Source organism: Flexibacter flexilis DSM 6793 (assembly GCF_900112255.1).
Classification (GTDB): Bacteria; Bacteroidota; Bacteroidia; order Cytophagales; family Flexibacteraceae; genus Flexibacter; species Flexibacter flexilis.
In genome coordinates, this window is the sequence record NZ_FOLE01000007.1 from 1 (window position 1) to 57,671 (window position 57,671).

Sequence of the window (57,671 nt, forward strand, 5' to 3'; positions counted from 1 at the left end):
CACCTGCAATTCCTGTTATTCCACCTGCAATTCCTGTTATTCCACCTGCAATTCCTGTTAAAGTCTTCCCCTTGGGGAAGATTTAGATGGGGTTTGAATATTTCCTACCTGCAATTCCTGTTAAAGTCTTCCCCTTGGGGAAGATTTAGATGGGGTTTGAATATTCTATGCCTGCAACTTCTGTTATCAAGGCTTGTCCGAACATTGGGAGGCAAACGCAGGAAACTGTAATGTGTCAAAGTCTATTAATATTCATGTGACGTTAATATCGACTGCCGACCAAATTGCACAGCAAAACGATATTCAAATATTTCCCAATCCGACTACTAGCGATTTTACATTAGAAGGAGAAGCTATCAAAAGTTGGGAGCTATTCGATACAAAAGGCGGACTAATTCATCAAAACGCAGTTTCACAGGCAAAACCAGAACCCATTCTAATTCAATTAAATAATATGGCGCAAGGTGTTTATTTCTTGAAAGTATTTACACTAAACAGCGTCGTAACCAAGCGACTAATTATTCAATAAATTGAAGATTGAGAGAAAGCGACTTAAAACAGTAACTATTTGATAGATATTGTTTTAAGTTGCTTTTTTTCGTTTTAATGAATCAAACTTGCATAGATCTCATGATTTTGGCACGCACTTTGTTTACTGTTAGACAAATGACTATTACTCGTTGTTAATTAAACACATACATCTTTCAGTTGTCTAACAATAAAACGCTTAAAGTTATGAGAAGCATCGTAAGAAATTTTGCGCAAATTATAAGTATAATCATGTTGTTTGTGTCTGCTGGTTTTGCCCAAAGAGGGCATGGACATGATCACGGACATGGTCATGGACACGGCGTACATCACGACCATCATTATCACCAACCACGTCGCCATGTGGTGGTGGTAGAGCGTCCGCGCCACCATGTAGTAGTACATCGCCACCGCAGCCATTATCGCCCTAGCCGAGTAGTAGTTTATCATCCTGTTTGGAATCCTGGTTATACATTTTATCGTAGATGGGTGTTTTTTCCTCGCTACAATCTATATTGGGACAATTGGCGTGGTATGTATGTTTATCCATCGGGTAATGTGTGGATTTCAAATCCAATGTTGCCGCCTGCACTTATTAACATCAATATTCAGAGCGAGCAACACTATGAATTACAGGAAAATGCGGACGACATAGACGAAATCTATGACCCAATGTACGACGATTACAGATAACTAATCCACTATAAAAAACAACGCTATAAGTTTTTGGTCTTATAGCGTTGTTTTTTATATACAGGTAAATTATAAGCCTGTTTTCAAATTTTGCTGCGACCAGCCTATCACTACAATATTGAGTAGTTTTCAAAGCACCCGTACTCACACAATACAGAATGCATACGAGCAAATAACCACATTAAGAATTTTAAACATCAAGCATTTAAAATTTTACTCACACGCAATACTGAGCGTTTCTCCTTCCACAGACAAAATTGTATTACTAAACACTTCTTGCGCTTCGGCCAATAGTGGCTCTAATTCTTTATAGCGCGAAGAATAATGCCCTAACATCAGTTTTCCCACTTGTGCCGTCTTGGCTACTTGTGCGGCTTGCGCGGCAGTACTATGAAACGTTTCGTAGGCGCGTTGCTCCATATCCGTCATAAATGTAGATTCGTGGTACAGTAAATCTGCGTGTTGCACGAGCGGAATAATACGTTCGTCATAGCGCGTATCCGAGCAATAAGCGTAACTACGGCTATGCTTGGGCGGCAATGTTACGTCAGCGTTTTTATAAACAATTTCGCCGTTTTCGTCCTTGATGTCCTCGCCTTTTTTCAGCAAATTCAGATGAAAATTAGTGTAGCCTCTGTGTAATGACTCCATCACAATACGGCGTTTTTTAGGTTTTTCTTTAAATAAAAAACCTGCGCATTTCACCCGATGATTCAGCGGAATAGTACTAACCGTCAGTACCTCATTTTCGTAAATCGTGGCGGCAACTTCTGTATTTACTTCATGAAACGTAACAGGATAGTTCAAGCGCGTGTCCGAAAGACGTAATTGCAGTGTAATAACTTCGTCCAGACCCGCAGGCGCAAAAATATGCAGCTCGTCCGTGCGGCCTTGCAAGTGCATCGTCGAAATCAGACCCACCAGCCCCAAATAATGGTCGCCGTGCAAATGGCTAATAAAAATGTGGCCAATGCGCTGAATTTTGACTTTATAGCGGATCAGTTGGTTTTGAGTGCCTTCACCGCAATCAATCAGATACAAACATTGGTTGTGATTTACCAACTGCGAGGTATGATGCCTCCCATAGGCAAAAGATGCGGAGTTTGAACCCAATATTGTAATGTCAAAATTCATGGCAATAAGCTGATTGATTGTTATTTAGGCAAAAAATGATAGAAACGCCTTACAAACTGTAATGATAAATAAAATTTTGGGAGAAAACCAATGGATTTGGGTGGGGATAAAAAAGAAAAAGTCCAAAACTTTTTACAGTCTTGGACTTTTATCTGTCGGGGTGGCAAGATTCGAACTTGCGACCTCCTGCTCCCAAAGCAGGCGCGATAACCGGGCTACGCTACACCCCGAAGGTGTTTTTTGAAGTGCGGAGAGAATGGGATTCGAACCCATGCACCAGTCACCCGGTGACAGTTTAGCAAACTGCTCCTTTAACCACTCAGGCATCTCTCCAGTTAAGGGGCATTCCCCTTAGCAGAAATGCGATGCAAATATGAACGATTGTTTTTTATAATGCAACTATTTTTTTAAAAAAACTTTTAAAAAATTTTCAAAACACTGATAATCATGTCTGTTTCTTGCAAAATATTTTTCGACTTACGACTCTTGCCACTGCAAACGTAGGTTTTCGATGTAGCCCAACACCTCATCACGGCCTGTTCGCTCATCCGAAGACGTGATAAATTCCTGCGGCAATTCTGCCCATGTTTTTTTCAACTGCTTGTTGTAGGTCGCTACATTGGCCAGCGTGCGTGTTTTAGTTTGCTTGTCGGCTTTCGTAAAAATAATGGCAAACGGAATTTGTGCATTTCCAAGCCATTCGATAAACTCAACATCTATCTTTTGCGGTTCGTGGCGTGAGTCCACCAACACAAACACACATTGCAAATTCGGGCGTTTTTGGATGTATTCGCGAATCATCAGGTTAAATTTTTCGCGTTGTGCCTGTCCCACTTTTGCCCATCCGTACCCTGGCAAATCCACCAAATACCATTGATTATTAATCATAAAATGATTGATAACCTGTGTTTTACCTGGCGTAGAAGAGGTTTTGGCCAAGCCGTTGCGGTTGGTCAGCATATTAATCAATGACGATTTGCCCACGTTAGAACGGCCAATAAAGGCGTATTCTGGCAAAGGCGTTTCGGGACACTTTTTGTAGTCGGCGGCACTGCCCACAAAGGTCGCGCTTTTTATATCCATAAAATTAAATCAGTATCTAAATTGTACTTAAAAAAGAAAATCCAAGTTCTTGTCTTTCACATTTTCTGGCTCATCTAAAGCCAAATATTGCTCCCAGAAAGGATTTTCGGGCACGGGTGCGACGCAAACAACAGGTTCGTTTTTGATCGGGTGAACAAAATACAAACGGCGTGCGTGCAAATTAATGCTGCCGTCTGTGTTAGGGCGGTCGAAGCCATATTTCACGTCGCCGCGAATCGGGCAACCCATCGAGGCCAATTGCACCCTGATTTGATGCGGACGACCCGTTACGGGCGTAACCTCCAACAGCCAATGGTCGTTGAGTTTGCCCATCACTTTGTACGAAAGTTCAGCGCGTTGGCTATTCGGAACTTCTGTGTCATGAGCCGTCGTAACGTTCGTTTTTTCATTTTTAACGAGCCAATGAACCAATTTATCGGCTTTTTGTGGTGGTTTCCGACGCACTACCGCCCAATATGTTTTTTGTACGTTGCGTTTGCGGAAAATTTCCGTCATGCGTTCGAGGCCTTTGGAAGTACGTGCCAACACGACCAAGCCACTTACGGGACGGTCGAGGCGATGCACTAAACCCATGAATACAGCACCTTCTTTTTTGTATTTTTCCTTGATATAGGCCTTCGCAAAATCCAGCAAAGTAATGTCGCGCGTGTTGTCGGCTTGCACCAAAAGCCCTGCTGCTTTATTGACAATTAGCAAGTGATTGTCTTCGTAAATAACCGTAAACGGTTTTTGTTTTGGTGTGTTACTCATCGTAAATCTGTCTGTGTTTTTACTGGATAAACCTTTTTATCGAAAGAAAAAGAAGATTCTGGAGCGGCAGCATTGGCCGTAAATTTCGTAATTTCAAATACTTGGCGGTTGTTCGTACCGCGTTCGTAAATAATCCATTTATGCAATATCTGGTCGGCTTTGCCAACATAAAGGCGTACTTTCAAGATTTCTTTGTTGCGGTCATCTGGCTCTAAATCAACTACTTGAAACACTTTCCCTTTGTCTTTTACTTCTCCAATCATCATGTATTTGAAACCGTTCTGATACATGGTGTAAATGTTGGTTGGCGTAATCTCGCCTTCTTCGGGCTGATAATCCGAAATGTTTAGTTCTTTGGCATCGCGCACATACGACCAAAGCGTATTACCGTCGCAAACCAATACTTGATTGTTGAGTTTGAGGTTAAATTTTTTGCCCTTTACCAAAATTTCGCCTTTCTGCTCATCAAGGGTTTTGCCGTCGTTGGCCTGAAATGTTTGGGAATAAGTGGCTTTATAGGATTGGAGTGTTTTGTATTTTTTACCCATCACATCCAAAATTTTTTGTGCCAATGGGTCTTGTTTGGCCTGCAACTGCGCCCAAGCAGTTTGGCAATTGATACCCGCCAATAACACTACAAATGCAACTATTTTTTTCATTGTTACAGAATCTTAAAAACGATAAAAAATCCGAAAAGTAGAAAACCGCAATAATCGTGCCTTCTGCCATTCGGATTTTAAATTGAATACAAAACTACAAAAAGTATTGGCCAAACGGTAAATTAACGTAAGGTGGATTTGTTATTACCAAATAAAACATCTGATTATCAGCGTTTTATTTTTATCCAAATACACCAAAAAGACCAAAACCAAAAATAAGCGTGCTAATAACACAGCCAAAAAACGCCCAACGAATATCAGAATCGTCTTGCGTGATGAAATAAACGGCGGCCAAACCCGCCACACTCAAGCACAATCCCCACACAAACGGCGGCACCAAAGGCATCGAATTTCGTTTGCTGGTAGCCACAAAATACGTGTCCAAATTTTGGGTTACGGCGGCTTGCGCCAACGCTGTATTTTGTTCTTGCGCGAGTTGCTGATAGCTTATTTGTCCGCGCTGCGCAATGTTTTGTTCCAGTTGCGTAAGAGGCTGCAACTGCGCCTCACAGGCTTTGGTTTCTATTTCAAAAATAGCGTCTGAGGTTTCGGCTTTGCTCTGGCAAACCGCCAAAAACATTGCTAAAACAAGCATTACTTTTTTCATAGGCATCAAGTTTGTTTACTTAGAAACGTTGGCAGGTTGGTTTTTCTTGTGGCTTTCGCGAATTTTTAGGTACGATTTTACGACCGTAAACGTAGTGATAGACAAGAAAAAGACAATAATCCAATGCACGTAATTAATGATTTGGGGATACTGAACGCCCAAGTAATAGCCGCCCAAGACCAAACCGCCAACCCAGAAAGTTGCGCCAATGAAGTTATAAAGCGAAAACGCCATAAAAGTCATGTGAGAAGTGCCCGCCAAAATCGGGGCGAACGTGCGTACAATCGGTAAGAAACGCGCTATAACGATGGTTTTCCCACCATATTTGTCAAAAAACTCGCGCGTACTGGCCAAATATTTTCGTTTGAAAAACAATGAATCTGGCCTTTGGTAAAGTTTTCCGCCCACTTTTAGCCCAAACCAATAGCCCATATAATTTCCCAGAATAGCTGCCGCAAAAATGTAGCCCACCAGTGCCGCAATATTTACATCAAAAGTCCCCGTCCCGCATAACATTCCTGCCAAAAACAAAAGATAGTCGCCTGGCAACCAAAAACAGAAGAAAAGCCCAGTTTCGGCAAAAACAATCATGGCCACAAGCATCAGTCCGCCTTTGGCTATAATTGCTTCCGAATTAAACAACATATCAACAATTTCTAAAATCTCTTTCATAGCTTTTGTATTGTAATTAACAGACTTATAAGGTTTTAAGATAAAGGAAAATCTTTTATTTTTAATCAAAAGGGATTATAGCAGCTCAAATATAAAACAAACTACGTGATTTTGAGATACGTGTGTTATGTTTCGGAAAGAATTAACGTGAAAATCCCACAAAGAGCAAACCACAAAATCTTGAAAAAAATTTGAGGTTTGCGCTATTTTTTGTCCAAAGCAAAGAAGAGTATGCGTAATTTAAGTGTTTATTTTGCAGCAAAAATTATATTTGCCGCAGGCTTTTAGCCCAAACCCTCATTTAAGAACATCATTTTATAGATTATGGCCAGAATACTCACAGGCATTCAGAGTTCAGGAAAGCCGCACTTGGGCAATTTGCTCGGCGCGATTAAACCTGCTATCGCTCTTTCGCGCGAGGAGAAAAACGAATCGCTTTTCTTCATCGCCGACCTTCATTCGCTCACTACCATCAAAGATGCCCAAGCGCGCATCGAAAATGTAAATGCAGTGGCCGCCGCTTGGCTGGCTATGGGTTTTGATACAGAAAAAAATATGCTGTACAAACAATCGCATTTGCCAGAAGTGTGCGAACTGACTTGGTACTTGAGCTGCTTCTCGCCATATCCGATGCTTGCCAATGCCCACTCTTTCAAAGATAAGTCCGATCGTTTAGCCGATGTAAACGCAGGTTTGTTCACGTATCCTGTGCTAATGGCTGCCGATATTTTATTGTATCAGGCTGATATTGTGCCCGTTGGAAAAGACCAAGTGCAACATTTGGAAATTGCCCGCGACATCGCCGCTGCCTTCAATCGCACGTACAACGAAGATGTTTTTGTGTTGCCGCAGGCGCGTACCGATAGCCAAATTATGACTATTCCTGGCACGGACGGCCAGAAAATGAGTAAGTCGTATGGCAATTACATCGACATTTTCCAACCCGATAAAGCCTTGCTCAAAGTCATCAAAACGATTCAGACGGACAGCACGCCATTGGAAGAACCAAAAAATCCTGACACTTGCAACGTGTTCAAGCTGTATCAACTTTTGGCTACTGCCGAACAAACTGCCGACCTTCGCGCACGTTATTTGGGCGGAAATTATGGCTACGGACATGCCAAACAAGCTCTTTTTGAACTAATCGTAGCAACTTTTGAGAAAGAACGTGCGTTATTTAATGACTATATGGCCAATCCAGACGAGATAGACCGTATCTTGCGCAAAGGTGCTGACAAAGCCCGCGCCATTGGTTCGCAAACGCTCGCAACGGTGCGCCAAAAATTAGGCTTTTAATCCAGCATTTATCACTAAATCAAAAAGTTATGGACAAACGCGCTTTCATCAAAAATGCAGCAATGCTCGCCATGGCGGCCATGGTTGCGCCTTCGGTTTTGGCCGAACAAAAAGCAAACACAGCCAACATTGTTCCGTTGGAAGGGGTTTCTACAGACGATAACACTCAATTTACGTTGCCGCCGTTGCCTTACGCCACCGATGCTTTAGAGCCAAACATTGACAAAATGACGATGGAAATTCATCATGGCAAACATCATCAGGCTTATGTAACAAAGCTCAACGAAGCCGTAAAAGGCACGAAGGCAGAAGGTTTGTCTTTAGAAAAGTTATTAACAGATGTGGATAAGTATCCTGTCGCGGTTCGTAACAATGGTGGCGGCCACTACAACCACAGTTTGTTTTGGCAATTGCTTACGCCAACAGGCGAAAAACAACCTTTGGCCGAGACAGCGAAAGCCATTACAGCCGCATTTGGTTCTTTTGATGATTTCAAAAAACAATTTGCCAAAGCTGGTGCAGACCGTTTCGGGTCGGGTTGGGCGTGGCTTATCGTCAATACCAAAGGCAAATTGGAAGTAATTTCTACGCCAAACCAAGACAATCCGCTGATGAAACTCAAAGGTATCACCAACGGCACGCCGATTTTGGCTCTCGACGTTTGGGAACACGCCTATTATTTGAAATACCAAAACAAACGCGCTGATTATATTGCGGCTTTTTGGAATGTGGTAAACTGGGCAGAAGTAGAAAAACGCTATTTGGCTGCCACTAAAAAATAATTCTTTTTTTTGCAAAATAGACTGGCCACTAACATTGCTTTATCTGTAAGATAATCAGTAATTTAGTGGCCAGTCTTTCAATTTTTTTGTACCATAACAAAACACATGAACACTGCGCTGTGGGTGGCTCGTCGCTACTTTTTTTCGGGAAAAGAGAAGAAATTTATCAACATCTTGTCCATTATTGCCATGTTGGGCGTGGCCGTCGGGACGGCTGCGTTGGTCATCGTGCTTTCGGCGTTCAATGGCTTGGAAGCGTTGGTGCGCAAGCTCGACCAGCGTTTTGACCCCGAAATAAAAGTAGTAGCCGCGCAAGGCAAAACCTTTGAAGTAAGCCCCGCATTTCTAAAACCTTTGCAGCAAATACAAGGCGTTCAGGTGATTACGGAAGTAATAGAAGACAACGCGCTGTTGCGTTATCGAGAAGCGCAAGTAGTGGTGCGCGTAAAAGGCGTGTCGGACAATTTCCAACAACAACACCGCATAGATAGCGCGATGGTGGCAGGCGAACCGCTTTTAAAACGTGGTAACATTTCTTACGCTATCGTCGGGGCGGGCATACAACAGGCTTTGGGCGTGGCGTTGCACAACCAACTGGACGTAATGCAATTTTGGTATCCCAAAAACAAAAAAAACATTGCCATCAACCCCGCCGATGCTTTCAACAAAAAAAGCATTTTGGCCAGTGGCGTTTTTCAGATTTCGAGCCAATACGACGAAAAATATGTTTTTGTGCCGCTGGAATTTGCGGAAATGCTCATGCAGCACGGCCAAAAACGCACGGCATTAGAAATTAAAACCACAGAAAACGCAGACATACAGGAAGTTAAAGAAACGATTAAACAACAACTTGGCGATAAATTCAAGGTACTGGATTCGGACGAACAACACGCCTCATTTTTGCGTGTAATGAAAATAGAAAGATTGTTTACGTTTGCCGCATTGTTATTTATTCTGGTAATTGCTTCATTTAATATTTTTGTATCGCTAAGTATGTTGGCCATCGAAAAGCGGCGCGACGTGGGCATTTTCTACGCTTTGGGCGCGGACGAAGCCTTTATTCAGCGTGTTTTTATTGCAGAAGGCGGCCTAATTGCAGGCATCGGGACGGCTGTCGGGCTGTCGGGTGGGCTTGCGCTGTGTCTGCTGCAACAACATTTTGGATTTGTGTCTATGGGCATGACCAGTGCCGTAGTGGAAGCCTATCCCGTGCAAGTGCATTGGGTGGATTTTGTGGTTACGGGTTTGTGCGTGATTTTGTTTACTATTGCGGCCACTTATAGCCCAGCCAAACGCGCGGCGCACGCAAAAATTATTTTATAACCTAACAAAATATTTTTGCAAAAAACTGATTATCTGATTTTTAATCAAATTTTATAGAACAAAGCCGTGAGGCTTTACGCGCTTTGTGAGTCGGCCACCGACACGGCAAAACGCATTATTTTAATTTAAGGTTTTTGATGAGTATATACAAAACCGCTCTTGACGAGCATATTATTTTCAAACAAATAGCCGAATGTGCCGACCGCTTGGGCGTGCAGGCTTTTGTGATTGGGGGATTCGTGCGCGACCTGATTTTGGGTCGCCCTTGCAAGGACATAGACATTGTGTGTTTGGGAAGCGGTATTGCCTTGGCTGAAGCCTTGGCCGAAGCGCTGCCCGACCGACCGAATGTTACGGTATTCAAAAATTTCGGAACAGCCATGTTGCGCTCTGGCGAATGGGAAGTGGAATTTGTGGGCGCACGCCGCGAGTCGTATCGCAGCGACTCACGCAAACCCATCGTAGAAAACGGAACGTTGGAAGACGATCAAAATCGTAGAGATTTCACTATCAACGCGTTAGCCATCGGCCTTAATGCCAAAAATTATGGTCAATTGCTCGACCCGTTCGGCGGTGTGGAGGATTTGCGCAAAAAAATCATTCGCACGCCATTAGACCCAGACATTACTTTTTCGGACGACCCTTTGCGCATGATGCGTGCCATTCGCTTTGCCACGCAATTGGGTTTTGACATAGAAGCCGAAACTTTTTCGGCGTTGGCACGTAACAAAGAACGGCTGGAGATTGTGTCCAAAGAACGCATCACCGATGAGCTGAACAAAATTATTTTGGCCAAAAAACCTTCTTACGGATTTAAACTTTTGTTGCACAGTGAGTTACTACAACTTATTTTCCCTGAAATGGTCGAGCTACTTGGCGCGGCCAACTTGGAAGGCAAAACGCACAAAGACAATTTTTATCATACGTTGGAAGTGTTGGAAAACGTGGCGGCGGTTTCGGATGATTTGTGGTTGCGTTGGGCGGCTATTCTGCACGACATCGCCAAGCCTGCGACCAAGCGTTTTGACCAAAAATTAGGTTGGACGTTTCACGGCCACGAAGACAAAGGTGCGCGTATGACACCCGCCATTTTTGCGCGTATGCGCTTGCCCATGAACGAGAAAATGAAGTTTGTGCAAAAGCTCGTAAGGTTGCATTTGCGGCCAATAGCGTTGGTAAAAGATACCGTAACCGACTCAGCCATAAGACGTTTGATAGTGGAAGCAGGCGAAGCCTTAGACGGATTAATGATTTTGTGCCGTGCGGACATTACGACCAAAAACCCGAACAAAGCCAAACGTTATTTGGAAAATTTCGATAAAGTGGAACGCCGCATGAACGAAGTAGAAGAGTTTGATAAGCTCCGAAACTTTAGACCTGCCGTTTCGGGCGAAGAAATCATGACTACTTTTGGCCTTACGCCAAGCCCGATGGTTGGCGTGATTAAAGAAAGTATCAAAGAAGCCATTTTGGAAGGCGTAATCCCCAACGAACACGCCGAAGTTTTTGCTTTTATGCTCGAAGTGGGCGCGAAAAACGGCTTAAAACCTATTCACTAAGATTGTTAATTAAACAAAAAACACACCAAACAAGGCAGTGAAACAGAGTGGTTTACCCTCGTTTGGTGTGTGAAACATTTAAATTAACCTAATTATCTGAATGAAGTTTTACCTTTAGAAAATATATTGAAATTACTGTGCATGAGTTCTTTGTGTCGTTTGATAACGTGGTGGCAATGCTGCTGCCCTTTAGCACGGCTTGTCAATGAAAGCAGTGCCAAAGGCAGAAGTCACGTCATTAGAAAAAGTGTGTGTTACTTGTATTATTTATTGGAAAAGAGTGGTTCATATTACATAAATTTAAAAGAGTGAATTTTGCTTGTAGCAAATAATTACACTTGTGTAAAAGTGGTTGTTAGTAATTGGCTCATTAGCCAACATATTCACTAACGTTATAAAAATAGATGATACTAAGAGCGTCGAATAATGGTGAGATTACCCTCGTAAGTGTCTTACTGAATAATCATTTTGATACAAGACGTTTCTCAGAGCAAAAAAGGGTGACAAGCACATCAAAAAAAAATAAAATATTTTACAACATATTGATAATCAGTGTATTATTTTTCATCTTTTTTCATCAATAAAATCATCCATATTTTCTCGTCCCTCCTTTTACACAAAACAACAAACCACACATCTACAATATATAACAGCACCACAAACAACGCGATTATACACTCCCCCCCCTATCCACGAAAGTATAACGAAGCTTTTGCCCAAAAAGCCGCTACCATTTGTCCAATCTTTTGGCCATACACACTACCTTTTATCCGATAGAAATATTTTTCGGATAGTAGCTTGCATTGCATAGTTCCTTGCTGTATCTTTGTAACATCAAATTTTAACACGGACATGATATGAACTTAGATAACACCATAGTGCAAATGCGAAAAGGTATTCTCGAATACTGCGTTTTGCACATCATTTCGCGAGGCGAAGTCTATGCCTCCGATATGCTCGAAGAACTCACGGCGGCACGTATGATGGTGGTGGAAGGAACGCTTTATCCGTTGCTCACGCGCCTGAAAAATGCGGGTTTGGTGGAGTACAAATGGGTAGAGTCGGTGTCGGGGCCGCCACGCAAATACTATACACTCACCGAAACGGGAAGAACTTTCCTTGATGGGCTGGATACGACTTGGCAGGAACTGACTTCTTCGACCAACGCCATTACGCGCCGCGACGAAAGAATTTCGGATATGCCGCCCACTTTCGGGCAAAATCCTGACACATTTTAATTCTTGTATTCTTCCTTAACAAACTTACAGTACACAGATAATCAACGGATTAAAGCCATGAAAAAGACAATAAGTATCACGATAAGCGGTATCATCTTCCACATAGAAGAAGACGGTTACGATAAGCTGAAACATTATCTTGATTCCATACATAAATATTTTGCAGGCTACGACGACAGCCACGAAATCATTTCGGACATAGAAGGTCGTATCGCCGAAAAGTTTTTGGCCAAACTCAACGCCGAACGCCAAGTAGTTGCGCTGGAAGATGTGCAAGAGCTTATCGCCAAAATGGGCAGCACAGCAGACTTTGAAGCTGCCGAAGCAGAAGCCGCCGAAGATTTGGGAGCAGCTACGCCACCGCCGCCAAGAGCTTCGCGCATCAACCTGAACAAAGGACAATCTTATTCGGAAGAAAAATCTGATTTTCAGGCAAGTAAAAAACTTTACCGCGATGAACAACGCAAATTAGTGGGCGGCGTGGCCGCTGGTGTGGCACATTATTTTGCCATAGACCCGCTTTGGGTTCGTTTGTTGGTTTTGTGCTTTGGCTTAGGCTTGTGGTTTTTCCCACCGATTACGGGCTTTATTTGTGTTTCGTACTTGGTGCTGTGGATAGTAGTTCCTGCGGGGAATTTGGAAGAAAACCTCAAAATCAGGAAGTTGTTCCGCGACGGACAAAACCGTGTGATTGGTGGCGTAGCTTCGGGTTTGAGTGCTTATTTTAACTCAGATGTTACGATTATCCGTTTGCTTTTGGTGTTGGGTCTGTTTGTGGGCGGAAGTACTTTGCTCATTTACTTGGTGTTGTGGACGATTACGCCAGAGGCCAAAACCATTACCGAAAAAATGGAAATGCAAGGTGAACCTGTTACGCTCGACAACATTGAGAAAAGCATAAAAAAAAATTTCAATATAACTGATAATCAGAAAGAAGGCCCTTTCATTAAGTTGGTATTGTTTCCGTTTCGTTTGATTGCGGCGGTAGTGGGCGGCCTAAGCGTTACGCTCAAACCAATCTTAAAATTTGGCTTGGAAGCAGCTCGCATTTTCATTGGTGGTCTGATGGTTTTCATTGCCTTCGTAATGATGGTGGCAGAAGTAATATGCTTGGGTGCATTGGTGGGTATTATCAATTCCTCTGCTGTTATCGTTGGCGATATGCCAGCCGTTATGTTGGGACAAGACTTGCCCGTGAGTTTGAGTATTGCGGGTTTTGTAGCGGCATTTATTCCTACGTTTTTGGTGGGTTTGTCGGGGCTTAGTTTGCTTACGCGCCGCTCGTTTATCTCTGCTTTTATTGGTTGGACGGCTCTGGGTTTATGGTTTTTGGCCGTGATGATAATGGCAGCCATGATTACCAATTATGTAAGGCATTTTGAGTATCAAGGCCGTTACGAAAAATCGGAATACTTGCCAACGCCAACCAACACGTTGCACTTGGATGTGCGCGATGCAGGAGCAGAACATTACCGCGCATTGAATGTAGAGCTTAAACCTTACGACGGCGACAGCCTCAAACTGGTGTCGGTATTCAAGGCGCAAGGCGAAAACCGCAATATTGCGACAGAAAATGCACACACTATTTCGCACACAACGACTTTGCAAGATTCTACGCTGATTTTCGACGACAACATTACGTTCAATGACCACGCGCCATTCAGAGGCCAACGCGCCGACCTGACGCTGTATGTGCCTTACAACAAACCGTTCCGTGTAACACATGAAGCAAATCGCATTATCAGCAATGTTATTGACTTCAATGGTGATTGGGACAAATTGCCAGAGCAGCAATTTATGTTCACACACGAGAAAGGCTTGATTTGTGTAACCTGCAAAAAAGGAGAGTTTGGCGACGACAACGACGATGAGCAGGACGAAGACGACGATAGCGACGACAACGGCAAAGTAAAAGCGGTAAAAGGCCACATTGAGATTACAGGCGACTCGGCAGAAAGCGTACAACTAGATGTAAATGTGGATTCTACGGGACTGCACGCCAAAGTAAAACCTTCCAAAGGCAATAAAAGAAAGTAAGCAAAGATAGAATTAGTTGGTTACAAGAGGGTTAGCGCACCCACTGTTTGTTAAGGTTAGTTGTTTTGTTATTTTACTAATCATCAATCTACAAAAACGGCACTCATATTCTGGGTGCTGTTTTTTTGTTGTAGAAATAAATAATCAAAAAGCCGAATTGCGATGTTTTTAATAAAAATAAATAGCTTTGGTAAAAAATGCGGTAAAATTCAGCACAAAAAGGCAGTAAAAATACTTGTTTAGAATCAGACTAAATACTGGAATAATTACACTAAAAATTTGCCTACAAGCTAAAAAAGGGCTTTATTCGCAGAAAAATTATATTTAAAAATACACACAAATCAGAAACTCAAAAATGTTACACGATTCGCCAAAAAATCTAAAAGCTATAAAACAAAAAAACCCGAACAAGATGTTCGGGTTTCGGAGTGGTGACGAGTGGAATCGAACCACCGACACAAGGATTTTCAGTCCTTTGCTCTACCAACTGAGCTACGTCACCAACTGTATTCCTTAATTGTGGCACAAAGGTACGGCTCTTAATTTCAAATGCAAATTTTTAAACAAAAAATTAGTAAAAAAAATAACATTAAATTAAAAAACACTTCATTATGAGTTACTTATTACAATTACTTTTTGTCGCGTGTTTGGGGGCGGCAGGTTTCATTATCTATAAGCGAGCCATGCGTATCCGCCAAAATATCCTTTTGGGACGCGCCGAAGACCGCACCGACCAACCAGAAAAACGCCGCCAAAACATGATTCTTATCGCGTTTGGCCAGAAAAAAATGTTTGAAAAACCTATCGTGGGTTTGTTGCACTTGCTCGTGTACGTGGGCTTTATCATCATCAACGCGGAAGTTTTGGAAATTTTGCTTGACGGGATTTTCGGTACACACCGTTTGTTCGCGCCATTTTTGGGCGGCACGTACCAATACCTTATCAACTTCTTTGAGTTTTTGGCCGTAGGCGTGTTGGTGGCTTGTGCTATTTTCTTGGTTCGCCGCAACGTGTTGTCTATTGGGCGTTTGCATTCTGCCGAACTTACCAAATGGCCTTTGCTGGACGCGAACTTGATTCTTACATCCGAAATCGTGTTGATGACTGCATTATTGACCATGAACGCCGCTGATTCGGTGTTGCAAGAACGCGGCGTTGCGCATTACACTGTTGTTGGTACGTTTGCTTTCAGCGGTTTCTTGAAACCAATTTTTATGAACTGGAGCGATACGGCTTTGGTGGCTTACGAACGCGTGGCGTGGTGGTTCCATATTTTGGGCATTTTGGGCTTTGCCATTTATGTAACTTACTCAAAGCACTTGCACATTTTCTTGGCTTTCCCGAACACGTATTTTGCTCGTCTGAACGCCAGAGGCGAAATCAGCAATATGCCAGCCGTAACGCACGAAGTAAAATCAATGTTGGGCTTGCCTGTGCCTGAAACTGCGCCAGAAGTAGGTCGTTTTGGGGCAAAAGATGTCAATGATTTGACTTGGAAAAACTTGTTGGACGCTTACACTTGTACGGAATGTGGTCGTTGTACGGCTTCTTGCCCTGCGAACATGACAGGCAAAAAACTTTCGCCTCGCAAAGTGATGATGGACACGCGCGACCGCTTGGAAGAAGTCGGCAACAGCCTCGAAAAAGGCGGACAAGGTTTGGAAGATGGCAAATCGTTGTACGGCGACTACATCACTGCCGAAGAGCTTTGGGCTTGTACGTCTTGCAACGCGTGCGCTGAGGCTTGTCCTGTAAATATCAACCCACTGGATATTATTGTAGAATTGCGCCGCTACATGGCCATGGAAGAATCCAATGCGCCAGCTTCTTGGAACGCGATGTTTTCTAACGTAGAAAATAACATGGCTCCTTGGAAGTTTTCGCCATCTGACCGCGCCAACTGGCTCGACAAAATCAATAATGCTTAATTCAATAAAACTGTAATTTCTTCGACGAAAAAAGATATAAACTAATGAGCGATAATAATTTGAAAGTATTAACAATGGCCGAATTTGCGGCGATGGGGCAACAGCCAGAAGTTTTGTTTTGGGTAGGTTGTGCGGGTTCATTCGACGACCGCTACAAAAACGTAACGGTAGCTTTCTGCAAAATTTTGCAAAAAGTAGGCGTTAGCTTTGCGGTTTTGGGTATGGAAGAAGGTTGCACAGGCGACCCTGCGCGTCGTGCTGGCAACGACTTTTTGTTCCAGATGCAGGCCATGAACAACATTCAGGTATTGGACGGTTACGGAATTAAAAATATCGTAACGGCTTGTCCGCACTGTTTCAACACCCTCAAAAATGAATATCCTGTGTTGGGCGGAAATTATAATGTGCAACATCATTCTACTTTCTTGCAACAGCTTATCAACGAAGGCCGCATCACGCTCAAAGGCGGTGGCGAGTTTAGAGGCAAACGCATCACTTATCACGACTCATGTTATTTGGGACGTGCCAACGAAATATATGAAGCTCCGCGCGAAGTATTGCAAGCACTTGATGCCGAATTAGTTGAGATGAAACGTAGCAAAGCCAAAGGTTTGTGTTGCGGTGCGGGCGGTGCGCAAATGTTCAAAGAAGCCGAACACGGCAGCAAAGAAATTTTCATCGAACGCACAGAAGAAGCACTCGAAACAGAGGCTAAAACTATCGCGGTAGCTTGTCCGTTTTGTATGACGATGTTGGCCGACGGCGTGAAAAACAAAGAACGCGAAGCCGACGTAAAAGTATTGGATTTGGCGGAATTGGTAGCCGCTTCTATGTAATTGTAAGCCAATTTTTTGGTGTATTGGCGTTGAGGCGCGGCGAAAATTTCGCCGTGCCTCAACTGCTTTTTGTACCTTTGCCGCGTTATGGATTTACCTATTTTAAATTTTCCTGCCATCGCACCGCGTTTGCGTACACACGAAGGCAAGCCACAGATTTTTGATATTTTGCGAAAAAAATTTGTGATGCTCGCACCCGAAGAATGGGTGCGCCAACACGTCCTACATTTTTTGATACAAAAAGGTTATCCCGCGCCGCTAATGAGTGTAGAACGTGGCTTGCGCGTCAATCGCTTGCAAAAGCGTACCGATGTGGTTATTTACGACCGTGATGGCCGCGCTTTTTTGTTGGTAGAATGCAAAGCTCCCGAAATTCAGATAACCGAAAACGTGTTGCGCCAAGCCACCATTTACAACCAAACTATTCAAGCCCGCCACATTATGTTAACCAACGGGCTGGCGCATTATTGCTTGAGCCAAGATCCCGCCACACAAGCCTTTCATTTTGTGAGTCATTTACCTGATTTTCAATAAGATAAAAAAACGTACAGGCTTTTGGATGCTTGTACGTTTTCTGTTTTATATCAGTTACGAATAGAATTATAATTCGTAGTAATTCATGGTTTGGTGACCACCTTTTTGCAAATATTGGTCGCGTTTGAACAAAGCAACATCCGCATGAATCATGTCTTTTACCAAAGCTGCCAAATCGTATTTCGGAACCCAGCCCAATTTCGTTTTCGATTTAGTTGGGTCGCCGATAAGCAAATCTACTTCCGTTGGGCGGAAATAACGTTTATCCACCGCTACCACTTCTTTGCCTACCTCAAGTTGGTATTCTGGATTGGTGCATTTGGCCACGCGTCCGATTTCGTCTGCGCCTTCGCCTTCAAATGCCAATTCAATACCAAGTTCCGCGAAAGTCATGCGCACGAACTCGCGTACTGGCGTAGTTACACCCGTTGCGATTACATAATCTTCTGGCGTTTCTTGTTGTAGAATCAACCACATGGCCTCTACATAATCTTTGGCATGTCCCCAGTCGCGTTGAGCGTCAAGGTTGCCCAAATACAATTTATCTTGCAAGCCTAAAGCGATACGCGCCGCGCCACGTGTAATTTTACGTGTTACGAATGTTTCGCCGCGCAATGGTGATTCGTGATTGAACAAAATACCGTTGCAAGCAAACATTCCGTAAGCCTCGCGATAGTTTACCGTAATCCAGTAAGCATATAACTTAGCTACAGCATACGGCGAACGAGGATAGAAAGGTGTAGTCTCTGATTGCGGAACAGCTTGCACTAAACCATAAAGCTCTGAAGTGGAGGCTTGATAAATTTTTACATTTTTCTCAATGCCCAAAATGCGTACAGCTTCCAAAATACGAAGCGTACCGATACCATCGGCATTAGCAGTATATTCTGGCGTGTCGAAACTTACTTTTACGTGCGACATAGCACCCAAATTGTAAATTTCGTCAGGCTTAACTTCCTGAATGATACGGATAAGGTTTGTAGAGTCGGATAAGTCGCCGTAGTGTAGTTTCAAGTTCACCTTAGACTCGTGTGGGTCTTGGTAAAGATGGTCAATGCGGTCTGTATTAAACAAAGAACTACGACGTTTGATACCATGTACTTCATAGCCTTTAGAAAGTAAAAGTTCAGACAAATAGGCACCATCTTGCCCCGTAATGCCTGTGATAAGAGCTTTTTTCATGCGCTTTAGTGCAATAATTATTTATTTCAGAGATTGCTACAACTCAATTTTTTTGAGAAGCCTAAGACCGATTTTTTCTAAATTTTCAGAAAAACCTCACAAAAATAAAGAAATTTATAAGCTAACAAAAGCATTATCTGGAATATGCCTCTATTTTTCTTAGGCTCATATAGTTTTTTAGCATTAGATTTCAAATAACGGATGTCAAGTTGGATTTTCAATCCTGTTACAATACAATACATTCTAGCATGAACACCTACAAATCAAGTATTTATATAACTATTAACTATCTTATTTTCGCAACACAGATTGCTAATAGTTCATCATATCCTAAGCGTTTCACTAAAACACTTATTGTTTTTTTATTATAAAAAATCAACATTTTGATTTATCGCTTACTTCATGTAATTAGATTTGGCCAAATGCTCCACATACGCCCCACTCGCCCAAACGTTATGACAACGCAAATGCAGTCGGGCGGCTTCGGCGGCTAATTTTTCGGCGCGATAGGCTTTGTTGGAAGTGTCCAAAATAAGTTGCTGGCCTGCGTGAAGCCCCACCAAACTTTGCAAAGAATATAGGCTATTGTTCTGAATAATAATGTATTGCACGGCTTGCGGTACAAAAAGCGTTTGGCCGTATTTGAATGATTTATTTACCAACAAAATATTTTTATCGTTCCAGCGCAGCAGTGCTCCTTGCCCAAATTCTTTGGCGGGTACGGTGGCTTTTGCGGCTTTTGGCGAAGGCACAGACACAAAGTTCACGGCGTTGATGCCCATTTTGTACCAGTCCCCGTAAAGCCTGAAACGTTTGGTTTGTTCGTCGTTGAGCAGACTATCGGCGCAAACCAAATGCAAACTGCGACCTTCCGTCAAGCCTATTGCCGATTGGCGCGGCACAAAATACACGGCCAAACGTTGTTGGTGCGCTTGTTGCCAATCTTCGTAGAGTTGTCCCGTCATGAGTAGCAGCATAATCACGGATACTGCCGCCCAATACTGCATTTTTCTTTCGGCCAAAAATAAAAGTCCCAATACGATTATGGCATAAAATCCGATGGCTTCCAATGCCGAAATGTCGATGCCTTCGGTAATGGCCATCGGGAGTTTTTCGGTGAGCATTACGCCATGATTAAGTAGCCAAATTGACCAATACAATATTTTGGAAACCAATAGGTTAAGATACGGAACCCAGAAGGTAAACAGCATCGCGATTCCCGCAAACATGGCCACTGTTGAGATGGGAATTAGAAACAAATTGGACAACAGAAAGTAGTTGGGGAATTGATGGAAATAATACAGCCCCAGTGGAAAAGTCGCGATTTGGGCAGCCACCGACACGCAAGTATTTTCCCAAAGATAGTCGGCAATGCGGTTGGTAAAATTAAAGCGTTCGTACAAAAGCGGCTGGATATACACAATTCCAATCACGGCCACATACGACAGCAAAAAGCCCACATCAAAAAGCAAAAACGGATTATAACACAGCAAAACAAAAGCAGACACTGCCAACGTGTTGTAAATGTTGGTTTTGCGCTTCATGGCTTCGGCCAGTACCACAAACGAAAACATCGTAACAGCACGCAGCACCGATGCAGACCAACCCGTCAGGAGCGCGTAAAACCACAAACACACCAAAACCGTAATGGCAAAAAGCCAGTTTCCGTATTTTTTATTGCGTTTCAAGAACCCGAAAATAAAGACAAGTCCTTGATAAATAACCACTACGTGCATACCTGACACGGCCAAAATGTGCATGGCTCCAGCCGCCGAAAAAGCAGTTTTTACTTCGTTGTCGAGGCCATCTTTTACCCCCAAAATCAAGGCCGAACAAACGCCGTATTCTTGGCGTGAGGGAATGAATTTTCTAAAAATTTGGTCGCAAAAATGGTTGAGTTGGTATGCCCAAGCAGTGAAATAGTTGGGTGTGCTGTGTGCCAAAACCACAAACGAACCTTCGTGCGTAAATTTCTGAAAATAAACTTGTTGCAGGCGAGCTAAGTAAATTTTGAAGTCAAATTCTGCGGGATTTCGGCTGCCCGCTATCGTGTCGAGTGCGCCAGCAATCAGGAGTTTGTCGCCGTACTGAAGGGTTGGTTTGTTGGGGAATGTTATTTGCGCTTTGCCCTGCGTGTTGCGCCAACCTTGCCGCGTGCGAACTCGCTCTATTTCGACGATTGTTTTCTGATAAACGCCTTTTTGTTGCACGTCCGAAACGATAATGCCTTGATAGGCTTGCACCGAGTCGGCCAAATGGTTAAGGTGCAAAGGTTGGTTGCTTTCGGTGCGAAACATGGCCAGCGTCGCGCCAAAACTGCAAACCGCCGCCAAACCCACAAAGCCCAACAGCGTGTTGGCATTCGTGCCTAATTTTTTCTTTTGACCAAAAAAATAAAAAACGAGGTAAATAATTGGCAATATAATGCTGATAATAAGACTATAATTTACAGGCCAGATATGCGAACTGTACAGTAAAATGCCCAGCGATAAGGCCAAGACCAGCCGCAAAAATGCGTAAGCAGACCATTTGAATAGCATAAAAATAGTAGTTGGGTGATAAAAAAGAAAGTTGCACAAAATACTGATTCTTTAGTCTTTGTGCAACTTTTGGGCAATGAATTATTGAAGTAAAATTAGAACGACGGACAAGCGATTTTGCGCATTAGGCGGCGTTGGCATTTGTCCGAAACGAATTGGTAAGCCAATGAAATTTCGTGTGCGTTTTTGTAACTGCTTTTATTTAAGCCCGAAAGTGTATAATCGAAGCTATAACCGATGCGAAAGCCCATTGTCTTCAGACCAATTACTCCCACTAATGCTTCATTGGCTAGCTTGTCGTCTTCACTTTTAATAGGTAAACCCCTGTATGTCAATCCAATAGTTAACGGTTCTTTGGTATAATACGCACCCAAATCTATTTGATTGAAACTTCCTTGGTGTCTGAACTGAACCACAGGTGTTAGGCTATGCTCATCGAGTTTGCGTGTAAGACTTTTGGGTTGGTCGTTGAATGAAATTTTATAACCTGTATGCACCGAAAAACGACGAGAAATGCGGTCAGAACCTTCTTCTGCCAAAGCCTGATTCGGGCGATTGAGGTGATGGCCAGCAAAGCCAACCCAGAAATTACGATTGTATAACACTACACCCGCCGCCGCTTCTACGAAGCCTTTGGATGCGTAAGATTGTTGGTTGTCGGGCGTGGAAGTATTGGTAAAACCGTAGTCGTTGAACTGATCTGGGTAAGTAAGATTTCCACCCGAAAAGCCGCGCATGGTATAGCCCAATTGCACGCCGCCATTAAAGCCCCAATCCCCGTCGATACTGGTAATGTAGGCCGCAGAACCTGCCACTGATGTATTAGTAAAGCCATTTTTGGCAACATCACGGATTACTTGGCCGCCAAATCCTAAGCCTTTATCGCGTGAACGGGCAGGGTTGAGATAGTCCACCGACACGGCGTAAGTATTGAAATATGACCATTGGCGGCGGTAGTTGGCCACGCCACGCCAGCGCGACTTGGGGTCGTCGCAGGCATAGCCCAACGCACCCGTAAACGCAGGATTGATGAAAAGCGGTGCGGCGTAAAATTGAGAAAATTGGTTGTCTTGGGCTTGGGCTTTGTGTGGACGCAAAGAGAATACCAAAGAGGCTAGTAAAATTCCTGTATATATAAAATTTTTCATTGCTAATTAGAATTTTTAGGCTGTTTTTCAATGATTTAGACTAACGAATAAGTTGGAACATACCCGTTTTGCGTTTGCTTTGCGTCTGGCCTTTATGCGTGATTTCGTAGTCGATCACATAGGCATAATCGCCCGACGGGCATTCGTTATTATTGAAACGTCCGTTCCAAACCTCGTCTAAAGATTTTCCATAGAAAATACATTCGCCCCAACGGTTGTACACTTTCATTCCAAATTTAGTTACGCCGTTGCCGTGTACCTCAAAATAGTCATTATTGCCATCGTTATTAGGTGTAAAAGCATCTGCCACATAAATGTTGGGCACACATTCATCTCTGGTTACGGCGACGGTTCCCGACGATGGGCAACCTAAAGCATTGATAACAGCAACTCTATAAGTACCTGTTTTTCCTGTGCGAATGCTGCGGCTTGTATCACCTCTCGACCATTTGTAAGAGCTATAACCTGCAGGAGCTGTGAGTGTTACGGTGTCATTCTCGCAAACTGCACCCGTAATTTGAATTGGTAATGTATCTATTTTGGCATAAACCACTACGTTGGTAGTACTTGCAAGGCTCGAACAACCAGTACTGTTGGTTACTTTTAGGGTGTATGTTCCCGCATTCGCCGCGATACTTTTACTAAATACAACAGTTTGTTTGTTGGAAGTAAAACCATTTGGCCCCGTCCAATGATACTTTACGCCAGCAATCGTATCTGCACTAATTGTAAAAGGGTCTCCTTCACAAACAGGAGATGTATTTTTAGCCGTTGGTTGGATAGGCGCAGAGCGCAGTGTTAAATTAAGTTGAGCGGTATCGCTTGGGCAGCCATTGACAAAACGTACTAACTTATAAGCACCTGCTTTGATAGGAAATTGTGTAAAAACTACTGTGTCTTTGGTAGAAGTAAAGCCACTTGGACCAAACCATTTGTAGGTAGAGTTAGCCACCGTATCCGTTACAAAAACGCGCATCGTATCGTTTGGACAAATGGGCGTACTTACTGTGCTGATAGTTGGCTTTTTGGGTTGGCCTTTTACTTGTAGATTAAAACTTTTAACCGCACTGTTACAGCTATTGACAGTTACCATCAATTGATAAGTTCCTGCCGAAGCTACTGTAGGAATAAATGTTGGATTTTGTTGAGTAGAAAAGGTACTTCCGCTTGGGCCTGTCCAAGTATAAACTGCTCCTGCTACTGTCGGTGTAGTAAAAGTATAAGGTACGCCTGCGCAAGTAACTGTATCGGATGTGATGGTTGGTGTACTTGGCAATTGCTTAACAGTAACATTTACATCTACTGGCAAACTATAACAGTTTCCGAATTTGATACGAACGGAATATATACCTGTTTGCGCCAACGTTACATTATTGAGAATCAAAGGATTATTAGTAGAAGTTGTTCCATTCCCAGACCATTCAAAGGTAGCACCTGTTACAAATGAATTGGCCGTAAGTGTAAGCGTTCCATTTTCGCAAACACTTACAAAAGCACTACTTACGGTTGGCGATTGAGGATAAGCACTTACGACAATATTGGTAGTACTTTTGATGCTAGCGCAACCACTGGCAATGGTTTTTACCCCATACGTGCCAGCCGTTGCCGCACTGGCATTGGCTACACTAAAAGAAGGGTCGGTGGTTGTGATACTATCACCATTAGGCAAAAACCAACGATAAGTGTTGCCTGCAACCAATGCCGTAGAAATCACAATATTATTTCCACTACAAACAGGACTGTTAGAGTTGATAGTAGGCGTACTTGTTGTATTAGCAACCACAAAAGTATCAGTGGCACTTGTACAACCATTGAACGAGGCTCTAACGCGATAAGTACCTGTTGTACTTGGTGTTACGCTTGCTATAGTGTAAGATGCTCCCGTTTGGAAATTGCCGCTAGGATCTTCCCAAGTATATGTAGCTCCCGACACAGGATTGGTTGGACTTACAGTAATAGAACTACCCAAACACACCGCCGCAGGATTGGCTACTTCTGGTGTTGGAGGGGTAGTATTGATTTGAAGGGTTGTTGCTGGGCTAATAACCGACCCGTTTACAACACGTAACTTATAAGTGCTTGAAGTGGGGCTGTTAGCAGGAATTACACACGAAATACTCAAATTAGGGCCGTTATCTACCGTATAACTACCAATTGTAATTGGTGTGCCAAATGCTCCTGCTGCATCAGAAAGTTGCACATTATATTGCGGAGTGCCTGTAAAGCCACTGACTGTAGTATTTACAGTAATACTTGAGCCTGAACAGTAACTTGTTACGGGGATAATCCCTGCAATAACAGGCGTACTTATCGTCTGGCTAATAGCGGTTTGGCTTGCCAGTAAAAAAAACAGGAGAAATGTGTACCGCCAAAGCGTAAATATTTTGTACATACCTTAATAAAGTTAGATTTATCAGAGAATTAAACTAAATGAATACAATAGAATGATGCTTTTGCCCAAATTTGCAGTAATAATGCTTCTTTCGCAAGGCTTAGACTAAGAACAGTGAAAAAAAATAATGAATAGTAAAAATAAAAAGGCTACGCGTTCAAACGTAGCCTTTGAAAATGAAATCTTTTTATTTCAAAACAGAAATAGTGTAAATACTGGCATGGTCGCCACCTGCCGCCAAAGACAAAATGCCATCTTTTTCTGTCAGTTCGCCCGAAGCGTTTACGTTGTCGGCAATACCGAGCCAAGGCTCAAGACACACGAATGGCGCATCTTTCTTTGACCAAACGCCAAAATTTGGGAAACCTTTAAAGTACATTCCCAGCGCGTAGGTATTTTGTTTGTTAAACAAAATCACACTTTCTGAACGTAAGTTTTTGAAAATGAGTGCATCTTTATCGAAAATATTGCAGTGTAGCAGCAACTTTTGTGTGTTGTCCAAAAACTTTTCTTCAGCAATACCACCAATCAGGCCATTTTCTAAGCTGTAAAGCGGTTGCGTTTCAGGTTCTGAAAAATACAAATAATAGTCTTCGATGGTTTCGCCTTCTTCCACATTAATATTAAATGCAGGATGACCGCCTACCGAAAAATACATAGTGTCTTTGCCTGTATTTTTTACCCAATAATTTACATTTAGGTTGTTGTCGATAAGCTGATAACCAATGTAAAACTCAAACTCAAAAGGATAAATCCCCATCGTAACACTGTCAGACGTGAGTTTGTAAAGCAGTCGGTCGGTTTCGCGCCCTACCAAATCAAACTCCATGTCTCTGGCAAAGCCGTGTTGGCTGAGGCTGTACGTGTGCGTCTGGAAACGATATTCGTTGTTGCGTAGTTTGCCTACAATCGGGAAAAGCACGGGGGCATGGCGCGACCAATATTGCGTGCCTGCTTGCCACAAATATTCGCGCCCATCGGATACCCGACGAATACTTGTAAGCTCCGCACCTAAGTTATTGACCGACACCGACAAAAAGTTGTTTTTAATCGTTGTATTCATCGTCTTGTCAATAGATGTTGAAAATTTAAAAAGGCCGCGAATTTATTTTTTATTTTGGTTAAATCCAAATTTTTAGTCAGTTATTTTGCCTGTGGCTGATAGTCTGTGATGCAAATTTGGGCTTGCGCAAAGTCGTATTCGTAAGGCTGATTAGAACAAATCATTACCAAACGACCCGCCAAATGCTGTTGTACTTCGTGCCTGTACCAGTCGATACCGCGCAAATCCATGTTGGTAGTGGGTTCGTCCAGCAACAAAACGGGCGTGTCGGCCAGCATTGCCACGGCCAGTTTGAGGCGTTGCTTCATGCCCGACGAAAAATGTGCAATAATTTTGTGGCGAGCCTTCGGCAACTGGATTTTTTCTAACAATTCATCTTGCGGAATCGGCAGGCGCAAACGCTTAAATTTCCAATGAAAATTAAGCATTTCTTGTAACGTAAATTCTTCTATCAACTCCAAATATGGTGCTGTAATGGAAATATGCTGATACACATTGTCTGGCGAAACCGCTTGATTGTCATGTATATACTGAATTTGGCCTTCGGTGGCTGGCACTACACCCGAAAGCGTTTGCAACAACGTGGATTTACCCGAACCGTTTGCACCCGTAATGGCATAGACTGTGCCAGCCTCAAAAGTGTAATCCAGTTGTTTAAAAATCCAGTCGCGTTGGAAGCGTTTGCCGAGTTGTTGGGCGATAATGTTCATAACTTTTGGCCAAATAGCATTGTATATAAGTGGCCGCAAAAATAACGGCAATTGCCCTAAAAACCTTAGCTTTGGCCAAATGCTTGCTTTTTAGTTCTTCCCCGATATTTTATGAAAAAAGATATTATACTTTATATCAATGATTTAGAAGAAAAAATGGTCGCTGCGGCCAATCCCGAAAACGCCGCGCCGATGCAACAATATATGCGCAATCAATTTCCGTTTTTGGGTATCAAAACACCCGAAAGACGGGATTTGGTACGCGAGTTTGTCCGAACTAACGGCCTGCCAGATGTGGATAACTTAGAAAAATGTGTGGATATGTTGTGGAAAATGCCTGCCCGCGAGTTTCAATATGTGGCCATCGAGCTGTTGGGAAAGCAAGCTAAAAAACTACCAGAAGAGGCGATTGTGTGGCTGGAACGCTGGGTTACAAGTCGTTCGTGGTGGGATAGCGTGGACGTTTTGGTGGGTGTCATTGGCATTTATTTTGAAAAATACCCGCACCAAATCGCAGCAATCAATGAACGTTGGATTACGTCGGGCAATATTTGGCTGCAACGCTGTACGCTTATTTTTCAGTTGCGTTACAAACAAAAAACCAATCAGGATTTACTTTTTGAAAATATCCGAAAGCTGGCAAGCTCAAAAGAGTTTTTTATCCAAAAAGCGATTGGCTGGTCTTTGCGCCAATATGCGCGTGTGGCACCTGTGGCCGTCCAGACTTTTGTAGATACACATACGCTCGCGCCTTTGAGCCGCCGCGAAGCCCTCAAACATTTATAGTGGTTTGTTTAGTGCAGCAGTATTGGCTGATTAATTATTGTGTTATGCAAAGTAAGATGTAAAATGTATTGGCCTTTGGGAAGTAAAGTTAAATCCATCGTGTGTTTTTTGATTTCGTTATTGGATTCAAATTCTCCTTCCCGCATGGTTTGGCCAAGATGATTGATTAAAGTGTATTTGTAGTATTGTGGGTTGGGCAAATGCAAAGTAATCATTCCTCCACTTGGATTAGGATATACTTGTACTGCTAATTTTCGTAATGTAACGTAGCAGGTAGGCGAATAATCAAATTTTCCATCAGCGTCCCATTGTTTGAGGCGATAATAATATCCTATGGCTTGTCGTATTTCATTGTCCCAAAACGCATACCGATTGGGTTGCGAACTATTACCAACAGCTTTTACTTTCCCTATTGCCTCAAAATTATGGCCATTGGTGCTGCGTTCTATTTCAAAACGGTCTGCATTGTTTTCTGAAACGATTTCCCATTCTAATGCAATGGATTTGTCTCGAACCATTGCTCCAAAATAAGTTAGCTCTACGGGTAATATATTATTGCTGAGTTTGAGCAAGAAAATATCTGAGCTGCTAACGGCTGTAAGATTGGCAATGCTTGCGTCTGGGTCAAAATCCGCCGTTCCCTGAAATGTTCCTGTGATATATAAATTAGGCGTTCCGTCTATGGCAATGGCATTTGCTTTATCTGAACCAATGCCGCCAACTCCCCGCACCCAAAGAAAATTACCATTGTTGTCTAATTCTTGTACAAAAGCATCGTTGCTGCCCGCAGACGTTAAGTTTGCAACACTTGCACTGGGGTCAAAATCTACGGTAGCTTGATAAAAACCAGTTGTATAAACATTATTACTGGCATCCAAATACACAGAAGTGGCGGCATCTGCTCCGCTTGCTCCTGCCCTTTTTGCCCAAACGTAATTGCCAGCCGCACTAAGTTTTACAGTAAAAATATCTGTATTGCCAGCAGAAGTTAGATTGGCTGTCGCGGCACTTGGGTCAAAGTCGGCAGTTCCCCCAAAATAACCTGCGGCATAAACATTTCCTGCAGCATCGACTTCGATACTACTACTTCTTTCATCGCTTGTCCCCCCTAATTTTTTTACCCAAACCAATGTGCCTGCACTATTCAGTTTAAGCGCCAGCGCATCTTCCGAAGAAGCCGACAAGTTGGCACTTGCCAAACTGGGGTCAAAGTCCACAATGCCCGTAAAATAGCCAGACACTAAAACATTGCCTGAATTGTCAATGGTAATAGCATTTCCGTAGCTGTTGCCCAAGCCGCTCATGGATTCTGCCCAAACCAGATTGCCAGAGGCATCTAATTTTTGTACAAAAAGATTGTCATAAGCAAGTGTAGCGGAGAGATTGAGTACCAACGCGCCTGGATCAAAGTCCATTATGCCCCACAAATAGCCCGTATTATAGACATTGCCTGCGTTATCTACGGCGATAGCAAAACTATTGCCGCCACCGAGTCCTGTCATGGCTTGCGCCCAAACAAAATTGCCTGAATTGTTGAGTTTTAATACAAAAATATCCGTACCTAAAGCCGTCAGATTATACGTTGCTGCACTTGGGTCAAAATCGACGGTGCCCGTAAAAATACCTGAGAGGTAAATATTTCCTGTTGCGTCTGCTGTAATGGTATAAGCTTCTTCGGTGCTTGTACCGCCAATGCTTTTAGCCCAAATAAAATTGCCATTAGCATCGAATTTGGTAATAAAAATATCATTACCGCCACTGGAAGTCATGTTAGCGACTCCTGCGCTGGGGTCAAAATCTGCTGTGCCCGAAAACACACCAATGGTGTAGAGATTCGGAACCGCATCAACATATAGAGCATTGCTTTGTACGGCACCTGTCCCACCTATGTTTTTGGCCCATTGATACATTTGTGCGAAAGCCCCCCACTGCAATAATCCTAATAGCAGTGAAAGAGATACTATCTTTTTCATAAGTGAGTAGTTTTTGAGTTTTGAATTAGGGTAATAGCTGAGCGAAGGCAATAGCTGACAATTGGAGAAGAGATACACTATGAATTGCAAAACAATGAAGTGTACTTTAGTACTTAACAATCTTTTTAATGTAAACATTTAAAGATTTACTATATTTATAGTGGGCTTTTGCCTTCTATACAAAGGTAGAATGCTATCTTTAATTAAATAAATGGGGGGATTTTATACGCTGAATGTTACACAAAATATACATATTGTTTTTATTATAACAATATATTTTTTTTCAAAAAATTACACCACATATTGAATCTAAAATTCTATATAACAATATAAATACTCGGTGTAATAAGCATTTTATTAGATTACAGAATATTTATTACACATAACATTATTTTTTTATTACATACAAATAAGTGTACAGTGTTTATTTAAATAATATAGTTTCTTAGATATTTTATTGTGATTTTCTATACATATCTTACAATTAAACAATGTGATTTTTCGTTTGTTTAAAGGCAAATCAATCATCAAAACAATAATGAAAAACTTGCATTTATATCAGAGTATAGCAGTGGCAATGTTAGCGGTGCTGCTGCCCGCCTGCGACTTTCAGAAAAATGTAACTATCGACTTACCTACTTACGAACAAGGCTTGGTGGTAGAATGTTATTTGGAAAAAGGAAAGCCGATGCGTGCGTTGCTTACCGAAAGTTCTAGCTACTTTGATACTTTGGCCGAAACGACCGTGAAAGATGCGCGAGTAACCATTACCAAAAAAGGTCAAACACAGGCTTTGCCTTACAGTCCAATGTACGATTTGCAGTATCGCAAAATCTACACACACCGTAATTATGCCAATACCGTTCCTGACTACAATGCGGTTTATTCCATAGACATCACCGACCCCAAAGGCCGACACCTCACAGGCACTACGCGTTTTTTGCCCGAACCTGTGATAGATAGCGTAAAGTTGATTTTTCAGGAAAAAGACACGACAGCTTCGCTGCGTATGTGGATAAAAGATGATCCCAATGCAGAAAATTATTACCGTATTTTGGTGAACAGAGATAGCCTGACGGGTGGTGCGGATTTTGACCGCACGTTCCAAGATCAAGTGTTTAACGGCCAAAGTTTTCCATTTTTTACCAATTACCGCTATAAATTAGAAGATACATTGTACGTGCGCGTATTCAATATCGAAAAGCCGTATTTTGATTTTTTGCGGTCTTTGGAAAATGCGCAACGCTCTAACGGAAATCCGTTTACGCAACCCGCTTCTGCGCAAGCCACCGTACAAGGCGGTTATGGAGTTTTCACCACGCTCAATTATGTACAAAAAATAGTTATTGTTAAAAAGTAAAGATATTGATGCCCTTATTTTTATTTAAATAATACCTTACTTTGGGGCATGAATTTGACCATAGACATCGGCAATACGCGCACGAAAGCAGCTTTGTTTGAAGGCTCAAAATTGCTGCACGTGTTTTATAAAGTTTTGCCTACCCAACTCACAGATTATAAGATAGATAATGTAATTGTTTCGTCTGTAGCGCAAGCCGATGGGTTGAAGTGGAAAGAAGCATTCGGATTGGCTAACTATTTGAATTTCAGCCAACAAACACCCGTTCCGTTTCGGAATCATTATGCCACGCCACATACTTTGGGGCTGGATAGAATCGCGGCGGTGGTGGGTGCTATGGTGTTATTTCCGCAAAAAAATTGCTTGGTGATAGACGCGGGCACTTGCATTACTTTCGACCTTGTGGAGGCTTCGGCAGACTATCGGGGCGGAGCTATTTCGGCAGGTTTGCACATGAGAGCCAATGCGCTACATACTTTTACGGCGCGTTTGCCGTTAGTAGAAAACCTTAGCCCAACGCCGCTGATTGGCACAAGCACACACGAGGCCATTTTGAGTGGCATTGTGAATGGAACAGTGGCCGAGTTGGAAGGAATAATTGGTCGTTATGAGCAGCAATATGCAGATTTGCAGGTGCTTATTTGTGGCGGTGATGCGGCTTTTTTTGAAAGCCAACTAAAAAAGACAATATTTGTAGTTTCGGACTTAGTTCATATAGGATTAAACAGGATTTTAGAATATAATAATGAATTGTAAACGTATCGTCGGGCTGATGGCCTTGAATTGCTGGCTGGCTTATGGTGCTCTGGCACAAAATACAACGGGGCACTCCCCTTATTCACGTTTTGGTTTGGGCGATTTGTCTTCGCAAGGTGGCAGCCGTGCAATGGGCATGGCCGAAACAGGAGTAGCTGCTCCTTCTGACGAAAACATCAATTTGTTAAATCCTGCTTTGCTCACGTACAATCGTGTTACCAATTTTCAGATAGATTTGTATGGGCAAAGAAAGAAAATGAGTACGTCTTCGGCTTCCGAAACAAGCACGGGTGGTGGCCTGACCAACCTTGCGTTTTCTTTTCCGATTACCAAGAAAATGACAGCCGCCTTTGGCCTTTCTCCTTATTCGTCGGTGGACTATTGGCTCAATACCACAACGGTAATGAATACTGCCACAGACACAGCCTCAGCTATTTATGCCTATAAAGGTTCTGGTAGTTTGTCTAAAGTTTTTCTGGCAACAGGCTACGCCATTACGCCCAATTTGTCGGTAGGTGTACAGGCCAATTATTTATTTGGAACGCTTACTAATGAGTCTGTTGTACAAATATTGCCAGCATCAGATAACAACTCATTTTCTGTAAACAAGCGTGATTATTATTCACGCATTCTATTTAAACCAGGTGTTTTTTATAAAGCAATTATAGATACAGCTAGCCGCAAATATATAGGTATAGGAGCTACTATTGAGTTAGGTTCGTCGGGCAATCTTCGTTACGACAATAAAATATACGAATATGATGGTCAAGGCGGAACAGTAGAAATAGACGAGCGTAGTATAAATCAAAAAACAAATTTTACGATGCCTGCCACTTATCGCGTGGGTTTGGGAATGGGCGTTCCTTTGAAATGGAAGTTAGCTGCCGACTTCTCTTATACAGATTGGACGAAATTGAAAAATAATAACACAACCTCAAATTCGGCCATGAATGCCGCTTATATGGCTGCTGTTGGTGGTGAATGGATTCCGGGTTATCATAAAGCGGGCTATTGGAACAAAGTTACTTATAGAGCTGGTCTTAATTTTCAGCAAACGCCCATTACCGTAAACGGGCAAAAAATCAATGATATGTACGTGGGCTTAGGAATGGGATTACCTATTTTCCGTAAAGAAACAAAGTTCATGTATCCGATGGTTAATTTGGGCTTGGCCGTAGGTCAGCGCGGAACTACTCAAAACAGCGGCATCAAAGAAAACTACTTCCGTATTAGTTTAGGTTTTGTGCTAAACGATAATTTGTGGTTTACGCGTTACAAAATTGACTAATTGGTTACTTATCAATAAATTATCTGCGTGCGAAAAAGGCTTATGTTTGCTTTTTTCGCACGCATTGTTTTGAGTGAAATGAAATTTTGCCATATCTTGGCCTTATCTATTTTATTTTGAAAAATGAAAAATAAATTTGTTTGGCTTTTGTTGCTCACATTGGCAGCTTGTACGCCTCGTTGGGAAGACGAAGAAAAAGAAAAGTTCCGACAAGATTGTATGCGCGGCGCGACTAATTCGAATTTTGGCAATCCTGAAGTGTATTGCGATTGTATGCTTAATAATTTGATGAAGGCTTACCCCAATCCCGACGACATACACGAGCTTACGCCAGAACAGTTGGCCACTTACGCCATGGATTGTGCCGATAGCGCACAGCGCGATGCCATCGTTTGGCAACCCGCCGTAGAACAAGCCTTTAAAGATAGTTGCCTGAAAATGGCAGCGCAAACCCAAAAAGTAAACCCCGACCAATATTGTGATTGTGTGTTGGATGGTGTAAAAAAACGTTTCCGTACCACGAACGATTTGTCCCAACTCAATCCGCAAACCATGCAGGCCATCGGCCAAACTTGCCAGTAAATTCATTCTAAAAAGACGTGATACCAACCATTAATCAACTTCCTGAAGGGAAAAAAATATTCTTTGCTTCTGATTTTCACTTGGGTTCGCCCACACACGAGAAAAGTCGCCGCCGTGAAGACCGTATCGTGCGTTGGTTGGATTGGGCTGCGCCGCAAGCGGCGGCCATTGTATTAGTTGGCGATATTTTTGATTTTTGGTTTGAATACAAACACGTGATTCCCAAAGGGTTTATTCGTTTTCAGGGCAAATTGGCGCAGCTTACCGATGCGGGGATTCCTGTGTACGTTTTTACGGGCAACCATGATATGTGGCTGTTCGATTATTTCCCAAAAGAACTCAATATTCCTGTTTTTCGTGCACCCCAGACGTGGCAAGTCGGCGATAAAAAACTATACGTTGGGCATGGCGACGGCTTGGGAAGTGGCGACTACACCTACAAACTCCTGAAAATTGCGTTTGATAGTAAAGTATGCCAGTGGCTTTTTAGCTGGATTCATCCGAACGTAGGCATGGGCATCGCGGACGCGTGGTCTAAGAGCAGCCGCAGCCACAACGACAAAAAAGGCACAGACGAACATTTTTTGGGCGAAGGCGAATGGCTTTGGCAATATTGCCGCGATTTTCACCTACAAAACCCGCATGATTATTACATCTTCGGACATAGACATTTAGCCTTACAACTGCCTGTAAGTCAGCATGCCCAGTATATCAATTTGGGCGAGTGGTTCAATACATATTCTTTTGGGAAATTTGATGGAAAACAGATGAATTTGTACACTTTTTCGGAAGACGGAAAAGTAGAACCCCTAATGTTAAACCAAGTTTAGTACAACAAAAATTAGATTTTTTCGTTACAATTTTCAAAAAAAGCAATTAAACCTTGCATTACTTGGTGCATAGGGCTACCTTTGCGCCTCGTTTCGTACTCTTTATCCAAGATTGCATTGTTTTTGTCGAGGCTAACGACCTCACATATTAAATTTTAGATTGTTATGAAAAACATATTCTCACTTCGAGCAAGGTATCAGGGCTTGGTTACTATAAAAAAGATTATAGGATTGAGTTGTTTATTACTTGTAGTGGCTGCTTGCAAAAAGCAACCAAGTTCGCGCCCAAGCTATGGCTGGGACGCACCGAGTGAAGCAGATAATCCCGCATCAGTACAAACAGCACTGGCCGATTTTCCTGCGGAAGATAGTTTGGAGTCAATCAACACACGAAACACACGCAGAATCGTCGGCCGTAGCCATTTTCCTTTTATCGTTAATAAAACATTTCTTAATCCCCAACCCGTAATAGAACCGACCAACCTAACGGAGTGGCGCAACCCTGTGGGCATGGAAGACGAGTTCCGCGACAGCTTGGTATTTGTGGCACGTCGTTATTTGGGTACGCGTTATCGTTCGGGCGGCAAAACGCCGCGCGGCTTTGACTGTTCGGGTTTTACGGGCTATGTGTTCGGGCGTTTTGGGGTTAAATTGCCGCCTTGCTCCTATTTACAGGCACGTATTGGCGAAAAAGTAAGCCTCAAAGAAGCACGCAAAGGCGATTTGGTATTTTTTGGTTATTCGGGCTACTCGCGCCGCCGCAAAAAAGGAAAAGGCCGTCAACGTTACTATAGTGCCAGAACTTGGACACGCGTCAATCATGCCGCAATTGTTATTTCGGATCCAGGGCAACCATTGCGTATTATTCACAGTGCAAGCCGTAGAGGCGTTGTTGTCTCTAGTATTTCGGGTTACTGGAAACGCCGATTGCTTTTTACGCGTCGCGTTATAGACGAAAAGGTTTCAGAAAAAGCAATGAATTAAAAATATAAAGTAAATCCCGCATAAAATTAGTTTTATGCGGGATTTTTATTTGGTAAATTATTTACTAAAAAGCGTATAGCCAAGCGTAACACCCATAGATTTGTATTGGACAGCAATACCCGAATCTTTGATGATGTCGCGTGATGCGAGATAACGCCCTTCTATACTGGCTCTTTTATATCGATAACCCAATCCAATGGCAATATTATTAGAGTTATTTAATGGAGTTGTGGTTTGGTAACCATACGAATTATTGGAATAAACGATCTTAGCATTAGAATTATTAATTGGTTTATTCCATATCCAAAAACCATTGACAAAAATGGTGTTATTTTTATTAATAAAAAAATGATGTCTTACGCCTAATGCAAATGATAAAAATTGATATTTCAGCTTTGAATTTTGGTAATAATAATTATCTTTTTTAGTCGTTTTTTCTCCCGTAAAGTGACTGTATGTAGGCTCTACAATAATAGCCCATTTATTTTTATTAAATGGTAAATAATACTGAAATTCAAATCCAAGGCGAGAAGCTACTTGTTTATCAAAATCAGTAACAGAAGCAGTATTATCTATTATTTGTGCCGTGCTTTGATAAAGTCCAGCTTTGACCGAAACGTCCATTACTTTACGCGCAACAGTTGGCATAATAGTAGGTTTTATCTTGCTCGTATCACTACATTGATTATACTTATCAAACGTTTTTATCATGTCGTTTTTAGTATATTTAATGTTGCTAAAAGAAGTAATTGGCGCATCTTTACACCTAATAAATTGTTGTAATTGAGCTATATAACTTGTATTTTTAACAATATAGCTTCTACCACTACTCTTATTGGTAGTTTTGTATCTTTTGTAAATAAGTTGTTGGGGAGTCACCATAGAATCTACCGTGAAAAAGTAACGCTTCATGTCGCCTTTTTCAAATAAATACAAATTGGCTTTCCCTTCGACTAATTGGCGTAAGAAAATTGTATCTTTTTTCATGTACGGCTGACGTTCGTCAGAAATATCATTCACAGTATTAGAAGACACATCCCATTCCGTAATGAAACATTTATAAATGGATTCATTTTCTACCGAAAATTCTTTAACGGTCGTTGTTCGGGCTGTTTGTTTTTCTCCATTTTCGGTCAGCTTATAATCAAAGTATTTAGGATTATCTTTCCAATCAACATTTCGGATAAAACAATCTATTTTTTTGCCTTCATTATCAATAAAATAACCTTTTTGATAACGAATTTGCGCAAAAGAATGAAGGCTTAAAAAAGTAAATAACAGTAGCAGAAATTTGTTTTTCATATTTAGTATTTATTTAAAAAATGATGTTAAAGAGATAGTACAGGCTGTATTTTTAGCTCTTGGCCTTGCGCCGTAGCGGGCAAATATACCAAATAACCTTCAGTTTTATAATTCATTTCTTGCAAATAACCCATATATTCTTGCACTTGCTCGGTATGCTTGGGGTGGCTTTGGCCAGTCTTGAAATCAATCACAACGGCGTTTTGGTCTTTGATAAGCACGCGGTCGGGGCGACGAATTTTTCCGTTGGGCAAAATAATATCCGACTCGTTGTAAATGCTCCATTCGTCCGAAAACCAAGCCGCCATTTGCGGATTGGCTAAGGCTTGGCGCACGCGGTCGCGCAACTCACGTACTTCGGCTTCGCTGGCTTGGCCTTCAAAATACGGCTTGGCCAACGCCGTTTTCAGGTCTTTGGCCGTGCGAATACTGGCCATAATGTCGTGGAGCATCAAGCCGAAACTAACTTTCTGATAGCGCAGCTTTTTACTTTCGTCTTGCTCAAAAAATCCCCGCGACTGCGTGAGCAAATTCAGTCGGTTGCGCCATGTTTCAGCCCTGAAATGCTGCATCACAAAAGCATTGTTATTGCTTTCGTGCGCCGTTTGCGTAGGCCATTGCCCCACTTCAAACACGTTGGCTTCTTCATCAAAATAATGTGCAAGCGGCAGATAATCAGGTTTTTCTGCGGTAGGCTGTATGTTGGTTGTGCGAATGGCCTCGTAGAGCAAAGCACTTACGCGATTTACTTTTACTTCGTTGTTTTTGCCAATGCCTTTGGGCTTTGGGCACAGGCAAATCAAGGTATTTTCGGGGCGCGTGAAAGCCACATACAACAAATTCAGGTTGTCCAAATAAGCCTGTATTTTTTCGCTGTAATAATCTTTGGCGTAAACAGTTTGACCTAATTCTTTGCCATAACGAATCGGCGAAATAGGCAATTGGCCGAACGGTTCGGTGTCGGTGCTTGCCCACAAAATGTTGTGGTGCTTTACGTTATGGTCTAAATCCCAATCGCAAAACGGAATAATTACGGCAGGATATTCCAGCCCTTTGGAGCTATGCACCGTAATAATTTGCATGGCGTTTTGGCCTTCGGGCAGGCGCACCGAAAGTTTTTGGCGTTTTTTCTCCCACCATTCCCCAAACGAACTCATATCGCCGTTGCCTGTGCGGTTGTATTCGAGTATCGCGTCCAGAAAACCTTGCAAATAGGCGCGTTCGGCCTCTATTTTATTGAGTTCAAAAATCGCGATAAGCTGCTCGGTGAGTTCATAAATGGCCATTTTGTTGAATGAAGGCCGTTTTTCGATAAAAGCCGCAGGCAAAAAGCGTTGGAAAAGTTCCAAACTATGTTGTGCCGAACGGTATGTTACGCCTCCAAAAAGTTCGTTGAGTTCTTCGGGTGTCGGGACGGGCGTTTTGTACAAACTCGGTTTGATGTAACTGCAATATTCGTACAGCACGTGCGCCGACGCGATGCGGTTGGCGGTGTTGTGCAAATACGCCAGCAACGACACAAGCAGCCGCACGGAACTGGCACTTTCCAAGAGCAACGAATCTGCCGAAACTGCCTCATACACATATCGTTGCGGTTGGGCTTCTGCGCTATTTTTGTAGTCCAAAAGTGCTTGTGCCACCAAAATTCCGTCCAAACTATTGCGCACCAAAAACGCAATATCAGAAGCCGCCAAGCCGCGTTCTTGGAGTTGCTCAGCAATTTTTACCAAACGTTTTTGGGCAATTTGTTTCCAACCCGTCACGCGGCTTGTCGTTGTTTCGTTGTCGGCCTCGTCGTCGGTTTCTTGTTCGCTATCTTGTTCTTTATCAATAAATTCTACTCGCACCAAACCTTTGTCGGATTGTTGGCGTTTGGTTTCGGGGAAAATCTGGTACACGTCGGCGTAGGCCGTCGGGATTTTCTGCACTTCGGCCAAAATATCTGGGCTAAGATGTGGCTCGGCTTCTAATTTTTCGGCCAAAAGATTGGCACTTGCCACAAAAAAACTATTGTTGAAAGCGATTACATTTTGTTTGCTTCGCCAATTGTTGTTCAGATAGCGGCGTTCGGTTTGGTACGAACCGATTTGTTTTTCTACTTTTTCCAACAAAAGTTTCCAGTCGCCACCGCGCCAACGGTAAATAGATTGTTTCACATCGCCTACAATCAAATTCAAATTTCCTTCAGCTAAACTATTCTCTACCAATGGTTTAAAATTTTCCCATTGCATATTAGACGTGTCCTGAAACTCATCAATCAAGAAATGTCTGTACGTGTTGCCGACTTTTTCGTACAAATACGGCGCGTCGCTGCCCGCAATGATGCCGTTGAGAAAACGCGGCACATCGGCCATCAAAAAAACGTCGTTTTCGTCGCGGTACTGCTGAAGTTTGACGGCAATATTGGCCAAAAGTCCCAACGTATAGAAATACCGTAACACTTCTTTGGCGGTTTTGTACGAAAGTCCTTGTGTTTGGTACAAATCCGTTGCCTCCAAAAGCAATTGCAGCAAGCCGCCAGCCACTACATTTTCGATAGATTCTTGTTGTTTGCTGGTTTTGGAATACCACTTAGAAAGGTCTTCGGGTGTTTCTACGATGGTCTGTACTCTTGTTCCAAAGTCGTAGTTATCAGGCTTTTGTATTTTATAAAAATAATTGGCTACACCACTTTTCCCGAAAGCAAAATCCGCTACGTCCAAGCCATGCGACTGCATCAGTGCCACGCCTTTTTGTCCCAACTCACGCATTTTGGTTTCCAAATCGCGACGCATCTTGGCGATTTGTTCGCGGTATTTCACCAAAAAGTTTTTGTCGTCCAGATGCGGACGAAGCGCGGCTTCAAATCGCGAAAAATTTTCGTTAAAAATCTCGTTGGCAAGCTGTAAAATATCTTTCTGAATGTCCCATGTTTGGCCTTCTTCGATGCGCGTTTCGGCAAATTGCGTGAGCCAAAGTGTAAGCATTTCGTTTTTGCCTGCATCTTCCAACAGCAACTTAATAGCTTCATTGATAGCGGATTGCGTATCCAAATCCAGCCGAAAATTAGTGCTAAGGTCTGTTTCGCGAGCAAAAGCACGAAGTATTTTCTGAAAAAAACTGTCGATGGTACTGATGGCAAACTGCGAGTAGTTGTGCAAAATCAACGACAAAACCTCATTGGCGCGCTCGCGCAAACCTGCCGCACTCAGTCCCGTAAATTCCTGTAATTCGGTAGCCAACGGCGAAGATTGGCCTTGCGCCAAGCCGCGCAGGGTCTGAATAATGCGGCTTTTCATTTCTTCGGTCGCCTTGTTGGTGAAGGTTACGGCCAAAATGTGCCTGAACTGGTGCGGGTCGCGCATGACCAGTTGCAAATATTCGCGTGTAAGCGTGTAGGTTTTGCCCGAACCAGCCGACGAGCTATAAATCCGAAAGAATTTCTGGGACATAAGCGTAAAATAAGAATAGAGAAAAGATTGTTATGAAGCTGTGATTTGTGCAAAAAATTTAGTGTTTTTCTCCGAAAATCCAGCCGTTTCGATGGGCAATGTGCGCAAAATTTCTATCAAGCAATTGATTTTTCCTTCCAGTGGATAATAGCTGTTCACCATGATTACTTTGGTGTTTTTCAGTACGCAATAGCCCGATTTGAAGTTGCCTTTTTCGTAGCGCAACACATAATTCGACTCGGCGAAAACATCTTCCAGTTTATGCAAAAAATGACTGGTATAACGAATATCAAGCATGATAGATTTGATATATAATTTTTGTGCAAGATAATTGATAAAAACAAAAAAAAGTGGCAACTCAACCGAATCGCCACTTTTTGCAAGAGAGCTAAGAAATTTGCCTGCACCCTTCATACAGACAGAATTTTGCTGGAATTATCCGTTTTGAGTAACGGTATAAACTTTTCCGTTGACGGTTATCGTAAACACGTTGTCACAATCGCCGTTGCCGTAATCAATTACGCGTGGGTTACCGTCGCCGAGTACATATTTTACTTTGCCACTTACGGGGCGGAAACGGCGAAGTTTTTGGCAAGAAGTTTTCACCACTACATCAGATTCGACGCTTACAGTGAAAGTGCTGCCGACGCGTGTTGTGCCGTTGGCCAAAGAGCCTGTTTTTTGGGTGAAAGTATCGTCCCAACGATTCGTGTAAGTGCCACCAGAATTCCATTCGATGGTACGTGTAGCCGCCCAAGTGAACGTCTGAGCATTCGGGAAAGTAAGTTTGCCGTTGCTTACTTTGCGTTCAAAAGTGTAAATGCCGTTGCTTACGCTTTTGTTTGTCACCACTTTAGTGCCTTCTACTTTCGTGAAATCAAGAGCTGTAGGGCGTTTCACATAATAGCTATCAAAGGTAGTCGTTACCACTGAGCCTACTTCGCGCAAACGTGCTGTGTAAGAAATCAAGATTTTACCTTTGCGTTGTGTGCCGTCTTGGCCTGTGGTTGGTGTTCCGTTGGGGCTAAAATCAATGGAAATGGTTTTGGCCGAATTGTTGATAATTACTTTTACGCCATCGTCGTAAGTGGCTTCGATGCTGGCGGCAGTACGTCCGCCCAAGCTGCTATCGTTGTTGTCCATTACGTCCTGTTCGATGCTGCTGGCATCGTCAAACTCTGATTCTGCGCTGTTATTGTCTTGCATGGTTTGCGAGTCAAAAGCGTCATCATCTTTTTTGCAGGCTGTTTGCGTGAAAGTAGTTGCTGCAATGGCGAGCATAGCTGCCCAGTAAGTTAGTTTTTTCATTTTTTATTTATTTAAGAGGATTTGTAAATCATTTTCGTTGGCTTGGACGTGTAGCCTCCGAAATGGTTTAATCCATTCGTTAAACAAATAATAAAAAATGAAATACGCTTCTAGTTCGTGCCAGTTGGATTACTTCGTAAAATAGTAACTTCTGTCTGAAGCGTTTGGATATGCGCTTCTAAACTTGAAATATGTTTTTCTAGAAGCTCAATTTGTCGTTCATAGTGCTTTTTTTCCGAAGAAAAGACATTATAAATATTGCTGTTATGATTGGAATGATTGTTAAAAATAAATGTCGCATCAAAGCTTTTAATTGCTTCTATGTCTGTTTCCAGCACTTCAGTAATTTTTCCTGATTCATTTTCAGTTCGTTGTTTTCTATTTTGCTATAAGCGGCCTGAGAAATACCCAAGCGACCTGCCATATACTCTTGTGTGAGATTATGCAGCTCTCGTATTTTCTTAATATTATTACCTAATTGCATTGGTATTGAGTGTTTTTTAGACTGGTAATTTACTTTATATAGTTATAAATTACAACTTATTTATAACCATGACTATAAAAATTTTTAATAATTTTGCTATATACTATTGTATATTATATACGAACAAGGGTTTTATTACAAAATAAATATTAATCAGCAGAATACTATATTCATATTTATTTTGTATTGGCCGTTTTTTGCCGAAAAAACACACAAAATTTGTGTATCAAGGCAAAATCGCTTATTTTGTTGAAGCAATTTATCTTATCGAAAATTAATAAAGATGTACAGATGAAAGAAACTTCAGCAAAAATATTAGTAGTAGAAGACGAAGTGATTATATCTTATGCCCTGCGCCATACGCTTTTGCAGTTAGGCTATACGGTGTTAGATGTTGTACATTCAGGACATGAGGCTGTGCAAAAAGCAGAAGAATACAAAGATGAGTTAGACTTAATTCTGATGGATGTGCAGCTACGCGATAGTATAGACGGCATTGCTGCCGCCGAAGAAATCAGAAGTAGAAATCCCAAGACAGCACCGCCCATTATATACCTGACGGCCTATGCGGACGTGGCCACCGTGGCCAGAGCAAAAATAACAGAGCCATTTGGTTACATACTCAAGCCATTTGAAGAAAGAGAGTTAAGTATTTGCATAGAAATGGCCTTTTTTAAATACAGAACAGAGAAAAGAATAAAAGAAGCAGAAGAACGATTAGCAATAACACTCAAAAGTATGGGCAAAGGTGTCATTACAACAGACCGAGCTGGACGAGTTAATTTTATGAATTTTTTGGCTGAAGCACGGCTTGGGATTTCTAAAGAAGAAATTGGTAGCCGACATTTAGACGATGTATTAGAATGGAATATCCCAGATGCCAAAGAGTTTGAAGGAAATCCATTACGCTATGTATTACGAACGGGAATTTCCTTGCGTTTACCAGCCCAAACATATGCCGTACACGGCGGGCAATCCTACGACATCTCCAAAGCCCTAATTTCTCCAATTATCAATGACGAAAGTGAAACTACGGGAACTGTAATTGTACTAAAAGATGAAATACTTGAATAATAATTTATTGCTAATCAGAAAAACTAAATGAATCTTTTTAATAACCTGGGCACTAACGACGAAACCTCAGAAATCAACCACGACGACTTTCTTCAGTGGCTTGTATTTGTGGAATCTAAATTTGGCTATGATTTTCGGGAATATGCGCCAGCTTCGCTCAAACGAAGACTGATGCGTATTTTTAAGTTATTTGATGTAGCAGATATTTTGGAGTTACAAAAACTACTGACAGAAGATACCGCTTTTTTTGGAGAAATTTTGCCTGAAATCACCGTTGGCGTTACAGAACTGTTTCGCGACCCCAACGTATGGAAACACATTCGTAGCGATATTTTTCCCATTTTGGCGCAAAAAGAACATATCAATATTTGGCACGCAGGCTGCTCGACAGGCGAGGAGGTTTACACGATGGCTATTCTACTTTCGGAGGCTGGCCTCAGACACAAAACTTCTCAAATGTGTACAGACCTCAATCCCAATGCGTTAGCTATTGCCAAAAATGGAATGTACTCGTTCCGAAAGCTTGATATTTACCAAAAAAACTATAATGAAGTAGAATGCCAACACAAATTGCAGGACTATTACACCCTGATTGGCCCTAACGTGCAGATGCATAAAAATTTGCTCGAAAATGTTTCCTTTCAACAACATAATCTCGTAACGGGTGGCGTAGTGGGTCAATTCGACCTGATTTTGTGCCGCAACGTACTGATTTATTTTGATAACAATCTTCAGAATAAAGTGTTGCAGCTTTTTAACAAAAGCCTAAACAAAGACGGCATTCTGATTGTGGGACTTTATGAGTCGCTGATATGGTGCTCGGAAGTAGGAACTAATCTTGCGACGGTTTCTTCTGATTATAACGTTTTGCGCAAAATGTAGTTAGGCGGCCTTCGCCCAAAACGAATCTATTTTTTGGCTGAGTATTACCAATTGATTATCAGTAATATTTTTAGTTTTATTTGTTTGATTAATCAGCCCAAACAATTCATTTACTTCTTCTAACGGCACATTAGTTTTGTGTGATAGCATCGGCAAAAAGTCCGTTTTGGCAAAATCTTCTGCCGAAATGTGATAGCGTTGGCGCAAATATTCTTCAAAATATAAAATACGCTTATGCGCCATGCGCTGATGTTCACGCTTATTGAAATACAAATTCGCTACGGTTTCCACAAATTCTACAGTCGTATTGCGCAACGGCTCTATCATCGGAATAATTCTTTGGGTTCTTTTTCCTTTAAAAACAATAAACAACAAACTGGCTATCATTGCCAAATTGACAGCCCAGCGCAACGCAGGATTTTGTCTTACTACGTCCAAAAGTCCTTGGTTTATTTTATTGCCGTGATAATGGCTTTCCCAACACACAGCCGCCACTGGCAAATACGACAAGGCTTTGGCGATGTAGTCGGCATTGTCTCGGAACAACATATTGTAATTGGTAAAAACTTTGGGCGTAGAACAAATCAAGAAACTACCCGCGCCGTATGGAATCTGTACAAGTGTTGGTGTGTTGCGGTCGGTGCGGCTCAAAATGCGTTGTTGGCGCGTAGAATCCTTTATGGCAAGTTCGTAAGTAACTATATCGCGTTTGAAAAGGTAGTTTTGGGCGGCGTGGCGGTCTGCTTCCTCAAAATTCAGCGACAAAGAATCCATGCTCAGCAATGAAATGTATTGCGGCATCACGCCCAACGAATCTACCAGAATTTGGGGTAATATTTCGGTGGCAATGAAAATGTGGCCGCCTTCGGCTGCGTGCGAGAGCAAATAATCGCATTCGACTTCACTCAAATCTAATTCACTTTGAATAAAAATACGGTTTTCGCCTTCGTGTCTTTCTTGCTCGAAATCTTGATAAACAGAATAAAAATTCGCACGAATCGACTGTTTATCAAACAATTGCGGCAACAAATCGTACACAATTTTTGAACCATACGGAATTTTGTCGTTTTCACCGTATGTGGCTGTCCAGTCTATGGGTTTAGGCCGACTGATTTCAGCCCAAATCACTAAGCCAAACAGCAGACCTAACCCAACCCAATATTTCCAATTCGCGCGTGTTATCATTTTTCCAAAATAAAGGCTTTCAGGCAAATTTATACAAAAAAATAGGCCGCCCAACCGAGCGGCCTATTTTCTGGTAAGGTCAAAAAGCAGGAATTATTCTTCTTCTTTTTGATTTTTAAGATTTTGCACTTCCTCTCTGATAGATTGAGCTAGCACTTTGAGGTCTTGCATACCTTTGCGTACACGAGTACCTGCCGCTTGGTTATTCTTGTCATAGAATTTGTCGAAATCACCTTCCAAAGACATCACCAAGTCTTTAATTTCTTGAAATCTGTTGCTCATTGTAGGAATATTTTTAAGTTACTATTGAAAATGTGCGCACAAGTTAAACACAAATACAAAGCAGTCAAATTTTAGGCCATTTTTTTTACCAATTTCTCGAAAAAATTACCCTATTCTTACTTAATTGCATTTGTGTATATAATGTTATGGATTGCTTACCAGAACATCTATGTTTCCTTGCGCTCGAACAATGGTCTGAATCGCTGTTGGTGTAACATAAATATTTTGTGGGCTTAAATCGTTGAGCTTGCCTTTGATGCTAATGCCGTTGTCAAATTTGTTGTTGGCCAAATTCTGCTGAATCATTTTTTGCGCCTCGTCGAGTTGGCTGGCCAACGAAACCGTAAAATACGGTGTCATCATTTTCAAGAATTTGCCGTGTGCCAACCAATCCGCCGTTTTCACAAGGCGATTTTTGGTGTCCAAATCATAATCCAGCTCTTTGATAACCACCGATTTTGTCGCTGCATCATACGCGGGCTTGCCACGCAAATATACTTTTCCGTTGAGGCTACCTTTCAGCGCAGCCATTACGATTAGGTAATCGCCTTGCCCGTACAGTTCCAAATCAGTTACTTCTATTTTGTATTTTCCTTCCTGAAACTCATACACTTGGCCAGCTACTTGTTTCATGGCCATTTTTTTGGCTTGCGCATACGGCACTTCTGCAATCAAGCCAACCGCAAATTTGGAATCTACGGGCGTAGTGGCAAGTTGCAGCGCAGGCAAAGTCGGATTGGGGACAACTGTGGGTTTTGTGCCAAGTGTCGTTTCGGTACGCGCCTTTAGGCCAACCACAAAACTGGCGTTTTTGCCTTTAGATACAAAAGGTGTCATCATCAGTTCCAACGGCGTAATTTTAAGCCAAGCCTCGTATTCTTCATTCACCAAAAGTGGCGTTTGCAGATTGTTCCAAGCGTCCAACACATAAGGTTTCAAATCCACTTTATCGGTTACTTGCTGGTCTATGAGTTTGGCAACGGCAGGCAATTGCTCATCTATAATCGTCTCCACGATGCTGGTAACGGGTATGCTAAACATTCCTATTTTGACCACAGGTTTAGAAACCCAATCAAAACCGTTGTCGGAAGTACGCGTTTTTACTTTCCAGTCCGAGCCGATGGTTACTTTCGATACAAATTTAATGTCTATATCAAAATCCACGTCTTCGTATTTGCTCAACGAAACGCCGAACTGCTCCATTTTCCAGCCTACTTTCGACCAAATATGCACGGGAACCGTGAAAATAAAATTGCCGTTTCGGGTTTCGATACGCACAGGCGCACGGCGTGTTACGCGTATCATCATGTTGTCGCCGTTGTTGTCTTCCAGCGAATTGTCTTCATAAAATGGGTTGGGCAATTTGGCCGTCATTTGTTGCTCCAGCACATTCATTTGTACTTCAATGGGAATGTCTAAGGTCGAAATCTCTTTTACAATCTCAACGGGTTGGTCGTATTGGGGCGGCGGCGGTGTCGCTACAAATGCTTTTCGTGAACAAGCACCCCACACCAGAGCCAAACAGAGCACTAACCCAACGTGTATTTGTTTTTTCATTGTTAAATTAAGGTTCTACACTATTTTTTTAGTCTGCCCAAAAGAATATTTAAGAATTGTTTGGCAAAACAAACCATAGTTTTATGAGCATAATTGGCTAACAAATTGATCTCATTTGATACTTATCTAACTTATTATCAAGTATATTTTTCCACAAAACAACCTTTAATACTTCTTGGGAGAACATCGGACAAAGGTACAATAAACTCATGGATTGTGCCATACTTAGCTATACAATGATACGAGGAGGCCAAACCATTGAGCCAATAGAAAAGCTATGCGCCGAAACAGCGTAAAATGTCAGCAGCAAAAAAAAGCGAGTCGCAAAACTGCAACTCGCTTGATATGTGTTGTAAAGTTTTTGAATCAAATTACTTGTTCTTGAGTTTTGCCTCAATCGAATGTTGCGTGTGTGGTACGGCGCGTAATCTTTCTTTTGGGATTAACTTGCCTGTGTCCACGCAAATGCCATAAGAACCATTTTTAATGCGAATCGCAGCGAACTCCAATTGGTTGGTGAACTTTTGAAGTCTGGCGGCCAAAGCTCCCAAATGTTCTTTTTCGGCGGTGTCTGCACCATCTTCCAAAACTTTGAGGCTGCTGGCAGTGTTTTCCGTTCCAGAGTCGTTGCGGCGCGAAAGTGTTTCTTTGATAAAGGCCAACTCCTTGCGAGCTGTTTCGAGTTTTTCGCTAATTAGAGCTTCAAATTCTTTTAGCTCTTCTTCCGAATATTTTACTTTTTCTTGTTTTGCATCCTGCGCCATAAAGCAAACCTTTTTATTGTGAAACTCCTTATTTGACGTAGAAAAAAAGGTTTTATTAAAAATTTTAGAATATTATTTTTCCATACCTTTTTCTTAGCACAAAGGTACTAATAAAATATTACAAAGCAATATGATTTTAGGTAAATCAACAAAATCATAACACAAACTCCCTATAAATCAGGCTTTCATATACACTTTCTTAACATTGTGTATATGTTTTGTTAATCTAATCCTATTTTGCATATCTGCGCCTTTTTCGCGTAGTTTGAAACCCCAAAACGTGATTTGGTGTTATTCAAAAAGACTGCTAACGCCCAATCCGTAGTAGGATTTTTATTATCCCAACTTTCATAAAAAATACAATATGGCTCTTTGGTTTTCTTGCAAAGTCAAATATGCTATTCAGCAAGAGAATGGCAAACAATTAATGAAAAGTGAACAATATTTGGTGGACGCGCTTTCTTTCACGGAAGCCGAAGCTCGTCTTTATACCGAATTGGGCAGCACTATCCCCGAATTTATGTTGGCCAGCGTTTCCAAAATGAATTTGGCCGATATTTTTCATTACGACGATGCCGAAACTTGGTACAAATGCAAAGTAGTATATGTGTCGGTGGACGAGAAAACAGGCAAAGAGAAAAAAGTGCCTAACGTGATGCTGGTCAATGCGCACAGCGTGAAAGAAGCGCACGAACGCATTGAAGAAAGTCTTTCGACCATGATTGTGCCGTTTGAAATTACGGACATTAACCTGACGGCCATTATCGAAATTTTCCCTTACGTGGCCGACGAGAAACCAACCGTACAATCAAAAATTACGGAAGAAGACGAAGGCCTAAAAGCCTCTATTCCGTCGGCGGTGAGTGCTTTTGAAAATGAAGCGACTCAAGCTCCAGAAAACAGTTAATTTGCAAATAATCAACAGGATAAGCCCGTAACGGCTTGTCCTATTTTTTTACTCAAAACATCAAAAAACATTATGGCAGAATCTTTAACAATCGACGCGGCGGCCAGCAAGGCAGAAGGTTACGAAGCCCTGTTGCCGCAAATCGAGGCTTTGACCACTGGCGAGCCGAATTTAATCGCCAATTTAGCGAACATCGCAGCGGCTTTGCACCAGACCTTTCACTTTTTTTGGGTTGGTTTTTATGTCTCGGACGGAAAAGAATTAGTACTTGCGCCGTTTCAGGGCACAATTGCGTGTACGCGTATTCCGTTTAGTAAAGGTGTGTGCGGAGCTTGTTACACGCGCCGCCAGACGATAGTCGTGCCCGATGTGGAAAAGTTTGAAGGCCATATTGCGTGCAGCAGCGAATCCAAATCCGAAATTGTAGTGCCTGTATTTGATAAAAATGGCTCGGTGGCGATGGTTTTGGACGTGGACAGCGACAGCCTCAACGATTTTGACGAAACAGACGCGTTGTATTTGGAAAAACTGGCAAAATATATAGAATCATTGTTATAGGATAAGATATTTGCACGAAATATTCTTTGGTGGTGTTATGCTTTATCCAAAAAGATGTATTTTTGCAGAATACACCAAAACACACTGGCGTAGGCCGTTTTACTCACGATATTTATTGTACTTTACTCAAAATATAAACTGAAAATAGCACCGTGGATTTATTTGAAAAACTAATTCAGGATAAAGGCCCTTTGGGAAAGCATAGCGATTATGCTTATGGTTATTATATGTTTCCTCGTTTGGAAGGCCCTATCGGCCCGCACATGAACTTTAGAGGCAAGCCTGTACTTAACTGGAGTTTGAACAATTATTTGGGCTTGGCCAACCACCCAGAAGTACGCAAAGCTGATGCGGACGCGTCTGCGGAATTTGGTTTGGCGTTGCCGATGGGTGCGCGTATGATGTCGGGCAACTCGGTGTATCACGAGCAACTCGAAAAAGAGCTTTCTGATTTTGTGCAAAAAGAAGATACAATGCTCCTTAACTTTGGTTATCAAGGTGTTATGTCGGTAATTGATGCGATTCTTTCGCGCCGCGACGTAGTAGTTTATGATGCTGAAGCACACGCAAGTATCATCGACGGTTTGCGTATGCACCAAGGCAAACGCATTGTTTACCCACACAACGATATTGCTGGCTTGGAAAAACAATTGGCTCGCGCCGAGAAGTTGGCCGAAGAAAATGGCGGTGGTGTATTGGTAATCACTGAAGGCGTGTTCGGTATGTCGGGCAACCAAGGCCGTTTGAAAGATGTAGTGGCATTGAAAGAAAAATATCAGTTCCGTTTGTTGGTGGACGATGCGCACGGTTTCGGCACAATGGGCGAAACGGGTGCAGGTACGGGCGAAGAGCAAGGCTGCCAAGACGGTATCGACCTTTATTTCTCTACGTTTGCTAAATCTATGGCAAGCATCGGCGCGTTTGTGTCTGGCGACAAATATGTGATTAACTTCTTGCGCTACAATACACGTTCGCAAATTTATGCGAAATCGTTGCCAATGCCGTTAGTAATTGGTGCTTTGAAGCGTTTGGAACTTATTCGTACTCGTCCTGAGTTGCGTGCCGACCTTTGGAAAATCGTCAATGCTTTGCAAAGCGGCTTGCGTGCAAAAGGTTTTAACATTGGCCACACTAATTCTCCTGTTACGCCTGTAATCATTAATGGCGACGAGACTTACGCAACTAAAGTTGTTCTTGACTTGCGCGAAAATTACAGCTTGTTCTGTTCTATCGTGGTGTATCCAGTAATCCCTCGCGGTTTGATTATTTTGCGTTTGATTCCGACGGCATCGCATACGCTCGAAGACGTAGAACGCACGATTGCGACTTTTGAAGCGATTTCAGAAAAATTGAAAAACGGTTATTACGAAACTGCACCAGCTCCAAGTTTGACGTTGGCGGCAATGGAGTCTTAATCTGTTTTTTTGATAAAAATATAAAAACCTCTGTTGGCTTTTGGGCGGACAGAGGTTTTTTGTTGCCCAAATTGCTTACTTTTGATAGTATCATTTGATACTATCAGTAAACGCAAATAATTGATTATTAGTCTTTTAATAAATTTACTTGTTTTGTATTTTAATATACCACACCTACGGTGTTAGATTTAACTCTAAATAACTTTGAACTACCTATATTTCAATCCGAACGGATTTTTTTAAATAGAATCAAAAGCCTTTAGGCTTGATAGCTTTGTAGTCGTAACCGTTGGGTATATAAATTTTATAGGTGTAAATTTTTCCCTGAAAATGCTACCTCCACAAAACAAAACCGCCTTTGCACCGTGTGGCACAAAGGCGGTTTTTATGTTTATGCTAAACAAAAGGGCTGCGGATTACTCGGCTTTCTTTTGGTTTTCTTGCATTTGCTCTTTTAGGGCAGCCAAAGCAGAGTTGTCGCCAAGAGATGAACTTGCAGGTTCATTGCTTGTTTTGTTGTCTGCTGATTCTGCTGGAGCATCTTTCTTCTTAGGAGCAGGTTTTTTCTTTTCTGCTGTCTCGCCACTGAAAGTAGCTGTATGAGAAAGGATAATGCGTTTGTCGTCTTTAGAGAACTCGTTTACTTTGAAGTCCAAAGATTCACCAACTTCAGCATTAGAGCCATCTTCTTTCACTAAGTTTTTAGCAGAAGCAAAGCCTTCGATGCCGTATTGAAGTTCTACGTTAGCACCTTTATCGTTTTTAGCAACGATAGTACCTTTGTGAACTGAACCTTGTGTGAAGATTGTCTCGAATGTATCCCAAGGATTTTCTTCAAGTTGTTTGTGGCCAAGAGCCAAACGACGGTTTTCAGCATCAAGTTCCAACACAACTACGTCTAAGCGGTCGCCCACTTTCACGAATTCTGAAGGATGTTTGATTTTGCGAGTCCAAGAAAGGTCAGACACGTGAACAAGACCATCAATACCTTCTTCAAGTTCGATGAACAAACCGAAGTTAGTAAGGTTACGAACCAAACCGTTGTGTTTAGTACCCACAGCGTATTTAGTCAATACATCTTGTTTAGTCCAAGGATCTTCAGTCAATTGTTTGATACCCAAAGACATTTTGCGTTCTTCGCGGTCAAGAGTAAGCACAACAGCTTCCAACTCGTCGCCCACTTTGATAAATTCTTGTGGGTTGCGTAGGTGTTGAGACCAAGACATTTCAGAAACGTGGATAAGACCTTCAACGCCTGGCATAACTTCCAAGAATGCGCCGTAGTCTGCTACGTTTACGATACGACCTTTCACGCGTGAACCAACTTGAATGTCTTCACCCAAAGAAGCCCAAGGATGTTGAGTAAGTTGTTTCATGCCCAAAGAGATACGTTTTTTGTCTTCGTCGAAATCCAACACAACAACGTTCACTTTTTGGTCTAATTTCAACACCTCTTCTGGGTGGCTGATACGACCCCAAGAGATGTCTGTGATATGCAACAAGCCATCTACGCCACCAAGGTCAATGAACACACCGAAGTTAGTCATGTTCTTGATAACGCCTTCAAGTACTTGTCCTTTTTCAAGGTTGTTAAGGATCTCAACTTTTTGAGCTTCAAGGTCTTTTTCGATAAGAACTTTGTGCGAAACTACTACGTTGTCGTTAGTGTAGTTGATTTTCACCACTTTCACTTCCATTTTCTTACCAACGTAGATATCGAAATCACGGATTGGTTTTACGTCAATTTGAGAACCTGGCAAGAATGCTTCCACACCAAAAATGTCCACGATAAGACCGCCTTTTGTACGTCTTTTCACAACACCTTCAATGATAGTATCGTTGTCAAGGGCTTTTTGGATATTTTCCCAAGCTTTTACAACGCGAGCTTTACGGCGAGAAAGAATCAATTGGCCGTTAGCGTCTTCTTGGTCTTCGATATATACATCAACAACATCACCTACTTTAAGGTCTTCCAAATCGCGGAACTCAGCCAAAGGCACAAGACCGTCAGATTTGAAACCGATGTTAAGGATTACGTCTTTGTCAGTGATGCCGACAACAGTACCTTGTACTACTTCTTTTTCGGCAATTTCATGCAATGTACCTTCGTACATAGCAGAGAGTTTGTCAATTTCTTCTTGGGAATAACCTGAACCAAACCCTTTGGTGCTTACTTTATCCCAGTCAAATGCTTCTGGAGCGTTTTTCATAAAAGTTATTTCGCCTGATTTACACATGAGCAGTCGGCGAGGGCTGCTTATGTATTTAGTTAAACATATAAATTGTATTGAATCCGTTTCTCAACGGGGCTGCAAATATAGCTTTTAATTTTTTAAAAAGTAAAGAAAATCACGTAGTTAAATTTATTTTTTGTACAAATAAAAAAAGACCGCCCCTTTTGGGAGCGGCCTTTGTATGATCAACTTATATCAGCTAAAAACTAGCGATTAAGAACAACTTTGCGGATAACCACATTGTCTTGTGTAGCGATGTGTACGAAGTAAGTACCTGCCGATTGTCCAGCAAGGTTAAGCGTTACTTTTTCGCCAGCTAACTCAGAAGCGTTAGTGATTTCGGCCACAGTTGCACCCAACACGTTTACTACTTTAACGGCAGTTGGTTGGATTTCGTTGCGGTCGAATGCTAAGTTAAGAAGACCTGTAGTTGGGTTTGGATAAGCCGCAACATTAAGGCTGTTATTTACTTTAGCTACACCAACCACAGGAGTGTATTTACCGAAGTTAGGGCGGATGTAGAAAGTAACACCTGCACCAAGCAAGTTAGGGCTAGAAGGATCAGTCCAAGCTCCATTTAAACGAATTAGCACATCGTTAACAGTATAACTTGTAGGGACTTCGAAACCTAAGCGCATATTGTTAGCTTTTTCACGCAAACCAACAAAGTATCTTGAGTTATTTGCTGTTGTAGCAGTAAGGATAGTACCTAAGCCATTTGCTTTTTTGAAACTAATGGTATGGAATTGATTTGCTTCTTCCACAGGAATGGTAAGAGCCGCAGTACTATCAAGTGCAGCAGTGTTCGCGTTAAGACCACCTGTACTAGTCGCTCTATAAACCATCGCTTTTACAGTAGTTGGAGTTTGAATATCTCCAATCCAGAACGTTACAGAAGTAAGCGTATCTTGTAGGCCAGCACCGTATTTCAATTCGTATTTTTGGAAAATACCATCAGCAGTACCAGATCCGATACCCAAACCACCAACAGCTGCATTATGATCTTTTGCCATAGTAGAGTCACTAATAGCCAAAGGCAATGTAATACTGTTGTTGCTTGTATTGGTTTCTGCTTCTGAAGCGTAAGCACTTGCGGTTACTACATATTCACCAGATTCTGTTGGGGTAAATGCTGCTGCAGGAGTAAATGCCGAAGAAGCTGTGCTTGCCAATGTAGCAAAAGACGTACTGTCTGCATAAGTACCAGGTGTTACCTTGATTTTTGATACCACGTTAGTTGTTGCGTTCATACCACTGTTCAATACAGTGCTATTGAATGTGAAACCAGCTGCAGGAACATGTGCTTTTGGCGTGATAGTATATTTCGCATTGCTTGTTAAGTTGATTACAGCAAGGTCATTGTTTGGCACATCACCGATTTCAAGGTTATCAATCAAGTGAATGTAATCACCGTTACCGCCGTATGTACCAACAAAACGGAACTTCACGTTATCCACAGTGCCAAGAGCAGCCAATGGGAATCGCATTACTTTATAAGCAGCACTTGAAGTGAAGGTCGAGGCATTGATACTTGTCAAACGTGTGAAAGTAGCACCACAGTCAGTAGAGTATTCAATTTGAAGGCTATCTCCTGCGGCTAAGGAATAAGGAGCACCACCACTGTAGTTAATCAACTTATAGAAGAAGCTAATATATTGAGTACCTGTGAAACCAGAGAAAGCAGGGGAATATAGCTCGCCATGTGTTGTTGCCGAACTTGCGTTAGAATATAAGTTCAAGTACAATACGTTCGTATTACCTACACCACGACCAGCCTCTGTATAAAACTCTTCGTCTCCTGATGTCCAACCAGTAGGCAATTCACCAGCAGTGATCGCATTATAGTTTTCAGAATAAGGAATCGCAGTAGGGAAAACAACATTTAATGTATCATACTTGGCATCATTGCTTGGGTCTGTATCACCTGCAACTACAGTGTATGCTTTTACAAAAACAGTACCTTCTGTTGTCAAATCTACAGTAGTAGAGAAGTAAAGCGTATCTGTTGCACCAGCAGCCAATGAAGGCAATACGTCAGAGATTGAAGTTGTTGTCGCACCCGTAAATTCTACTGTTACAGGAATGTTTGTAGCATCTAAGCCATAATTTTTCACCGCTACTGCTACTACTTGTCCTGAGCCAGAGCAACTTTTTGGAGCAACTAATGCTACTGCACCAACGTCAGAACCAGAAAGTTCTTTCAATTCTACATCATCCAAGTAAAGTCTCCATTTATTGGCATCCGTATAAGCTTTAAAGCCAATGTAATAAGTGCCAGATACTGTTGGAGTGAATGTAACTTCTGCTTGCTGATAAGCCTTATGATTGATGATATTAGGTAAATCAACCAATACATTTGTCAAGGCGGCAGCTGTCGGTGCATTACCGTAAGCTACCAACATTTTTTCTGGAGCATAAGTAGAATCAGAATTACGATACCAGAATGAAAGTTTATATGATTTACCAGCTTCAAAATTCAAACATTTTGTTACAAGCCAGTCGTTTGCAGCAGTAGTACCGTTGTCATTGTACAGGTAAGCTAGACAAGTGCTGCCAGTGTGTGGAAGCAGAGTAGAGGCGTACCAAGACACACCATCGTTATTTTCATCCAGACGAGTCATGCCTAAGTAATCCTCATCTGTCTCAAAACTGTTAGTATATGCTCCCGTAGAAAGATTAACAGGCTCTAAGTGAGATACGCCTACCGTAGCAGAAGTATCGTTAGAAGCATCTGCATCACCCGCTAAAATAGCTGTTGCTTGCATTACATAATCACCAGGTATTGAGAAATCTACACTAAATGTTACAGAATCAGTAGCTCCTGCAGCCAAGTTACTTATTGTACCCACTTGCGTCGCCGTATTTATAGCCAACGACAAATCAGCTGTAGTTACTGCAGCAGAACCATTGTTTTTTACAAATACTGTAACGTCACCAGCACCCATACCGCATTGAGAATCAGGGTATTTGATATTCGTAACAGCAAGGTCATTGCTAGCAACTTTAGTTATACTAATATCATCTACAATGAGTCTATACATATCTGCTGCACTATAAGCTTGAAAACCAAAATAATAGTTGCCCGCAGTTGTTGGGGTGAAGGTTGCTTCAGCCTGCTGATAGGTTTCATTGGTAATACCTGGTAAATTAAGAAGCGTAGTGGTCATCGCAGCTGGGGTTGCTGACGTACCTACTGCCACTTTTAAATTTTCTGGATAAGCAGCTTCGCCTACTCTGTAATAAAATGAAAGTTTATAAGATTGGCCTGCTTGCAATGAAACACAACGTACCGTAAACCAGTCATTGGCAGCGGAGGTAGTGCTATATTGATAAATCATAAATCCTGTACCTGAGTGTGCCAATGTAGCAGAAGAAGCAAAGATCCATTTGGTATTGTCGGCATTCGCATCAACAATACGCAAACCAATGGTATCAGCTACTGTTTCAAAGCCATTAGCATAGCTACTTGTTGCCATATCAATACAAGTGGCTGCCATTGTTTGAGCATTAGCATTAGCATTACCACTATAATTGAACTTTTTAAAGTCATTGGTTTTCTTTACGGCAGAGCCTGCAATACTATTTACTAAGCTAGTTGCCTTCACAACTTTGCCTTTTCCTTTCAACGTACTGACTGCACCACTGCGATTAATTTGCATTTCGCGTCCTTGGGTTGCTTTTGCTTCTCCTTTGTTGGCTGAAACTTTGCGTAACACTTGCGCTTGCAACGAGCCGAAACTCGTGCCTACTACTAGTGCCGCTGCTACCCATGACTTTTTGAAATTGTTCGTCATAAGATATTGATTTTAAGATAAATAATTGAGTTTATGAGTTAGTGGTAGAAACAAACACTAACTTCCAAAGGTAAAAGTATGTTTTTGCTTTCGCAAATCCCCATACATAAATGCATAAAATTTATATTTGGTTGGATAAAATCTCATATAAATCTACTTATTTGTACTTGAATAATTTACGACAAATACTTGCTCAGCAAACCTTCCTTCAGCGAATAAGTCGAAACTATAATTTTTTGATAATCTGTTGTTTGCAAAATATAGTTTATTAAAACAGCCGCCACTACTATCATATCGGCGCGAAGCGGTATCATACCACGCATCGCCAACCGTTCCGAGTGATTTAGTTTGATTATTTCTTGTAAAATATTTAGCACAAATACTTTGGGAAGCTCATAAAATGGTTCGTTTTCAACATCGTAGCTTTCCAATATATCCTGTTGCCTATGCTGATAGATTTCGGCCAGCGTGTCAAAAGACCCCGAAACCCCAACCAGCTGCGTAGGTTTATAAATGGCTACCGCTTGCGAGAGCGGCTCTAAAATCTTGGATAAATAAGCCCGCAAATCAGCTACATTTTCCGCACTAATCGGGTCGGAAGTCATAAACAAATCCATGAGGCGTTGGCCGCCAATCTCAAAACTACGTCGCCAAAACATTTCTTTTTCATTTCCCAAAATAAACTCAACACTTCCGCCGCCAATGTCAATGAGCAAACTCGGTTGCTGGTCAAGAGGCACAGCCAACCGCACGCCTTCGTAAATCATGGCCGCTTCCGTATCGCCCGAAATTACCGTTACCAAAATGCCCGTTTCTTGTTTTATTTTTTCAATAAAAACCGCTTGATTTTTGGCATTCCTAACGGCACTTGTTCCCAACGCCATGACGTTTTCCTCCGAAACCTGCCACTGAGCTATAATTTGGGCAAAATGTTGAAGCGTTTGCAAGGCGCGTTGTATGGCCGCTTCGCTGATGTAACCCGCATTGATGCCGCCTTCTGCCCCGATTTTTACCCCAACTTTTTCTTTGTATAAAATTTTGAATGACGGTTTGTGCGCACGCTCGTACAACTCCACGATTAGCAAATGGAACGTATTTGTTCCCATATCTATAAAGGCAAAACGTTTGTTCATGTTTTTGGAAGAAAAGATTTTTTGATAACAAAGCAAATATTCAATTTCAGCCCGAACAAACAAAAAAAGTCTCGCACGCAAAAACAC

General features: G+C 42.1%; 48 protein-coding genes and 3 tRNA genes. 23 read left to right on the forward strand and 28 right to left on the reverse strand.

What is annotated here, in order from left to right; translation table 11 throughout:
• Window positions 1-256: 256 nt before the first annotated feature.
• Entirely contained in the window at window positions 257-529 is a 273-nt protein-coding gene (locus BM090_RS11610; RefSeq protein ID WP_177199917.1) for a T9SS type A sorting domain-containing protein, read from the forward strand.
• A gap of 206 nt (window positions 530-735) precedes the next feature.
• Entirely contained in the window at window positions 736-1,221 is a 486-nt protein-coding gene (locus BM090_RS11615; protein WP_143083954.1) for a hypothetical protein, read from the forward strand.
• Window positions 1,222-1,434: 213 nt separating this feature from the next.
• Here the strand turns inward: BM090_RS11615 and BM090_RS11620 are convergent, their stop codons facing one another.
• The 8 genes from BM090_RS11620 to BM090_RS11655 form a co-directional block, all read right to left on the reverse strand.
• Entirely contained in the window at window positions 1,435-2,355 is a 921-nt protein-coding gene (locus BM090_RS11620) for a ribonuclease Z (RefSeq protein ID WP_091512910.1), read from the reverse strand.
• 155 nt (window positions 2,356-2,510) lie between these two features.
• Window positions 2,511-2,585: transfer RNA gene (locus tag BM090_RS11625), tRNA-Pro, on the reverse strand.
• 18 nt (window positions 2,586-2,603) lie between these two features.
• A tRNA-Ser gene (locus BM090_RS11630) sits at window positions 2,604-2,688 on the reverse strand.
• A 144-nt stretch (window positions 2,689-2,832) separates the two neighbouring features.
• Window positions 2,833-3,438 (reverse strand): ribosome biogenesis GTP-binding protein YihA/YsxC, encoded by a 606-nt coding sequence (gene yihA, locus BM090_RS11635; RefSeq protein WP_091512913.1) that lies wholly within the window; start codon window positions 3,436-3,438, stop codon window positions 2,833-2,835.
• A gap of 27 nt (window positions 3,439-3,465) precedes the next feature.
• Window positions 3,466-4,209 (reverse strand): RluA family pseudouridine synthase, encoded by a 744-nt coding sequence (locus tag BM090_RS11640; protein ID WP_091512916.1) that lies wholly within the window; start codon window positions 4,207-4,209, stop codon window positions 3,466-3,468.
• Window positions 4,206-4,868, reverse strand: coding sequence for an outer membrane lipoprotein periplasmic chaperone LolA1 (locus BM090_RS11645; RefSeq protein ID WP_091512919.1), 663 nt, complete (start codon window positions 4,866-4,868; stop codon window positions 4,206-4,208). The genes BM090_RS11640 and BM090_RS11645 overlap by 4 nt, the downstream gene beginning before the upstream one ends.
• Window positions 4,869-5,049: 181 nt before the next feature.
• A complete protein-coding gene (locus tag BM090_RS11650; protein WP_091512922.1) occupies window positions 5,050-5,475 on the reverse strand; it encodes a hypothetical protein in 426 nt (141 codons plus the stop codon).
• A 15-nt stretch (window positions 5,476-5,490) separates the two neighbouring features.
• The gene (locus BM090_RS11655) at window positions 5,491-6,147 is read right to left on the reverse strand and encodes a DedA family protein (RefSeq protein ID WP_091513564.1); all 657 of its coding nucleotides are present in this window, start codon (window positions 6,145-6,147) and stop codon (window positions 5,491-5,493) included.
• Between the two features lie 324 nt (window positions 6,148-6,471).
• Here BM090_RS11655 and trpS point away from each other — a divergent pair, with 324 nt between their 5' ends.
• The 6 genes from trpS to BM090_RS11685 all read left to right on the forward strand — a co-directional run bounded on the left by trpS (window position 6,472) and on the right by BM090_RS11685 (window position 14,382).
• Window positions 6,472-7,443, forward strand: coding sequence for a tryptophan--tRNA ligase (gene trpS / locus BM090_RS11660; protein WP_091512924.1), 972 nt, complete (start codon window positions 6,472-6,474; stop codon window positions 7,441-7,443).
• 29 nt (window positions 7,444-7,472) lie between these two features.
• Window positions 7,473-8,225: a superoxide dismutase gene (locus tag BM090_RS11665; protein ID WP_091512927.1), complete on the forward strand. Its 753-nt coding sequence runs from the start codon at window positions 7,473-7,475 to the stop codon at window positions 8,223-8,225.
• A 105-nt stretch (window positions 8,226-8,330) separates the two neighbouring features.
• Window positions 8,331-9,548 (forward strand): ABC transporter permease, encoded by a 1,218-nt coding sequence (locus BM090_RS11670; protein WP_091512931.1) that lies wholly within the window; start codon window positions 8,331-8,333, stop codon window positions 9,546-9,548.
• A gap of 137 nt (window positions 9,549-9,685) precedes the next feature.
• The gene (locus BM090_RS11675; RefSeq protein WP_091512935.1) at window positions 9,686-11,107 is read left to right on the forward strand and encodes a CCA tRNA nucleotidyltransferase; all 1,422 of its coding nucleotides are present in this window, start codon (window positions 9,686-9,688) and stop codon (window positions 11,105-11,107) included.
• 857 nt (window positions 11,108-11,964) lie between these two features.
• Entirely contained in the window at window positions 11,965-12,345 is a 381-nt protein-coding gene (locus tag BM090_RS11680; protein ID WP_091512938.1) for a PadR family transcriptional regulator, read from the forward strand.
• Window positions 12,346-12,402: 57 nt separating this feature from the next.
• Window positions 12,403-14,382: a PspC domain-containing protein gene (locus tag BM090_RS11685; protein ID WP_091512941.1), complete on the forward strand. Its 1,980-nt coding sequence runs from the start codon at window positions 12,403-12,405 to the stop codon at window positions 14,380-14,382.
• Between the two features lie 429 nt (window positions 14,383-14,811).
• Here BM090_RS11685 and BM090_RS11690 read toward each other — a convergent pair.
• Window positions 14,812-14,884 (reverse strand) — tRNA-Phe (locus BM090_RS11690).
• Between the two features lie 109 nt (window positions 14,885-14,993).
• Here BM090_RS11690 and BM090_RS11695 point away from each other — a divergent pair.
• The 3 genes from BM090_RS11695 (at window position 14,994) to BM090_RS11705 (ending at window position 17,680) form a co-directional block, all read left to right on the forward strand.
• Window positions 14,994-16,310 carry a 4Fe-4S dicluster domain-containing protein gene (locus BM090_RS11695; protein WP_091512944.1) on the forward strand — a complete coding sequence of 439 codons (1,317 nt, stop codon included), beginning with the start codon at window positions 14,994-14,996 and terminating at the stop codon, window positions 16,308-16,310.
• A gap of 44 nt (window positions 16,311-16,354) precedes the next feature.
• On the forward strand, window positions 16,355-17,146 hold the full coding sequence (locus BM090_RS11700) for a (Fe-S)-binding protein (RefSeq protein WP_091512946.1): 792 nt from the start codon (window positions 16,355-16,357) through the stop codon (window positions 17,144-17,146).
• 87 nt (window positions 17,147-17,233) lie between these two features.
• The gene (locus BM090_RS11705) at window positions 17,234-17,680 is read left to right on the forward strand and encodes a type I restriction enzyme HsdR N-terminal domain-containing protein (RefSeq protein WP_091512949.1); all 447 of its coding nucleotides are present in this window, start codon (window positions 17,234-17,236) and stop codon (window positions 17,678-17,680) included.
• 66 nt (window positions 17,681-17,746) lie between these two features.
• On the opposite strand, the gene gmd is transcribed toward BM090_RS11705, so the two are convergent.
• From gmd to BM090_RS11735, 6 genes are all read right to left on the reverse strand, one after another.
• Window positions 17,747-18,862 carry a GDP-mannose 4,6-dehydratase gene (gene gmd / locus BM090_RS11710; RefSeq protein WP_091512952.1) on the reverse strand — a complete coding sequence of 372 codons (1,116 nt, stop codon included), beginning with the start codon at window positions 18,860-18,862 and terminating at the stop codon, window positions 17,747-17,749.
• A gap of 395 nt (window positions 18,863-19,257) precedes the next feature.
• Window positions 19,258-21,402, reverse strand: coding sequence for a ComEC/Rec2 family competence protein (locus BM090_RS11715; RefSeq protein WP_091512955.1), 2,145 nt, complete (start codon window positions 21,400-21,402; stop codon window positions 19,258-19,260).
• 95 nt (window positions 21,403-21,497) lie between these two features.
• Window positions 21,498-22,550, reverse strand: a complete 1,053-nt coding sequence (locus BM090_RS11720) for a PorP/SprF family type IX secretion system membrane protein (protein WP_091512959.1) — start codon at window positions 22,548-22,550, stop codon at window positions 21,498-21,500.
• A gap of 40 nt (window positions 22,551-22,590) precedes the next feature.
• Complete coding sequence (locus tag BM090_RS11725; protein ID WP_091512962.1) at window positions 22,591-24,942, reverse strand: Ig-like domain-containing protein; 2,352 nt, start codon at window positions 24,940-24,942, stop codon at window positions 22,591-22,593.
• A 187-nt stretch (window positions 24,943-25,129) separates the two neighbouring features.
• Complete coding sequence (locus BM090_RS11730) at window positions 25,130-26,005, reverse strand: aldose 1-epimerase family protein (RefSeq protein WP_091512966.1); 876 nt, start codon at window positions 26,003-26,005, stop codon at window positions 25,130-25,132.
• A gap of 80 nt (window positions 26,006-26,085) precedes the next feature.
• Entirely contained in the window at window positions 26,086-26,715 is a 630-nt protein-coding gene (locus tag BM090_RS11735) for an ABC transporter ATP-binding protein (protein ID WP_091512968.1), read from the reverse strand.
• A 111-nt stretch (window positions 26,716-26,826) separates the two neighbouring features.
• Between BM090_RS11735 and BM090_RS11740 the strand changes: the two genes are divergently transcribed.
• Entirely contained in the window at window positions 26,827-27,501 is a 675-nt protein-coding gene (locus BM090_RS11740; protein ID WP_221405392.1) for a DNA alkylation repair protein, read from the forward strand.
• Between the two features lie 8 nt (window positions 27,502-27,509).
• Here the strand turns inward: BM090_RS11740 and BM090_RS11745 are convergent, their stop codons facing one another.
• Complete coding sequence (locus tag BM090_RS11745; protein ID WP_177199918.1) at window positions 27,510-29,474, reverse strand: T9SS type A sorting domain-containing protein; 1,965 nt, start codon at window positions 29,472-29,474, stop codon at window positions 27,510-27,512.
• Window positions 29,475-30,012: 538 nt separating this feature from the next.
• Between BM090_RS11745 and BM090_RS11750 the strand changes: the two genes are divergently transcribed.
• The 6 genes from BM090_RS11750 (at window position 30,013) to BM090_RS11775 (ending at window position 35,274) form a co-directional block, all read left to right on the forward strand.
• Window positions 30,013-30,834, forward strand: a complete 822-nt coding sequence (locus tag BM090_RS11750) for a DUF4249 domain-containing protein (protein WP_143083955.1) — start codon at window positions 30,013-30,015, stop codon at window positions 30,832-30,834.
• Window positions 30,835-30,882: 48 nt separating this feature from the next.
• Window positions 30,883-31,590 carry a type III pantothenate kinase gene (locus BM090_RS11755; RefSeq protein ID WP_091512981.1) on the forward strand — a complete coding sequence of 236 codons (708 nt, stop codon included), beginning with the start codon at window positions 30,883-30,885 and terminating at the stop codon, window positions 31,588-31,590.
• The gene (locus tag BM090_RS11760; RefSeq protein ID WP_091512985.1) at window positions 31,580-32,878 is read left to right on the forward strand and encodes a BamG family beta-barrel-assembly machinery protein; all 1,299 of its coding nucleotides are present in this window, start codon (window positions 31,580-31,582) and stop codon (window positions 32,876-32,878) included. Before BM090_RS11755 ends, BM090_RS11760 begins: the two co-directional genes overlap by 11 nt.
• Window positions 32,879-33,001: 123 nt before the next feature.
• Complete coding sequence (locus BM090_RS11765; RefSeq protein WP_091512988.1) at window positions 33,002-33,460, forward strand: hypothetical protein; 459 nt, start codon at window positions 33,002-33,004, stop codon at window positions 33,458-33,460.
• Window positions 33,461-33,477: 17 nt separating this feature from the next.
• On the forward strand, window positions 33,478-34,290 hold the full coding sequence (locus BM090_RS11770; protein WP_091512992.1) for a UDP-2,3-diacylglucosamine diphosphatase: 813 nt from the start codon (window positions 33,478-33,480) through the stop codon (window positions 34,288-34,290).
• A 231-nt stretch (window positions 34,291-34,521) separates the two neighbouring features.
• The gene (locus BM090_RS11775; protein WP_221405393.1) at window positions 34,522-35,274 is read left to right on the forward strand and encodes a C40 family peptidase; all 753 of its coding nucleotides are present in this window, start codon (window positions 34,522-34,524) and stop codon (window positions 35,272-35,274) included.
• A 57-nt stretch (window positions 35,275-35,331) separates the two neighbouring features.
• Here BM090_RS11775 and BM090_RS11780 read toward each other — a convergent pair whose 3' ends face one another.
• The 5 genes from BM090_RS11780 to BM090_RS11800 all read right to left on the reverse strand — a co-directional run bounded on the left by BM090_RS11780 (window position 35,332) and on the right by BM090_RS11800 (window position 41,799).
• On the reverse strand, window positions 35,332-36,576 hold the full coding sequence (locus BM090_RS11780; RefSeq protein WP_091512999.1) for a PorT family protein: 1,245 nt from the start codon (window positions 36,574-36,576) through the stop codon (window positions 35,332-35,334).
• A 26-nt stretch (window positions 36,577-36,602) separates the two neighbouring features.
• Window positions 36,603-40,007, reverse strand: a complete 3,405-nt coding sequence (locus BM090_RS11785; RefSeq protein ID WP_091513003.1) for a UvrD-helicase domain-containing protein — start codon at window positions 40,005-40,007, stop codon at window positions 36,603-36,605.
• A 30-nt stretch (window positions 40,008-40,037) separates the two neighbouring features.
• A complete protein-coding gene (locus BM090_RS11790; protein WP_091513570.1) occupies window positions 40,038-40,304 on the reverse strand; it encodes a hypothetical protein in 267 nt (88 codons plus the stop codon).
• Window positions 40,305-40,442: 138 nt separating this feature from the next.
• Window positions 40,443-41,315, reverse strand: coding sequence for a hypothetical protein (locus BM090_RS11795; RefSeq protein WP_091513006.1), 873 nt, complete (start codon window positions 41,313-41,315; stop codon window positions 40,443-40,445).
• A 319-nt stretch (window positions 41,316-41,634) separates the two neighbouring features.
• Window positions 41,635-41,799 (reverse strand): helix-turn-helix domain-containing protein, encoded by a 165-nt coding sequence (locus tag BM090_RS11800; protein WP_221405394.1) that lies wholly within the window; start codon window positions 41,797-41,799, stop codon window positions 41,635-41,637.
• A 291-nt stretch (window positions 41,800-42,090) separates the two neighbouring features.
• Between BM090_RS11800 and BM090_RS11805 the strand changes: the two genes are divergently transcribed.
• Together BM090_RS11805 and BM090_RS11810 are read left to right on the forward strand one after the other, a co-directional pair.
• Window positions 42,091-42,873, forward strand: a complete 783-nt coding sequence (locus BM090_RS11805; protein WP_143083956.1) for a response regulator — start codon at window positions 42,091-42,093, stop codon at window positions 42,871-42,873.
• Between the two features lie 27 nt (window positions 42,874-42,900).
• The gene (locus BM090_RS11810) at window positions 42,901-43,755 is read left to right on the forward strand and encodes a CheR family methyltransferase (protein ID WP_091513015.1); all 855 of its coding nucleotides are present in this window, start codon (window positions 42,901-42,903) and stop codon (window positions 43,753-43,755) included.
• Here BM090_RS11810 and BM090_RS11815 read toward each other — a convergent pair whose 3' ends face one another.
• The 4 genes from BM090_RS11815 to BM090_RS11830 all read right to left on the reverse strand — a co-directional run bounded on the left by BM090_RS11815 (window position 43,756) and on the right by BM090_RS11830 (window position 47,543).
• Window positions 43,756-44,940: a DUF4350 domain-containing protein gene (locus BM090_RS11815; protein ID WP_143083957.1), complete on the reverse strand. Its 1,185-nt coding sequence runs from the start codon at window positions 44,938-44,940 to the stop codon at window positions 43,756-43,758.
• A 93-nt stretch (window positions 44,941-45,033) separates the two neighbouring features.
• The gene (locus BM090_RS11820) at window positions 45,034-45,222 is read right to left on the reverse strand and encodes a histone H1 (protein ID WP_091513021.1); all 189 of its coding nucleotides are present in this window, start codon (window positions 45,220-45,222) and stop codon (window positions 45,034-45,036) included.
• 144 nt (window positions 45,223-45,366) lie between these two features.
• The gene (locus BM090_RS11825; protein WP_091513025.1) at window positions 45,367-46,779 is read right to left on the reverse strand and encodes a DUF4403 family protein; all 1,413 of its coding nucleotides are present in this window, start codon (window positions 46,777-46,779) and stop codon (window positions 45,367-45,369) included.
• Between the two features lie 371 nt (window positions 46,780-47,150).
• Window positions 47,151-47,543 carry a TraR/DksA family transcriptional regulator gene (locus BM090_RS11830; protein ID WP_091513028.1) on the reverse strand — a complete coding sequence of 131 codons (393 nt, stop codon included), beginning with the start codon at window positions 47,541-47,543 and terminating at the stop codon, window positions 47,151-47,153.
• Window positions 47,544-47,907: 364 nt separating this feature from the next.
• Between BM090_RS11830 and BM090_RS11835 the strand changes: the two genes are divergently transcribed.
• The 3 genes from BM090_RS11835 (at window position 47,908) to BM090_RS11845 (ending at window position 50,423) form a co-directional block, all read left to right on the forward strand.
• The gene (locus BM090_RS11835) at window positions 47,908-48,450 is read left to right on the forward strand and encodes a DUF4494 domain-containing protein (protein ID WP_091513033.1); all 543 of its coding nucleotides are present in this window, start codon (window positions 47,908-47,910) and stop codon (window positions 48,448-48,450) included.
• A 72-nt stretch (window positions 48,451-48,522) separates the two neighbouring features.
• Entirely contained in the window at window positions 48,523-49,008 is a 486-nt protein-coding gene (locus BM090_RS11840) for a GAF domain-containing protein (protein WP_091513037.1), read from the forward strand.
• A gap of 152 nt (window positions 49,009-49,160) precedes the next feature.
• Window positions 49,161-50,423: an aminotransferase class I/II-fold pyridoxal phosphate-dependent enzyme gene (locus BM090_RS11845; RefSeq protein WP_091513040.1), complete on the forward strand. Its 1,263-nt coding sequence runs from the start codon at window positions 49,161-49,163 to the stop codon at window positions 50,421-50,423.
• Between the two features lie 416 nt (window positions 50,424-50,839).
• Here BM090_RS11845 and rpsA read toward each other — a convergent pair whose 3' ends face one another.
• The 3 genes from rpsA to BM090_RS11860 all read right to left on the reverse strand — a co-directional run bounded on the left by rpsA (window position 50,840) and on the right by BM090_RS11860 (window position 57,584).
• The gene (rpsA, locus tag BM090_RS11850) at window positions 50,840-52,633 is read right to left on the reverse strand and encodes a 30S ribosomal protein S1 (protein WP_091513577.1); all 1,794 of its coding nucleotides are present in this window, start codon (window positions 52,631-52,633) and stop codon (window positions 50,840-50,842) included.
• 230 nt (window positions 52,634-52,863) lie between these two features.
• Complete coding sequence (locus BM090_RS11855) at window positions 52,864-56,451, reverse strand: T9SS-dependent choice-of-anchor J family protein (RefSeq protein WP_091513045.1); 3,588 nt, start codon at window positions 56,449-56,451, stop codon at window positions 52,864-52,866.
• A gap of 176 nt (window positions 56,452-56,627) precedes the next feature.
• Window positions 56,628-57,584, reverse strand: coding sequence for a Ppx/GppA phosphatase family protein (locus BM090_RS11860; protein WP_091513581.1), 957 nt, complete (start codon window positions 57,582-57,584; stop codon window positions 56,628-56,630).
• Window positions 57,585-57,671: the final 87 nt, after the last annotated feature.

Bases quoted from the DNA above. Each gene is read 5' to 3' on its own strand.
- BM090_RS11615 (WP_143083954.1), top strand. From the start codon at position 736: ATGAGAAGCATCGTAAGAAATTTTGCGCAAATTATAAGTATAATCATG.
- BM090_RS11620 (WP_091512910.1), bottom strand. From the start codon at position 2,355: ATGAATTTTGACATTACAATATTGGGTTCAAACTCCGCATCTTTTGCC.
- yihA (WP_091512913.1), bottom strand. From the start codon at position 3,438: ATGGATATAAAAAGCGCGACCTTTGTGGGCAGTGCCGCCGACTACAAA.
- BM090_RS11640 (WP_091512916.1), bottom strand. From the start codon at position 4,209: ATGAGTAACACACCAAAACAAAAACCGTTTACGGTTATTTACGAAGAC.
- BM090_RS11645 (WP_091512919.1), bottom strand. From the start codon at position 4,868: ATGAAAAAAATAGTTGCATTTGTAGTGTTATTGGCGGGTATCAATTGC.
- BM090_RS11650 (WP_091512922.1), bottom strand. From the start codon at position 5,475: ATGAAAAAAGTAATGCTTGTTTTAGCAATGTTTTTGGCGGTTTGCCAG.
- BM090_RS11655 (WP_091513564.1), bottom strand. From the start codon at position 6,147: ATGAAAGAGATTTTAGAAATTGTTGATATGTTGTTTAATTCGGAAGCA.
- trpS (WP_091512924.1), top strand. From the start codon at position 6,472: ATGGCCAGAATACTCACAGGCATTCAGAGTTCAGGAAAGCCGCACTTG.
- BM090_RS11665 (WP_091512927.1), top strand. From the start codon at position 7,473: ATGGACAAACGCGCTTTCATCAAAAATGCAGCAATGCTCGCCATGGCG.
- BM090_RS11670 (WP_091512931.1), top strand. From the start codon at position 8,331: ATGAACACTGCGCTGTGGGTGGCTCGTCGCTACTTTTTTTCGGGAAAA.
- BM090_RS11675 (WP_091512935.1), top strand. From the start codon at position 9,686: ATGAGTATATACAAAACCGCTCTTGACGAGCATATTATTTTCAAACAA.
- BM090_RS11680 (WP_091512938.1), top strand. From the start codon at position 11,965: ATGAACTTAGATAACACCATAGTGCAAATGCGAAAAGGTATTCTCGAA.
- BM090_RS11685 (WP_091512941.1), top strand. From the start codon at position 12,403: ATGAAAAAGACAATAAGTATCACGATAAGCGGTATCATCTTCCACATA.
- BM090_RS11695 (WP_091512944.1), top strand. From the start codon at position 14,994: ATGAGTTACTTATTACAATTACTTTTTGTCGCGTGTTTGGGGGCGGCA.
- BM090_RS11700 (WP_091512946.1), top strand. From the start codon at position 16,355: ATGAGCGATAATAATTTGAAAGTATTAACAATGGCCGAATTTGCGGCG.
- BM090_RS11705 (WP_091512949.1), top strand. From the start codon at position 17,234: ATGGATTTACCTATTTTAAATTTTCCTGCCATCGCACCGCGTTTGCGT.
- gmd (WP_091512952.1), bottom strand. From the start codon at position 18,862: ATGAAAAAAGCTCTTATCACAGGCATTACGGGGCAAGATGGTGCCTAT.
- BM090_RS11715 (WP_091512955.1), bottom strand. From the start codon at position 21,402: ATGCTATTCAAATGGTCTGCTTACGCATTTTTGCGGCTGGTCTTGGCC.
- BM090_RS11720 (WP_091512959.1), bottom strand. From the start codon at position 22,550: ATGAAAAATTTTATATATACAGGAATTTTACTAGCCTCTTTGGTATTC.
- BM090_RS11725 (WP_091512962.1), bottom strand. From the start codon at position 24,942: ATGTACAAAATATTTACGCTTTGGCGGTACACATTTCTCCTGTTTTTT.
- BM090_RS11730 (WP_091512966.1), bottom strand. From the start codon at position 26,005: ATGAATACAACGATTAAAAACAACTTTTTGTCGGTGTCGGTCAATAAC.
- BM090_RS11735 (WP_091512968.1), bottom strand. From the start codon at position 26,715: ATGAACATTATCGCCCAACAACTCGGCAAACGCTTCCAACGCGACTGG.
- BM090_RS11740 (WP_221405392.1), top strand. From the start codon at position 26,827: ATGAAAAAAGATATTATACTTTATATCAATGATTTAGAAGAAAAAATG.
- BM090_RS11745 (WP_177199918.1), bottom strand. From the start codon at position 29,474: ATGAAAAAGATAGTATCTCTTTCACTGCTATTAGGATTATTGCAGTGG.
- BM090_RS11750 (WP_143083955.1), top strand. From the start codon at position 30,013: ATGAAAAACTTGCATTTATATCAGAGTATAGCAGTGGCAATGTTAGCG.
- BM090_RS11755 (WP_091512981.1), top strand. From the start codon at position 30,883: ATGAATTTGACCATAGACATCGGCAATACGCGCACGAAAGCAGCTTTG.
- BM090_RS11760 (WP_091512985.1), top strand. From the start codon at position 31,580: ATGAATTGTAAACGTATCGTCGGGCTGATGGCCTTGAATTGCTGGCTG.
- BM090_RS11765 (WP_091512988.1), top strand. From the start codon at position 33,002: ATGAAAAATAAATTTGTTTGGCTTTTGTTGCTCACATTGGCAGCTTGT.
- BM090_RS11780 (WP_091512999.1), bottom strand. From the start codon at position 36,576: ATGAAAAACAAATTTCTGCTACTGTTATTTACTTTTTTAAGCCTTCAT.
- BM090_RS11785 (WP_091513003.1), bottom strand. From the start codon at position 40,007: ATGTCCCAGAAATTCTTTCGGATTTATAGCTCGTCGGCTGGTTCGGGC.
- BM090_RS11790 (WP_091513570.1), bottom strand. From the start codon at position 40,304: ATGCTTGATATTCGTTATACCAGTCATTTTTTGCATAAACTGGAAGAT.
- BM090_RS11795 (WP_091513006.1), bottom strand. From the start codon at position 41,315: ATGAAAAAACTAACTTACTGGGCAGCTATGCTCGCCATTGCAGCAACT.
- BM090_RS11800 (WP_221405394.1), bottom strand. From the start codon at position 41,799: ATGCAATTAGGTAATAATATTAAGAAAATACGAGAGCTGCATAATCTC.
- BM090_RS11805 (WP_143083956.1), top strand. From the start codon at position 42,091: ATGAAAGAAACTTCAGCAAAAATATTAGTAGTAGAAGACGAAGTGATT.
- BM090_RS11810 (WP_091513015.1), top strand. From the start codon at position 42,901: ATGAATCTTTTTAATAACCTGGGCACTAACGACGAAACCTCAGAAATC.
- BM090_RS11815 (WP_143083957.1), bottom strand. From the start codon at position 44,940: ATGATAACACGCGCGAATTGGAAATATTGGGTTGGGTTAGGTCTGCTG.
- BM090_RS11820 (WP_091513021.1), bottom strand. From the start codon at position 45,222: ATGAGCAACAGATTTCAAGAAATTAAAGACTTGGTGATGTCTTTGGAA.
- BM090_RS11825 (WP_091513025.1), bottom strand. From the start codon at position 46,779: ATGAAAAAACAAATACACGTTGGGTTAGTGCTCTGTTTGGCTCTGGTG.
- BM090_RS11830 (WP_091513028.1), bottom strand. From the start codon at position 47,543: ATGGCGCAGGATGCAAAACAAGAAAAAGTAAAATATTCGGAAGAAGAG.
- BM090_RS11835 (WP_091513033.1), top strand. From the start codon at position 47,908: ATGGCTCTTTGGTTTTCTTGCAAAGTCAAATATGCTATTCAGCAAGAG.
- BM090_RS11840 (WP_091513037.1), top strand. From the start codon at position 48,523: ATGGCAGAATCTTTAACAATCGACGCGGCGGCCAGCAAGGCAGAAGGT.
- rpsA (WP_091513577.1), bottom strand. From the start codon at position 52,633: ATGAAAAACGCTCCAGAAGCATTTGACTGGGATAAAGTAAGCACCAAA.
- BM090_RS11855 (WP_091513045.1), bottom strand. From the start codon at position 56,451: ATGACGAACAATTTCAAAAAGTCATGGGTAGCAGCGGCACTAGTAGTA.
- BM090_RS11860 (WP_091513581.1), bottom strand. From the start codon at position 57,584: ATGAACAAACGTTTTGCCTTTATAGATATGGGAACAAATACGTTCCAT.